Source organism: Streptomyces sp. NPDC017890, assembly GCF_044328675.1.
Classification (GTDB): domain Bacteria; phylum Actinomycetota; class Actinomycetes; order Streptomycetales; family Streptomycetaceae; genus Streptomyces.
The window spans coordinates 1-54,137 of record NZ_JBIRHU010000012.1; the positions used below are offsets into that span (position 1 = coordinate 1).

Sequence of the window (54,137 nt, forward strand, 5' to 3'; positions counted from 1 at the left end):
GGCGGAGGACCGGATCCGGGCCGCCCGGGCCACCGGCCTGCGCAACCTGCCCCTCCACACCACAGCCCAGAACAAGGTCTGGCTCGAGATCGTCCAGATCGCCCTCGACCTGCTGGCCTGGATGCCCATGCTCGCACTCACCGGCACCGCCAGGCTCTGGGAGCCCCGCCGCCTGCGGCTCCGTCTGTTCACCGCAGCCGGACAACTCGTCACCACCGGCCGCCGGCGGATCCTCCGCCTGGCCCGGCACTGGCCCTGGACCGGCCACATCACCGCCGCACTCGACCGGCTCGCACTCCTGCCGAACCCCGGCTGACCAGCAGATCCACCCATCCCTGCGACAGCCCTTCACCACCCGGAGCAGTGGAACCCGGCGCCACCCCGAGACGACACTCGGGCCCTCGGCCTGCCCACCCTCAGCCCACGGCACGAAAACGGTCCACCGACTCCGTCGGCGGACCGTCACGAAACTTCGAGGTTAATGGCCACGGAACTCGGCGTACCTCCCCTTATTCTTGGGGTATTTGGCTTCTGCGTATTCTGGGCTATGGATGGCCAAAGCGATGCGAGCTAGTCCTACGTCGCCGAACCGGGTGGAGCCAGCCGGCGGATTCTTCTTTTCATACCTGAGCGCAGCTGCATTGTTCTCTTGAAGAATGCGCGCCAGGTCTCGGAGATCGTTGAGGTCAATCCAAAGTAGTTCAGAAATGAACTCCGCGATATCCTTTTCTGATGCTCGGGTGCGGTCAGGCTGCTGGCGACGGAACAGGGCCGCGACGGTGTCGGCATTGATTGCGGAGCTGAGAATATCTCGGCTCCTGATAATGTCGTGCTCTGCCTGAACTGCGGAATGTACAGCGTCTCGGTTCAAGTTCTGGAACTGTCTGTCTGCGACGTATAGCAGGCCACTTAGGGCATGAAAGTCGCGAACCAGGTCGGCTGGGATGCTTTCCTCGTTTTTGTATGCGAGATAGTGAGATATGTTCGCCCAGGCGTCCATCAAGATAGTCCGGACTTGAACTTCGAACCTGATCCCCTTGATGGTGTCGTATCTTGGACCCGAGTGGGCTGAAGAAAGTCGACAGATGAAATGATGAGACATGTAACCGAAAGATGATACCTCCCCTTCGTTCACCTTGTCTTCCTCTGAAATGACATCGAATGTCTTGCGGAGCGCGTCCTTAATGCTTGAGAGGTCGGCTAGAAATAGACAGACAACTCGTGCCCCTACTATGTCCTCCGCCTGCTCGAATGGGGATGCGTAGGACTTCCTGATCACCTTCTCAAGGAAGCTGTCGATGGTCTTGATTCGAGCGGTGATGGAGTGAATCTTTACGGACTGGGGTGCCGAGAATTCCTTTTGTAGGCAGTGAAGGATTTCGGTCCTTAGATCTTGGTACAGTAGTTCATTTTCCGAGAACTGCTTGCGGATTTCTGCCTGTTCCTCACTCGCCATAGCCCCATGGTAGGGACTCGTCCAGGTCGGCGTAGCGACTTTGGCCGGGAGCTGCTTTGGCGCGAGTGATCATGGCCCCGTAAGCTTCAAGCGCGTCGGGCAGTCTGTGGACCTGCCCGCTAAGGCGCGACGTTGGGGCCGTGATCTGCGAGGCTCGCGCCAAAGTGGCTGGCTAAAGTCGCGGAGCCGACCGCCCAGCCACATGCACGCAGCGCGCCGCCGTGCGCGGCCAGCCGGGACGAAGGCAGGAGGCAGGCCGCGCCCGGCGGCGCGCGCCCGCGCCGTGCGCGGGCCTTGAGCCAGTAGAGAAGGTTGTAACTCAGGCATCAACTGGGACCCGACACATCAACTGGGACCCGACACATCAGCTGGGACCCGACATGGGGCCTGGGATTCGCCACAGTGGAGCTGCGTACTGATCCGGGTGGCTGGCCAGCAGGAGTTGACGCACTTCGCCGCGCTGAGAGCCGTTGATGTTCAGGGCCTCGGTCAGGTGGCGGAAAGTCGTGTGCGTGACTCCGCGGGCGCGAGCCTCTGACTGGAACTCGTCGACCTGGCGCAGCACCGAATCCACGTCGAGCGGTGTCGGCGGTTGGTTCTTCAGCCACGTGGCCTTGTTGCGCTCGTAGTCGATCTCGGAGAAGCCACAGATCTCGCGGCTGTAGGCCTCGACCTCGTCCAGGGTCGTCGTCGCCATGATGGTTCGGGCCAGAGTGTTGTGGCTCAGAGCCTCGTCCAGGTCGACTTCGTATAGCTGTGGGCTCGCGTCTGTGAGCGGTACAGGCAGGCCGGCGTCGCGTACCTCGCACGTGCCGCGGACTCCTCGGGCCGTCGCCGCGAGCATGCCCGTGGCTTCGGATGGGTGCCATTCCAGGACGCTGCTGATCAGGGCTACGTCCTCCGCCGTGAAGGTATGGACGACGGGGCCCAGGAGCGGACGGAGTTCGTCTGCCGACAGTTCGCCGTCCAGGCCGGGGCCGGCGACCAGGAGTCGGACAGGTGCGTCTACGCGGCAGCACGCTGCAAGGGTCAGTGCGTCGGCGAGTGGGCTCTTGAGGGTCGGTTCGTCGCCGCGGGCGAGGATGTCTCCGCCGACGTCCAGGAGGTCGATCGACTCCGGTGTCAGGTGGGCGATCAGCTCCTCCAGCTGGTTCGTCACGCCTTCGACTCCGTGCTGCGGGTCGAGAAGGGCGAACGTCTGGGGAAGCTCGGTTGCGAGGCGGGGGAGGGTGGACCCTGCGGGAGCTTTCGGGCGGGCCGTCGCCGGCACTGACTGGACGGACCGAGTGATGGCTTCGAGGCCGGTGAAGTCGTCTGCGCTGCGGGGGCCCGGTACTGGGTCGACCAAGAGGCGGTCCCACGCGTAGGTGAGGATCACCGCCTGGTCCTCGTCGCCGTACTGGGCGGCGTGAAGCATTGCGGCGGCGACTGCGTCGCCCCCTCCTCCTGCTGCGACGATCAACCGCGTCATGTGGTCAACATTACGGGTTCTGGTATTAGCCACTCACTCTATAGTGGCTAGAGGCCATAGCCACTTGGACGAGGAGGAGTCGTGCCGAAGATCGAGGAGGCGCAACCGAAGTATCTCCAGATCGCTCACCACATCCGCGATCAGATCCTTCGGGGCGACCTGCGAGCGGGTGACGAGGTGCCGTCGGAACGGCAGTTGGCCGCTGACTGGAAAGTTTCCCGCCCGACCGCGGCCCGCGCCCTGGAGGCGCTGAGTCATCAGGGGCTCGTCGAGAAGCGGCAAGGCTCGGGTACGTACGTGCGGAGTCTGGAAGTCAACCGGCGTGCGCGGGAGTTGTACGGCCGGGCTCGTCAGACCGGGAAGATCTACACGCCTGGTGAGTACGCGGTGATCACCTCGGCCGGCTGGATGGACGCCCCGGACCACGTCGCTGAGGCTCTCGGGTTGGTGAAGGACCGTCGGGCTGTGCGTCGCCGGCGCGTGACCAACAACCAGGACGGGCCCATCACGTTGTCGACCTCGTGGTTCGCACCCGATGTCGGTCAGCGCGCGCCTAAGCTCACGGATCCCGGGCGGATTCAGGAGGGGACCCTGATGTACGTCGAGAACACGACGGGACGGCAGGGGAGTTATGCCGAGGACCGGATGTGCGCTCGAGGTGCCACCGACGAAGAGGCCGCCGACCTGAATCTCGAACCGGGCTCCGCCGTGCTGGTCGTTCACCACGTCGTCTACGACATGCAGGACCGGCCGTTGGAGTTCGCCGAGGCCACCTACCCGCCGCACCGTTGGGCGTTCGAGCAGGGCTACCCGCTGACGTGATCTGACGGCTAGTCAGTTACGCGAACCGCTTGCGCGTCACAAGTGGCCAATGCCACTATCCAGTAAGTGGCTAAGGCCACTTACTGGAAGGGGACACGGCGTGGCAGGTCGGCGACCGGATCAGGGCACGCGCTCAGCATGCCGAGGATGCCGGGGGCGCGGTTGGAAGCGCGTCGGTTCGCGTACGTCGGTGGCGCTCGCCGCCGCCAACGACCGCTCCCGTGTCTCATCGAAGCGGCGCTGCCTCGACTGCGACGGCAGCGGCAAGGAGTGAGCGCGGATGACCTACCGGTTCAACCGCTGTCCCAGCGAGGAATCACCGTGGCTCGGGGCGTTGACCCTGCATCCGATTCCAGAGTCCGTCCCCCGGGCTCGGCGCTGGTTCCGAAAGTTCATCGCCCCGTACAACCCGGCCTGCTCGGTCGACGACTGCGCGCTGCTGATCTCCGAGCTGGTGACGAACGCCATCCTGTACGGGCGGGCTGACGAGGAGTGGTGCGTACGCGTGGAGTGGTTCCGGGAGGGAACCTCGCTGCGTGTGGAGGTGCACAACCCCGGCTTTCCGGTGAACGTGCGTCTTCGCCGGCCGGACGCCGACGACGCCCACGGGCGCGGACTGCTCCTGGTCGACTCCATCGCGGAGTCCTGGCACTCCGGGCCCAGCCGCTTCGGCGGGACGGTGGTCGCCTTCCTGATGGCCGATGCGTGGCCTGCCTGAGCCAGGCGTCCCCCGCTCCTACACCTGTCCGAGGATTGTCGCTAGTCTGGTTGACCAGTTGACTTGGCCAATCTCGACGGGCGGCGTGCATGGGATATGAGGTGGAGGCCCCCAAGTACGTGCGCCTCGCACAGACCATTCAGGGCCGTATCGAGGACGGCACGTACCCGCCCGGCACCCGCGTCCCCAGCGAGAACCAGCTCGTGCAGGCGTTCGGGATGTCCCGGCCCACGGTCGTGCGGGCTCTGGAGCTGCTGAAGCGTGACGGCTGGCTGGAGTCCCGGCAGGGGTACGGAACCATCGTGCGCGGGCGCCCTGCGGACGACGAGGAGAGGGAGCGCCGCGGGCGGGGTGTGCTGGCTCGGGACGAGTCGCGGACTCCCGGACGACTCGTCGAGGTCGCGGAAGTGCCGGTGCCGACTCGCGTGGCCTCGGCTCTTGGTCTGCCCAAGCGTGCCAAGGTCCTGATGCGTCGCCTCCTGGTCGAGGAGGACGGCGAAGCTGTGGAGCTGCTCTCCTCCTACTTCCCCGCTGGCCTGGTCGAGGGAACCGGCCTGGCGAGCGCCGACGCGCTGGAGTCCGGGACGCGGGCGCACCTGGAAGCACGTAAGAAGGTCCGCTTCGACCACGTGACGGAGCGGGTCTCGGCTCGGCTGCCCGACGCTGCCGAACGCGAGCTGTTGGACCTGCCGGACGGCGTACCGGTCCTGAGCGTCCTCGTGATCGCCTGCGACGCCTCTGGGCGAGCACTCCAGGTGTCTGACGTGCTGCTGCCTGCCGACAGGCAAGAGCTGGAAGACACCTACCGACTGAACTGACCCGACTCGCGGGCGTGTTCACTCCGCATGTCGCTTGACAAGTCAACCTGTCATCCCTAGCTTCAAACTTGCTAAGTCAACTTGTCAGGTGACAGGTTGCCGACTCTGAAGGAGAAATCTGTGCGTGTGATCCGCATTGACGCCTCGTCCGCCACGGTCCTGCTCACCGAGCCGCCGGCCCCGAAGGTGCGGGACCGGAAGACCGGAGAGATCGCCAAGGACGCTGTGAGCGGCGAGGCACTGATGACGGTCGGCGTCGTCTACATCGACGAGGGCGAGTCGTCGCTGATCCAGGTCACCATCCCGGAGAGCGGAGTCACGGACGGTCTGACCGTCGGGGCTCCCGTTTCCCTCCCCGGTCTGGTGGCACGTCCCTGGGAAAGCGTCTTCAACGGCCAGCAGCGGCACGGCATCGCCTACCGCGCTACCGCCGTCGCCGCGGGCGCCTTCCCGATGGCTCAGGCGGGCTGACCGACGTGACCGACCTGATGACGGTGGTGGAGGTGGGCGGGTCACTCGCCGCGATAGGCGGCGCGGCCTACGCCCGGCACGCCCACCCCGCCGCGTACTGGTCCACGGTCGGGGTCCCGGCCTCAGTGGTCCGACTGCTGGCCTCGTACTCCTCGACCATGGACGCCTGCGGCCTGACCGTCGAACCGCCTCGCTGGCGGGCCCTGGCGGTCAGGGCCACCACCCGCCGGGAGATCCGGCCGGTCCCGCCGCGCCGGGGACTCATCCGGCTCACCGCGACCGGGCTGCAGATGCGGCTCCGGCTCGCTCCCGGGCAGGAACCCGCCGACGTCGCCGCCTCGGCCGAACGGTTGCGGCACGCCTGGGGCGTCCACGCCGTATACGTGCGCGACATCAAGCCCGGGGTCGTCGAACTGCGACTTGTCGGCTTCGATGTGCTGCGCAAGGTACGGATGCCTCGCCGCTCCGGCGGCGGGTTACTGCGGGTGCCGGTGGCTCTGCGGGAGGACGCGACCGCGTTCGTCCGGGACTACCGCGCCGTACCCCATGAACTCGTGCTCGGTGCCACGCTGTCCGGCAAGTCCATGTACCTGCGCAACCTGATCGCCGGACTGGCGGCTCAGCCCGTGGTCCTGGTCGGTATCGACTGCAAGCGCGGGGTCGAACTGTCGCCCTTCGCCGCCCGCTTCTCCGCGCTGGCCACCGACCAGCGACAGGCGGCCGAGCTGCTGCCCGTCCTCGTGAGCGAAATGGAGGACCGCTACGACCTGATCAAGGCACGGCAGGGCATCGCCCCCGGCACCCCCGACGAACTGATCACCTCCGACATCTGGGGACTGCCCGACGAGGACCGTCCGCCGCCCCTCGTGCTGTTCATCGACGAAGTGGCTGAACTCTTCCTCGTCGCGAGCAGGAAGGACGAGGACCGGCGGGACGAGATGGTCACCCAGCTCATCCGCCTCGCCCAGCTCGGCCGCGCCGCCGGCATCTATCTGGAGGTGTGCGGACAGCGCTTCGGCGCTGAACTGGGCAAGGGCGCGACCATGCTGCGGGCCCAGCTCACCGGCCGTGTCTGCCACCGCGTCAACGACGAAGCCTCCGCCAAGATGGCCCTCGGCGACATCGCCCCGGAAGCCGTCTACGCGGCCTGCTCCATCCCCGCCGAACGGCCCGGCCTCGCCGCCGTGGGCGACACCTCCGGCGGCTGGTCCCGCATCCGCACGCCGCACCTGACCCTCGCCGACGCGGCGGCCACCTGCCGCGCCGCGGCTCACCTCGCCCCCGACGTACCGGCGCTCGCACCCTTCCGGCCGTCGACCCCGCCCGTGCCCGCGCAGTCACCTCAGCCCGTGACCGCACCGCACCCGGCCCCGTAACCCCCTCACCCCTCCCACGGCAGGCGTGGCCGTCCCGCGCCGAGTCCCTACCCCGCCATGCCTGAAGAAAGGAGAGCAACCGCCATGTGCCGCGACTGCGAGGACCTCGCTCGCACCGTCCTTCTGCTGGGCGACCTCGCCATGTACGCCGAAACACCCGGCGCCGACGCGACCTTCGTGGAGGTCACGGGATCCGCCCTGGCCGCGTCGCTGCCGGAGCCCCCGCCGGGACTCCTCCCCGGCGAGCTGGCCTGATGCCCCGCCGCACGGCCGTGCGCGCGGACGCGGTCCTGATCCAGGCGGTCATCGCCGGGGCCCTGTCCTTCGCCCACCTCCACGACCTCGCCGCCGCTGCCGGACAGACCGGATGGAAGGCGTGGGCGTATCCGATCTCCGTCGACCTGCTCCTCGTCGCCGCCTGGCACCGACTCCGTTCCGGCGCCGCGAAAGCGTCCGCCTGGTGCTGGTTCCTCGTCGCCCTGGTCGCCTCGCTCGGCGCCAACGTCGCGACCGCCGGCCTCCTCGACCTGAACGACGTACCCGACTGGCTGCGCATCCTCGTCGCCGGCTGGCCCGCAGTCGCCTTCCTCGGCGGGACTCTTCTCGCCCACGGAACGCGAACGCCTCCGGCAGGACCGGAAGCGGCGGCGCCGACCGCGAAGACAGAGCCGGCGGCCGCGTCGACAACCCCCGATTCGTCCACCGCGCCCGTGCCGGACCCCGCCCCCACACCCACACCCATCCCCGTGCCCGTTCCGCCCGCGCTCGTCGCCCTGGCTCACAAGGTCGCTGACGAACACAGGACCCGGACCGGCACAGCCATCGACACCTCGACCCTTCGCGCCCGGCTCGGCGTCCCGATGCCGCTCGCCGAAGCCATCGCCGCACACCTCACCTGACCACTGATCCCCGGAGGTACTCCGCCCGTGCGCCCGTCCACGCTCCGCGTGCTCAACCGAGCTGCCGAGCTGACCCGCCAGAACCGCCTCACCGAAGCGATGCTCATCGCCGAACCCGTGATCCTCACCGCCGACGAGTACGAGGGCGACGAGATCCGGCGCTGGCTCCTCGACCACGTCACCGACTTCACCGGCGAGAACGACGAGAGCTGGAAGGACCTGCCCTGATGCCCCGCACCCCGCGCTTCCGCCACGTCGTCCGCATCGGCCCCGTACAGGTCGCCACCTACTACGACGGCCGGGGCCGTGAGCAGCACACCGCGGCCTGCACTGCTCCGCGCTGCGGCTTCGCCGCCGACTACGACAGCCGCGCCGCCGCCGAACTCGCCGCCCGCACCCACCGCTGCCGCGTCCGCTGAGGGAGCTCCCGTGACCGTCTCGCTGCCGCTCGTCCTGGTCCTGGGCCTCATCGCCTGGGGCGCGGTCCGGTTCCTCGGCGTCCGCGTCTGGATCGTCGTCGTGATCGCGCTCTTCGGCTTCCTGCTCTCCCGGACCTTCCTCGCCCCGGCCATCGACTCCGGCACCCGCTCCGGCGTCGACATCGTCAACGGCACCCGCGACTGACAAGGAGAGACGCCGTGCTCCGTCCCAAGCTGCCCGACGTCCCGACCCCGACCGCCCTCAGCCACCATCACGCCCACACTCCGGTGCCCTCTGCCGGCCGCACCCTCGCCCCCTACGTCGGCCCGGTCGCCGCGGTGGTCGTCGTGGGCGTCGTCCTCACCGCGCTCCTGGCGGCGGTCGCCGTCACGGCCGTGTCCGTGGCCATTGCCGCCGTCGTCCTGCGTTCCCTCGTCAGCAACGCCAACAAGCGCTGACCGGCCGCCGGGGCGGCAACAAGCCGCCAAGCATCCCGCCGCCCCGGGGCCGTCCCTCCCAACCGCCGTAACAGCCGAAAGGAACTCCCATCATCACCCGGCAGACTCCGCCCCCGCTGGCGGAACTCTCCACCCTGGCCTCCCTCGGTAACCTGCCCGAGCTGGCCCGCCAACTCTCCGGCCTGGGCGGCTGCACGCACCCGATCCGCCTCGACGGCCACCGCACCGAGTACGCCGTCGACACCCGCACCGGAGAGATCGGCGCCGCCCTCCACCACCTCGACTCCACCGACCTCCCGGCCGGTCACCTCCTGGTCCGCTGCAACAACCGCCGCACCACCCGCTGCGCCGCCTGCGCCGAGGTGTACCGCCGCGACACCTTCCACCTGATCACCTCAGGCCTGCGCGGCGGCAAGGGCGTCCCCGAACACGTCGCTGCCCACCCCCGCGTCTTCGCCACTTTCACCGCCCCCGGCTTCGGACCGGTCCACAACCGCCCCACCGGCCCGGCCCGAACCGTCCGCCCCTGCCGCTGTGGCGCCCTCCACGACCAGGACGACGCCGTACTCGGCACCCCGCTCAACCCGGACACCTACGACTACGAAGCGGCCGTCCTCTGGAACGCGCACGCCGGCCTCCTGTGGCGGCGCTTCTCGATCTACCTCCGCCGGGAGGTCGCCAAGCGCGCCGGCCTCACACAGCGAGCCTTCCGCGAGCATGCGCGGGTCTCCTTTGCCAAGGTCGCCGAGTACCAGAAGCGCGGAGCCGTCCACTTCCATGCGGTGATCCGTATCGACGGCCCGGAAGGCGGCGACACCCCACCCCCGGCCTGGGCCACCGCCGAACTGCTCACCGACGCCATCCGCGCCGCCGCCACCGCCGCCCGGGTCGACGGCCCCGTGATCGACGGCCGGGCCCACACCTTCGTCTTCGGACGACAGCTCGACGTCCGCACCATCCGCTCCGCCGACTTCAACGACGGCCAGGAGCTGACCGAACGCGCCGTGGCCGCGTACATCGCCAACTACGCCACCAAGGGGGCCGAAACCGCCACGGGAGCTCTGGACCGGCCGCTGAAGTTCGTCGCCGAACTCGCCCAACTCGACATCACCGACCACGCTCGACGCCTGATCCGCGCAGCCTGGGCCCTCGGCGCCCGCAAGGACCTCGAACACCTCCGGCTTCGCGCCTGGGCCCACATGCTCGGCTTCCGCGGCCACTTCTCCACCAAGTCGCGTCGCTACTCCACCACCCTCGGCGCACTCCGCACCGCCCGCGCCGAATACCGCCGCGCCCAAGCAGCAGCCGCGAACGAGGACGGCCCGGACACGACCACCCTCGTCCTCGCCCACTGGGTTTACGCCGGCACCGGCCTCACCGACGCCGAAGCCTGGCTCACCGAGTCACTTGCCCCCGCTCCCGGAACGGAAGGAGAACCCACCCGTGGCTGACCGCTACCTCACCGTGGCGCAGGTGGCCGAACTCCTCGGCACCACGGAACGCTTTCCGCGCCGCCTGATCGCCGAGCGGCGCATCGTGTTCGTCAAGGTCGGCCGACACGTCCGCATCCCGGAGAGCGCGTTGAACGCCTTCATCGACGTCAACACGGTGCGGCCGATCGGCGACCGCCGCAGCTCCCTGCGGAGGGCTGCCTGATGGCGAACAAGAAGGGGAGGCGCCGGGACTTCGGTTCGGTCCGGCAGCTTCCGTCCGGCCGTTGGCAGGTCCGCTACCGGGACCCGGAGACGGGGCAGCTGCGCCCGGCGGAGAAGACGTACGCGACCAAGACCGATGCCCAAGTAGCCCTGACGCACATCGAGTCGGACATCGTGCGTGGGCAGTGGTCGGACCCGGACGCCGGGGCGGTGAACTTCAGGGAGTACGCCACCGCTTGGCTGCGGGACCGGAAGCTCGCCGACCGCACCCGAGAGCGGAACGAGTCGGTGATGCGGCTGCACATCCTGCCCACCTTCGGGGCCGGGAGCGTGGCCGACGTGACGACGACCCGGGTGCGAAGCTGGCGCGGCAAGCTCCTGGCGGCCGGCGTCGGAGAGCCGACGGTGGTCAAGGCGTACCAGTTGCTGCGCGCTCTGATGAGCACGGCCGTGGACGACGAGCTGATCCGGCGCAACCCGTGCCGCATCAAGGGCGCGGACCGCTACGACGTGCCCGAGCGGCCGGTCCTCACAGTGGCGGAGGTCTTCGCCGTCGCCGACTCCATCGCGCCGCGCTACCGGCTGCTCGTCCTCCTTGCGGCCTTCACCACCCTGCGGTTCGGAGAGCTGGCGGCCCTGCGGCGCCATGACATCGGCCTGGAAGGGCTGACCGTCACCGTGCGCCGCGCGCAAGCCGAACTGCAGGACGGCCGGCTTTTCGACAAGGCGCCGAAGTCCGCGGCCGGGGTGCGCTCCGTCTCCTTCCCGGCTGAACTGCGCGACGCGGTCACGTACCACTTGGAGCACTTTGCCGCGTCGGGCCGTGACGGGCACGTCTTCGTCGGACCGCAGGGCGGGCAACTGCGGCGCAGCAACTTCCGGGACGACTGGGTCAAGGCCCGGAAGGCTGCGGGCGTCACGGCCGAGTTGCACTTCCACGATCTGCGGCACACGGGCAACACGCTGGCCTCGACGGCCGGCGCGAGCACGCGGGAGCTGATGACGAGGATGGGGCACAGCAGCTCCCGGGCCGCGTTGATCTACCAGCACATGACCAGCGACCGGGACCGGGCCATCGCCGACCGGCTCGGGGCCATGATCCGGGGTGGTGAGGGAGCGGCCTCCGACGCCCCCGGCGGGCCTTTTGTCGGCCCGTAGTGGACTGTCTATAGCGCTACCCCTAAAACGCCGAAGGGCCAGCCCGGGATGCCCCTCCTGAGCTGGCCCGTCTCCCTGTGTTCGCAATCGAAGTCACGGATCGCCCATTTCCTCCGATTCGCCCGCGATGACGGCACGAACATGGCAGCCTATGAGCGGTAACGAAAGGACCGGAGATGCCCATTCTTTTCTTCGCCGCCGCTGGTGCCCTCTTTGTCGGCGGAACCGGCGGAGGGTGGTACATGTGGAAGCGTGGTCTGCAGGAAGCGGCCAAGAGGCTTCAGCGTCAGGACGCCGAGGCCGTGGATCAGGCGCTTACAGATGCCATCGACCTTGCTGAACTGCGTAACAAGGCGCAAGAGGCAGGCTTGGACCCGGATGAGGTCGTTGCCGGATACGAGAGGTTGCGAGACTCCCAGTTGTCTCCTGAGGACGTGCTCAAGGGGCTGAGGCGGGCTCCCATTACGGGCTGAACAATTGCGACCTTCGGAACAGATGGCCCGCATTCCGCGGGATCATGAGTTGCGGCCGCTCATACGGCGATCAAGCTCACGGGGCTCAGCTTCTCGGCCGCATGTTCCCCGACCCGTTAGGGCGTACTGGCACGCTTGTGGCACGACCCCTGAAACGCCGAAGGGTCAGCCCGGGAGGAAACCCCTCCTGAGCTGGCCCTTCTCTCTGTGCCCCCGGCAGGATTCGAACCTGCGACACCCGCTTTAGGAGTTCGATCTACGCCTGCCCCTGGTGCAGTCGGCGGCTGGTCCGGCGGTCGTCCGGGGGCGCTGCCGTATGCCTGCGTGCAGCCCCGTTGATGTCAGCCGTGGATGTCAGGAATGGACGTTGACCCGGCAGCTCTCGTGGCGACACCCGTCGTCCCGCCGGTGGAGCCGTCGGAGATCGTCCAGAACTGCGCCGGGGAAGTCGTGCTGTACCCACTTCTTCCGGTAGCCGGCCTCCCCGTGCAGCCGCAACACCGTCTCGGCGGCCTCCAGCACCACATGGCCTACGGCAGCACGGGGCTGACTGGAACTCCAGCAGAGGGTGCCCTGGTCATCGGGGGCGTTCCAGCTCTGGGACATGTCCGGGAATCGGTAGATGCCGATTTCCACATTCGCCCCCTGGGGTTGGAGTCGCCACCTCACCTCGGCGGGTTCGAGGTCGAAGGAGACGCGCGGGGCATCGGCTGCTCCGTAAAGACTCACCATCGCGCGCAACAAGTCGGACAGTGCATCGGTGCAATAGCTGACGATGTCAGCCCTCTCCGACGTGGCGTCGGCAATCCGATACCTTGCCCACCCAGAGCCGGTCAGCTCCCAGCTGAATCGAAGATCACCCGTCATCCCATGCCCTCCCGTGCCGGTCACGAGACCGTACCGCCAGCGGCGAGGACTCAAGGGCGGATGGGGATCTCATAGACGATCTCGCAGTGAGCCGCGGGCACCACGATGTCCGCCGTTTCGACGGGCCTACCATCGTCGCTGTAGTACGTCCGTCGGATGTGTGTGACCAGTGCGGCCTTCTGGATGCCGAGTAGCGACGCCTCCTCGGCGGTCGCCGGCCTGGGCTCCGGCTGCTCCACTGCATGGCTCACCGTGATGCCGATCGCGGCCATCCGATTCACGACGCCTGCACCGGCGTGCGGCCCTCCCTCGGGGAGAACGACGAGAGTGCCGGCGGTGAGGTCGTACGGCTCCCAACTGGTCGAGAGCTGCACGGGCCTGCCGTCGGCCAGGAACTCGTACGCGGTTCGGACGCACAGCTCGCCCTCGGCGATCCCGAGCCGGGCGGCGATCTCTGCCGGGGCCGGGACCTTGGCGTCGGTCCTGCTCTCCCAGTCGCCCTGCCTGCCGACGGCCTTCATGTCCGCCCGGAACGGCGACCCTTCGGGCTGCTCGCGCGCCGACGACCGCACCACGCGCACGCGCTGCCGGGGCTCGGCGACGTAGGTGCCCGAACCGGCTCGGCCCTCCAACACGCCTTGCGAGATCAACAGCTCCTGAGCCCTGCGGACGACGTTCTCACCTACGCCGCACTCCTGGCCGATCTGCGCGCGGGAGGGAAGCCGGTCCCCCGGTTCCCACACGTGCTCCGCGATCCGCTGCCGTAGCTCGTCGGCGATGCGGAGATAGGGCGGCTGCTCAGGCATATGGAAAATCTAGTCCACTAGCCCTAATCTAGTTAACTAGCTTCACTCAAAGTGATCGCCGAGTGACGGAGGCTTCCCTGTGCCCGCTTCGCGAGTGAGCGCGGAGGCCATCGCCGCTCGGTTATCGGCGGTCGGGCTCACCACGCGCGTGGAGGAGCGCGACCGGTGCACGTCGGTCGAGGCGGAGGTGCCGGAATCGCTCTCCGCCGAGTCATGGCGGGAGGTCCTGGAAGTGCTGGCGGAGGCCGATCGATTCGGGCTCCACGCCACCAGCTTGAACGGCCGCACCCTTTGGGCGGTCGTACGCAAAGCGGCCCCCACGACGGGCAATGTCGGGGGACCGGGCCATCAGCGATAGGAGCTGAGCAGCGTGCTCAACCGTATCCGTCGTGCCGTCTCGCTCGCCAGAGCGCGGCACTTCCCCAAGGGCAGGCACCGCCGAGCCTTAACGCCGTCCCGAGCGGCTGTGGCGACGCCTCCCACGCTCGCCGTAGAGCCGCCGGCCGTCCCGGAATGGATGCCGGACACCGCTGACCGCCTTCACCTGCTCCTGGGCGAGGACAACGTGCTCGTTCGTCCGTACGTGCTGGCCTGGGAGCGGCAGCGTGCACGCCAACGCTCGATGGTCGTGGCGCCGCGACTGACGGCTGAGGCATTCTCGGCCCTGGCAGGTGCTCGCTGATGCCCCCTCGTCAACAGCTCCATGTATCGGAAATCGGGGCTGCTGCCTACCGGTCGACTGCATGCAGGGTTGGCACTCACGCAGCCTGTGCAGAAGCGTCGCCATCTCCTGCGCCGGTTGACCTGCCGGTGATCTACGAGACGTGCGCCTGTCCCTGCCACCCCGCGCCGGACCACTCCACGCGACCGGCGGTGAAGCGGTGAGCAACTGGGCCCCCGGGGGTGCGCTGGCATCCAACGTCGAGATCACGGCGGCCACCGTTCTGAGGGGCGACATCATCCAAGTCGGTGGTCGGGCATGCCGGGTGAGCGACCTCTTCCAGCTTCCCCAGGGTGCGAAGCAACTCCTGTTCGAGTCGGGAGAGCTGCTGACCATAAACGGGCGAACCCGGCTGGTCGCCGTGCGGATGACGAGAAGGCGGTGACACAGTCCATGACGCCACGCCGCCTCGTCGTCGCTGACGACCTGAGACGCCAGATCACGACCGGCCGAATCGGACCCGGTGAACGGCTCCCGGCTGAGTCCGCTCTGGCCGACCGGTACAAGGTCAGCACGGCCACACTGCGAAGCGCCCTCGCCGTACTCCAGGGAGAAGGCCTCGTCGAGAAGATCCACGGCAAGGGCAACTTCGTCCGCCGCCCGCTGCGCAAGGTCACGTACGTCGGTGGATGGGGCACGCTGGATCCTCGGACTGCCGCAGACGTGGACCTGCGCGTGACAGTCCGCACTACGGTGCTGCCGGCGCGGGGCCACCTGACAGCGCTGCTGAAGGTGGACGACGGAAGCCCACTGACCGAATTCCTCCGACTCAGCTATGAGGGAGAGTCCCCACACAGCCTGGCCCGCGTCTACGTACCGCGAGACCTGACACCGACCACGGCGCTCAGCAACCGGTCCTCAAGGACGTGGGCGGAAGCCAGCTTCTCTGTGCCGGACCCGCCGCCGGCCGAGGTCCACGAGACGGTGTCCGCCCGACTCCCAACGCCGGATGAGGCGTCAACCCTGCGGATCAACACAGCCTTGGCCGTCCTCGCGATCACCCGCGTTGCGGCAGACAACACCGGGCGAGTCATTGAGGCGGCACTACTGGTGTTCCCTGGGGATTGTGTCGACGCCGTCTTCAGCACCCACCACGTGATCGAAGAAAGGCAGGCGCACAGATGACGCCGCAGAACGAACTACGACTCCTCCCGTGGTCGGGTCCGGACGGCAAGCCCTGCTACCTGAGCACCGATGACAGCGGCGGCTACATGTCCCGCCTGGCGGACAACATCGAAGCGGTACAGCTCGGGCTGGCAACCGATCTTCTGGAGCGGGCCGCGGGAGCCATCGGCGACCAGGACGCCGGCCGCGATGACCTGCGGCTCATGCTGACCGAAGTGACCCGAGCCCTACGAGACGTGGTCCGCGTGGCAACCAGCCGCGGGCATCTCCTGGCGGTGAGCGAACTCCAGTCTTAATGGACACGGTCAAGGCGGCGTCCCTGTGGCCCTCCTGTCAGTGCTCAGAAGCCCGTCTACTGATCACCGGCTCCGCTGACCAGCGGGACTGAAGAAGCCCACGGCTCTGCACAGTTCAGATGCCGTGGGCTTCTGTCGTTGCCGGTCAGTGTCGGGTGACCGTGGACGGCCGGGACGGCCCAAGATCCGCCCTCGGCTTCCATCAGCCAAAAGGAAGCGACCTCTTCGTCCCGAAGCAACTTGAAGGAGCCTTCGACCTTGGGCCGATGCGCCTCTCACCTGCTGTGAGGTCCGCAGGGGTACGTGGGTGTCCGCCGCTGTCCGTCGGCGATGTCACTCAGTTAGACACTCATGCGTCTGCGGTGCTGTTCCTGGAAGACGGGAGTGCAAGGGCAGGCTAGTCGTTACTGCTGCTGCACCCGCTGCTCTACCAAAACGCCACCTACCAGATCGGTTGGCATGTCCCTCTCGTGCGCAGGCGGGCGAGGACGGGTTGATCGAGCTACCGGGACTGCGGCCCCCAACACCGCTGCCCCCGTGCTGATGGGGACGGCTAGCCTGGGACTGATCCAGACGCTGACGGTTACGCCCAGAGCCAGCAAGCCGATCAGGACCCTCGCGGGATGACGGCCGGCCACCTTACGGGCCTTGTTGTAGAGGCGTACATTCATGTGCGGCACCTTCTTCGGACGACTCGCTATCGAGTGGGTGTGAGCGCGGCCTCCTGTTGCCCCAGGGGGCCGCTCGTCGTTGCCGACGTGCCGTCACTTTCCTTCATCCGGAGCCGATTTACCTGCTTGCCTGCGAGACCCTTTCGCCCGCATGTAGTTTCTATGGTCGTACGGCGAAACCTGCTGGTCAGGGCACAAGTCTGATGCGGGCCAAAGGGTCGAACCGTCTGAGATGCCGACTCGGTGACCCTTTCGCCCGCATGTAGTTTCTACGGCCGTACGGGGAAACCCGCTGGTCAGGGGCCGTGCACTGTGCGGGCCAAAGGGTCAGATAGGGGCTGACGTGCCAAGAAACGCTGATCGCCGCGCGCACCGGATGGCTGCCCTGCAGGGCCAGCTCCCGCGCTTGCGGGAGGCCACTAGGGGACTCCGCTCGCTCCATACGCGCGGGGGACTCTGGCCATCACATATACGGATCAGGTCCGAGTTTTTCAGCGGGTCGCCATACAGGACACCGCCTATAGCTCGTATATCAGCACCGCGAGGGATCAACCTGCAAGTCTACTTGCTCGGGTTATTCGAGGCTCAGACTAGAAAAAGAGACGGGATGGCGGGGCCATGTCCGCTGCCGATTCTTGGCACTCGCCATGAGGTCTCTTGGTCCACGATCGTGGTGTCTGCGGCCACGCAAAATATGCAAGCCAAGGTACCAGTTACTGCGGCACAGAATCGCGCTCGCCAGATTAAGTCCGCTTTCAAGCGGTTGGCAGATGAGAACCTCGCTGTGCGAAATATTGGAGATCCAGCGAATCCTTTTCCGTTGATGCTGCTTCATGAGTCTGGGAGCGCCCACTTCGAGAAGTACGGGTACACCGTTCCGGAGTGGTATGAGAACACGCCATCAACGGTATCCCTTCATGTGGACTTCTTCAGAGAGGGTTGGGTGTACCTGCTGACTCCTGCTGAAATCCGCATGTATCTAGTGCTCAACCATCTAGCCCCTCGCTTTCCGGACGCGCATGCTGAGCGTGGTGTCTACATCTCGGAACAAGACAGAATGTGGAGGTACGACCTGTCGCGAGACATTTATGAAGCACATCTAACCCTGTCGCGATTCGGCCTTGTGGAGAAGGTTGACGATAAGACCCGCCACACGGACGGCAAGATGATCAACTACAGCGAAAGAGTAGCGCGAGGGGAATTTGCGTCCCCGCATCGCTTCAAGGTTGCGCCTGATAAGTCTCTAAGAGAGCCAGCCTGGGAAAGGATAGAAAGGGCCCTCATGAACTACCCTCCCACCTTTGAGCAAATGAAGAGGAAGCGAGAGTAATGGTAGCTATTCGGCTGGCAGGCACGAGGTCGGCGGAGCGGATTTGGGCTGGAGTTCAAAAGGCGAGTCAATCGCCGCAGTGTGCGACCAGTAGCCGAAGAAGTGCGGGAGCCCCTCTCCGGCGTGCGACTTTGTAAGCGATCAGCGCTGCGACTGCGGCTGAGCCGTCAACGGTTGTCAGCGTTGGTTGCCCTTGTGCGACCTCGTACGGCCCGGAGACGGCCCGAAGCTCTGGCTGGGATGATCTCTCCCTGGAGGGGTGCCAGTGGACATGTTGGAGCTGATTGAGTGGCTGGCGGAGCGGGGAGTCACAACCGTGTTTAAGGTCGACGGCGACCGCATGACCGAGCACAGGAAGGCGTGGATGGTCATCGTCAGTGGGGGGCCGCTTGGTGACGACTCGTTCTTCCGCGCGGACCTGGGTGCGGCCGATGCGTGCCTTGACTCGTTACTCGCGCACCTGGAGAGCAAGGGCTTGTCGCCGTTCGCATGACCGCGTCTCCTAGTGGTCGACGCGGCCACTCGACGCGAACTACGGGCGGGGCGGTCGTTGAGGTCTGTCGAGCTGGTCGTCCGGGTGCCTGCGGTCGGTGATGACTGGCCGCGGTCGCGGTGGTTGCTGTACTTCCCTGCTGTACAGCAGGACAGTTTCTCGTGATGTCACTTCGCAAAGCGCCGGCGCGCCGTGAGTCGCCGCAGCCTACGGTGGCGCTGTCCCGCTGCGCACTGCTGAGCTCTGACGACGGCAACCGTCTGTGGATCGCTGACCAAGTCGTAGTCGTACATGAGAAGTGCGTCATCGTCCTGTGTGAGGAGACTCCGCAACGTATCGATGTGACGCTCTGGCCGTACGGGCAGCCGCTTGGTCTCCAACCATGCGGCCAGGCCGCCGTCGTCTTCAAGCACAGCCATCACTGTAGCCAGCTAGGACGGGCCTCTTCATGCCAGTCCTCCGGGCTTAGGCATGACCTTCCCAGTGTCGCAGATCATCTGCGGGCGCCCAGGCCAGAGCGGGGTGTGGGTGGTCACCCGTGGGTGCCGACTGTCAGCGTTGGTCGGCCTCGGACGGCCCAGGGACGGCCCAGGTCTTGCGCTACGAGGCGCCTACGCTTCCGATCTGGGAACCGTGCACCTCTCACCTGCAATCAAGCCCCACGGGACAACTCATTGGCTAGGATTGAGACGATCTAGCAGTGGGGGAAACATGAGTGTTGACAATACGCCACCTTTCGCAGAACTGCACGCAGGCATCACCGCAAAAGACCTGCGAGAAGTTATTGCTAAATCCGGATACCCATTTCAAGCCACAGTTGCGGACATCATTCGCTCCTCCCCTTTGGGTGCCGTACGAGACGTCAAGCTGCAAGAGGAATGGGCGTTTATCGATCGAGACTCAGGGCAAGCTCGATCGATCGACATCTTGGTCGACCTCGCATTTCCTCACGACTATGATGAGCCTAATTCGAAACTCAGGACCCGATTGAATCTTTTGGTCGAATGCAAGCAAAGCGACTTGCCGTACATTTTCTTTCTGCGCAAATCCGCCCCGGTCCCACATAATGAGTTCCCCGAGATTTACGGCCTCGAGAAACAAGATATACGAGTATTCACGAATGCGGCAAGGGAGGAAGGTGCCAAGAATAGCAGCTTCTCATGGTGGGTGAACCTTCGGGATGCGCTGGAATTTGCAGAAGTCCCGTTCTTTGGTGCGCCTACGCTTTACGCGATCTCCTTTGCCAAGGCCATCAGGCGTGGTTCCAAACTCGAGCTCACGGGTGAAGATGCCTACAGGTCACTCACTCTCCCGCTCCTAAAGGCCGCCGATCATCTGAAGTCACTCAGCAAGCCCACCGAGGGCCATCCACTGCTCTTTCCACGGATCGTCATCAACCTAGCCGTGGTCAGGGCTCCCATGATCTGCGCCTTCGAAAACAACGGAGAGAGTGAACTTATTGCACTCCCGTGGGTGAGGGTCGGCCACCTAGAACCTACAGAAGGTGGAGAAAATGAGCGAAATTTGAGTGGCGCAGTTCGTTACTTCGATGTCGTGCATGAATCATTTCTCGCGAGGTACCTGGAAGTCCTATCTCGCGACGCCGACGAAGTCGCCAAGAGGATGCATCAACACTCCAAAGAGGTGGCTAGTGGATTGGCCTTTTCCGACATGAGCGAAGGGCACGAATCCTTTTCACCGCTCCCCGAGCATTATCAAGAATTCCTCTCCAAGCCATGCACCATAACTTTTCGCCATCACGTGCGGTCCCTTGGATTGACGATCGATAAATCTCATGGCGAAATATCGGATCCAAATAACCCAACCGTCATTGGCTGGATAGACGGATACGACTGGCTATACCCGTCTGGGCAGTAACCATCACATAACGAGGGCTGCTAGAGCAAAGGTCGGCGGAGCGGCTTTGGGCTGGAGCTGCTTTGGGGCGAGTGATCTTGGCCCCGTAAGCTGATGGCGAGTCGGGCAGTCTGTGGACCTGCCCGTTAAAGCACGACGTTGGGGCCAAGATCTTAGAGGCTCGCCCCAAAGTGGCTGCCTAAAGCCGTGGAGCCGACCGCCCCAGCCACAGAGGGTGTCTCCCCACTTCATGCCCGCAGCCGCCGAGCGCGCCGCCGGGCGCGGCCAGCCGGGGCGCAGACAGGAGGCAGGCCGCGCCGCAGAGGCGGCGCGCGCCCGCGCCGTGCGCGGACCTTGATGAAGTAGGGAAAGTCTTATCCCGCTGGGATGAGGTGCTTGCCGTCGTGGCTTCGTACGTGGGGGCCGGCCCCGTCCAGGGCGTCCAGGAGTCTGATCGCGTAGACCTCGGACATGCGGTCGCTGACCTCGTCGGGTGTGAGCCAGGAGACGGCAGTTGACTCGCTTGAGGTGCGTTCGGTACCGCCGGAGGGCTTGCAGCGGAAGACCAGGGCGACGATGCCTCGGGTGGTGTTCTTGTAGACGCCGGTGAGTTCGTCGACCTCGACGTGGATGCCGGTCTCTTCCCAGACTTCGCGGGCTACGCCGGCCTCTGGGGTCTCGTTGAGTTCGAGTACGCCGCCGGGGAGTTCCCAGGTGCCGTTGTCGGCTCGGCGGATGGCTAGGAGGCGGCCGTCTTCGCGCACGACGACTCCGGCTACGGATACGGAGTGCAGGGGCGTCGACGTTGCTTCCTGTGGTTGACTCATGTACAGGAGCATAGGAGGCAGAGAAGGACTATGGAAACTACGGTAGAGGGGGGCAGGTCCGGGCCTCGGTACGTGCAGATCGCGGACGAGATCGTGCGGCAGATCCGGGCGGGTGTGCTCAAGCCCGGTGACATGGTGCCGAGTGAATCGGAGCTGGTGGAGCGCTACGGCGTGTCCGGCGGCACGATCCGCAAGGCCATGGTCGAGGTGCGGGCGAGCGGGCTCGTCGAGACCCGGCACGGCAAGGGCTCGATCGTGAAGGACAGGCCGCCGGTGCGGCACCGTTCCTCCGACCGCTTCCGGCGCTCGCTCCGCCAGGGCGGCAAGGCCGCCTACCTCGCGGAGTCCGCACAGTCCGGCGCCACTGCCAAGGTGAGCGTCCTCTACATCGGTCCCATGGAAGCCCCCGCGGATACCGCCCAGCGGCTCGGCGTCCCCGCCGGCACTCAGGTGCTCGCCCGGCGGCGTCTCTACTTCCGCAACGGCACCCCGGTCGAGACCGCCTCCTCCTACCTCCCGTGGGACGTCGTCAAGGACATCCCCGAGCTGTTCGCCGAGAACCCCGGCGGCGGTGGCATCTACGCCCGACTCGAAGACCACGGGCACGAGTTCGCAGAGTTCGTCGAGACGCTGCAAGCGCGGCCGGCCTCCAAGGCGGAAGCCTCCGAGCTGGCGCTGAGTCCGGGTGCGCCGGTGGTTCACCTGATCCGGGAGGCCCGTACGACCGCCGGAGTCGTGGTGGAGGTCTGCGACACGCTCATGGCCGCTGACCAGTTCGTTTTCGAGTACCGGATCCCTGCCGCCGACTGACGCTCGCTCAACTTCCCGCAACCCGTCGTGACTTCAATGTCGCGGCGGGTTGACTCATGTACAGGAGTGATGCACTCTTCTTCATGTCACTCATGTACATGAGTGACGGAGTTCGGCATCTATAGAGGAGTGTTCTGCTGTGCGTCAGATCCCCGTCGACACCTCCGCCGCGACCGTGATGGTCGCCAAGACCCCGCAGCCCAAGGTGCGTGACCGCCGTACCGGCGAGATCGCCACCGACGCCGAGACCGGCGCGAAGCTGATGACCGTGGACGTGATGTTCGCGGCCAACGACGAAGTCGAGATCCTGTCCGTCACCGTCCCGGAGACCGGCATCTCCGGTGACCTGACCATGGGCACCCCGGCCGCGCTCACGGGGCTGGTCGCCCGGCCGTGGGAGAACGAGTTCAACGGCCAGAAGCGGCACGGCATCGCCTTCCGCGCGGTCGCCGTCACCTCGCTGGCCACCACGGACACGGGCTCGAAGGCGGCCTGAGCCATGACGTGGCCGACGGTCTTACTGCTGGTGGTCGTCGCCGCTGCGGGTCTCCTGCGGTGGCGGCGTCCCGCCTGGTACTGGATGACCTTCGGGGTCACCCTCGCTGCCGTACGCGTCCTGGTCCGCTACGCCTCCGTCATGGAGGCCTGCGGGCTGACGGTCCCGCCCTCGCGCTGGCGCCTCATGCTGGCCCGGATAGCCAACCGCCCGGCACCGGAATCCCGCGCGCCGCGCATCCTGCGGCTGCGGCCCACCCACACCGGCCTGGTCCTCCGGCTCAAACTCCGCCCGGGACAGGACGCCTTCGACGTCGCCGCCGCCTCGGACCGGCTGCGCCACTCCTTCGCGATGTACGGCGTCACCTCCCGTGAGCTGCGCTCCGGTGTGGTCGAGATCCGGATGACCGGCTACGACGTGCTCAAGCGGGTGCAGATGCCGACCAAGACCGACACCCGGCCGATGCGTGTCCCGGTCGCACTGCGGGAGGACGGCTCGGTGCACTACCGCGACTACCGCGCCGTCCCGCACGGCCTGACCCTCGGCGCCACGGAGTCCGGCAAGTCCGTCTATCAACGCAACCTCGTCGCCGGGCTCGCCCCGCACCACGTCGCGCTGGTCGGCATCGACTGCAAGCAAGGGGTCGAACTGTTCCCGCTGGCCCGACGGTTCTCCGCGCTCGCCGACAACCCCGACACCGCGCTGGAGCTGCTGGAAGCGCTGGTGTCCCACATGCAGGACGTGTACCAGCTCATCCGCGCCGAACAGCGGATCAGCGTCGCCGTGCCGGATGCGGAGATCGCCGCCGACATCTGGGACCTGCCCGAGGACCTGCGGCCGGTGCCGGTCGTCGTCCTGGTCGACGAGGTCGCCGAACTCGCGCTCTTCGCCAGCAAGGAGGAAGAGAAGCGCCGGGACCGGATCATCACCGCCCTGGTCCGCCTCGCCCAGCTCGGCCGCGCCGCCGGCGTCTACCTGGAGATCTGCGGGCAGCGCTTCGGCTCCGAACTCGGCAAGGGCATCACCATGCTCCGCGCCCAGCTCACCGGCCGCACCGCCCACCGCGTCAACGACGAGACGTCCGCGCACATGGCCTTCGGCGACATCGCCCCGGACGCCGTCCTCGCCGCCATCCAGATTCCCGCCGAGACACGCGGAATCGCCATCGCCGGGGACTCCACCGGCGGCTGGCACCGCATCCGCGCCCCGCACACCACGCTGCGCCAGGCCGTGAACGTCTGCAACAAGCACGCCGACCGCACCCCCGAGCTGCCCGCCCTCGCGCCTTTCCGGCCCGCGGTCTCACCGCTGCCCTCGGCCCGTGCGCCGCTGTCCAAGACAGCCCCCGCCACCGCCTGACACCTCCCCCCTCCCACGGTCGGCGCGACCGTCCTTCGCGCCGGGCCCCTACCCCCGCCATGCCTGATCACAGGAAGGAGCCGTGATGGCCCGCCCCGCTCTCCGCATCGACGCCGTACTCGTTCAGGCCGTCATCGCCGGGGCGCTGTCCTTCGCCCACCTCCACGACCTCGCCGCCGCTGCCGGACAGACCGGCTGGAAGGCCTGGGCCTATCCCGTCTCGGTCGACCTGCTCCTGGTCGCCGCCTGGCGACGGCTGCGTGCCGACGGGCCGTCCCGGCTGGCCTGGTGCTGGTTCCTCATCGCCCTGGTCGCCTCGCTCGGCGCCAATGTCGCCACCGCCGGGCTCCTCGACCTCGGCGACGTCCCGGCCTGGCTGCGCATCCTCGTCGCCGCCTGGCCCGCCTTGGCCTTCATGGGCGGCACCCTCCTCGCCCACTCGCCCGCGGACCCCGCCCCGACTCCGCCGGCACCCTCCGTCCCGACTCCGGACCCCGCGCCCGAGACGGCCGCCGCTGAGCCGCGCCCGGCGCCCGAACCTCCCGTCGTCTCGCAGATCGAGGAAACTCCCGCCCTGCCCACGGCCGTGCCGGTCCCGGCCGCGCTCGTCGACCACGCTCGCAAGGTCGCCGACGACCACCACGCTCGCACCGGCGCCCCGATCGACACCGACACCCTCCGCGCCCGCCTCGGCGTCCCGCCTCACCTCGCCAACGTCATCGCTGCCCAACTCAAATGACATGACCGCGATACGAGAGGAGATCGACTGACATGCCCGCCCGCGACTTCTTCCACTCCGTCATGCGGATCGGCCCCGTGCAGATCGGCACCCACCGCGACCGCCGAGGCCAGACCAAACACGCCGCCGTGTGCACCAACGACCGCTGCGGCTGGTCCGCCGACTACTCCAGCCAGTCCGCCGCACAGCTCGCCGCCCGCACCCACCGCTGCCGCGTCAGCTAGGAGGCCACCCGATGAACGTCCCGCTCTGGCTCGCGCTCCTCGCCGTCGGCTACCTCGGCGTCAAGCTCATCCGCCCGCCCTGGTGGCTCATAGCCGTACTGCTCCTCGGCGGCTTCCTGATCGCCGACAGCGTGCTGGCCCCCGTCGTCAACGGCTTCGTCAAGTAGCACAACTCGAAGGGAGAACACCGATGCTCCGCCCGAAGATCCCGACTAACCCCACGCCCGCCCGCCACCTCACGCCGCCCGTGCTCGTGGAGCCGACCGCCGTCGTACCGAGTGCGCAGGTTCCGCCTCCTGCTCCGGTCGCTCCTGCGCCGTCCCGGCCCACGGTGCAGCTCACCCCCGGCACCGCCCTCGCTCTCGTCGGCGGCGGAACGGCCGTCGTCCTGGTCGTCGGCGCCGTGCTCGTTTCGATGCTCCTGGCCGTCGCCATCACCGGCGCCTCGGTCGCCGTCTGCGCCCTGGTGATCCGCTCCCTCGTCCAGGCCGACGCCAAGCGACGCTGACCGGCACCCGGGCGGCCTCGATACCGCCAAGCATCCGCCGCCCGGGCGCCGTCCACAACCGATCTCACAACCGGAAGGAAGCACCCAGCATGGCGCACCGCGCCCCGACCGCGCATGCCCCGCTGCTCGACCCGACCACTCTCGGCGACCTCCTCCGCGTCGCCTCGGCCCCCGACTACACCCGCTGGGAAGACCAGATCCGCCGCACCGGCGGCTGCTCCGACCCCATCCACCTCACCGGCTGGACCCTCCACAAGGACAAGACCACCGGCGAGACCCTGCACCACTACACGACCGCCGTGGAGCCCGGCGGACGCCTCCGCCTCGCCTGCGGCAACCGCCGCGCCTCCCGCTGCCCCTCCTGCGCCTGGACCTACGCGGGCGACACTTACCACCTCATTCGCGCGGGCCTGGCCGGAGACGACCGCCGAGACGTCCCCAACACGGTGAGGGATCACCCGCGCGTGTTCGCCACGCTCACCGCTCCCTCCTTCGGGCCGGTCCACAACCGGCCCGATCACGGCGCCTGCCGCTGCGGCACCCAACACGCTCCGGACGCACGGGAACTGGGCACCGCCCTCGACCCGGCGACGTACGACTATGCGGGCGCAGTCCTGTTCAACAACCACGCAGGGCAGCTGTGGCAGCGCTTCACCACCCGCCTGCGCCGCGAACTCGCCGCCCGCGCCGGCCTCACCCGCCGAGAACTCGCCGACCGACTCCGCGTCTCCTACGGCAAGGTCGCCGAATTCCAGAAGCGTGGGGCCCTGCACTTTCACGCCGTGATCCGGCTCGACGGACCGGACGGGCCCGGAACGCCCCCGCCTGCCTGGGCAACGGTCGGCCTCCTCGCCGACGCGATCCACGCCGCTGCGGCGCACTCCTATACGTCCGTCTCCGTCCCGGCCGCAGGGGACCAACCGGCCCGGTCCTTCCGCTGGGGCACACAGCTCGATGTGCGCCCGGTGAAGGCCTTCGGCGACGGCTCCGACATCACCGAACAGGCCGTCGCCTCCTACGTCGCCAAGTACTCCACCAAAGCCGCCGAGAACACCGGCACCCTTGACCGCCGTATCGGCGAACTCGCCGAACTCGACCGCCACCACGTCCCGGACCACACCCGTCGACTCATCACCGCATGCCGGGACCTGGACCGCCTCTACCCGGACCGGCGCCTCTGGGCCTGGGCTCACATGCTCGGCTTCCGCGGCCACTTCTCCTCCAAGTCCCGCCGCTACTCCACCACCCTCGGGGCCCTGCGCCAGACACGCGCCGACTACCGCGCCGCCCAGGAACACACCGCCCTCGCCCTGGACGACCGTGAGCCGGACACCGTCCTCATCCTCACCGACTGGCAATACGCCGGACACGGCCACACCCCCGGTGAATCCGCTCTCGCCGCCACCATCGCCCGGAACCTCCAGCTCAACCGGGAAAACGCACGCGAAGCACTGCAAGACCAACTGGCCCTGGAAGGAGCCGCCGCATGACCACCGCCACTGCCACCGCCGAGCTGCTGACCGTGCCGGAAGTCATGGCGCGTCTCAAGGTCGGGCGCTCGAAGGTCTATGACCTGATCCGCTCGCGTCGACTCGTCTCGATCAAGATCGATGGGGCGCGTCGTGTCCCCGCTGCTGCTGTTCGGGACTTCGTCCTCGGCCAGATCGAGGAGGCTGCCTGATGGCTGGTCCGCGCAAGCGCAATCCGAACGGCGCCGGCACCATCACCAAACGCAAGGACGGCCGGTACCAGTGCGCCGTGTACGTCCTCCAGCCGGACGGCACCCGCGCTCGCAAGTTCGCCTACGGCAAGACCTGGGCCGAGTGCGACGTCAAGCGCCGGGAGCTGCTGGCCAAAGTGGACCAGGGCGTGCCCGTGCCCACCAAGTCGGCCAAGCTCTCCGAGTGGCTGCCTTACTGGCTGGACAACGTCATCAAGCCTCGGCGGAAACTCAGCACGTACGACAAGTACGAGGCGCACCTCCGCCTCTACCTCGTACCGTTGCTCGGCGCCAAGCGGCTCGAATCCCTCAGCGTCGCCGACGTGCGCCGCTTCCTCGTCCGTCTGGAGAAGGAGACGACTGCGGCGACCGCCAAGGAATCCCACCGCGTCCTCCGGTCGGCACTGTCTTCCGCCTGCCGCGAGGAACTGATCACGCGCAACGTCGCCAAGCTGGTCGAGCCGCCCCGTACCGACAACCGCGAACTGAAGCCCTGGACCCTCGACGAGACGCTCGACTTCCTCGCGGCCTCACGAAAGGACCCGCTGTACGCGGCCTTCGTGCTCGCCATCGCCATGGGGCTCCGCCGGGGAGAGATCATCGGCCTGCGCTGGTCGGACCTCGACCTCGACAGCCGCGTTCTCTACGTCCGCCAGCAGACGCAGCGCCGTCGGGGCGTCCTCTACGACGATGATCCCAAGAGCCGCCGTCGCCGAGCCGTCCCGCTGCCCGCCCTCTGCATCGCGCCTCTGCGCTGGCACCGGATGCGGCAGGCGGCTGCTCGGATCAAGGCGGGGGAGCAGTGGCAGGAGTCCGGTTACGTCTTCACCACCCGTACCGGCCGCCAGGTCGAGCCGCGGAACGTCTACCGCTCCTTCACCCGCGTCGCCGAATCTGCAGGCCTCCGCGTCATCCGGCTACACGACGCCCGGCACGGCACCGCCACGCTTCTCACGGCGGCCGGAGTCGCGCCCCGCGTCGTGATGGAGATCCTCGGGCACTCCCAGATCAGCATCACCATGGACGTCTACACACACGTTGTCCAGGACACGCAGCGGGAAGCCATGAGCCACATGGACCGGCTGCTCAGGAAGCGGCGTCCCAGCCGGGAGTGACCGCGTCCGTTGATGTCAGAAGTGGATGTCAAAGGCCACCTACGAAAATCCGTAGGTGGCCTTTTCCCTGGTGCCCCCGGCAGGATTCGAACCTGCGACACCCGCTTTAGGAGAGCGGTGCTCTATCCCCTGAGCTACGAAGGCCGGTGGTGGTGTGGTTGTGCCACCGCCGACAGTGTAGCGGGTGGGGTGGAGGGCGTTGGGTGGTCAGGTCAGGGGGATCGGGCGGAAGCGGCCCGCGACTCGCAGGTCCGCTTCGATGTGGGTCGCCGTCTCCTTAAGGAGCGGCAGGATGTCCGTCACGCAGGCCGCTGCCGTGCGGCGGGCCGCGTGCATCGCGACGTTCAGCGCGGCCACCACGCGGCCCGTGCGGTCGTGTACCGGGACCGCGATGGAGCGCAGGCCGGCCTCCAGTTCCTCGTCGACCAGGGCGTAGCCCTGCGAGCGTGTCTCCGGGAGGGAGAGCAGGACGTGGCCCGGTGCGGTCGCGCGGGCGGGGAGGCGGGTGCCGACCGTGATGCGGGCGCTCATCACGCGGCTCGTGGACGCCCGGGCCGTGTACTGGATCTCCTCGCCCGAGTCCGACAGGACGGCCAGCGAGACCGACTCGTGGACGCGGTCGGCGAGGGCGGTCAGGTGGGGCTGGGCGATCTGGGGGAGGGAGGTGCGGGAGAGGGGCGGGAAACCGAGGGAGAGGACTCGGGGGGTGAGGGTGAAGGTCCGGTCGGAGGTGGCCGCCACCAGGCCCGCGTGTTCGTGGGTGATCAGGGCCCGGCGTGCCGTTGCCCGGGCGAGGCCCGTCGCCCTGGCGACCTCCGTGAGGGTCAGCGCCGGGCGGTCCTCGCCGAAGGCCGTCAGTACCGTCAGGCCGCGGGCCAGGGATTCCACGAACTCCCGGCCCAGTTCGTGTTTCGACGCGGCCGTCCAGGTGGCCAGGCCGGAGCGGGGGATTCCCGGCTCCGGTGGTGGGGTGGTGCGCAGGTCGTTCTCCATCGACCGCACCGTTGCGCGGAGGCGGGGGAGCAGGGTCGTTCGCAGGTCCTCGGCCGTGTGGCGGCTGGTGTGGCTCACCACGCTCGCCACGCATGCCACCCGGCCGGTGCCCGGGTCCCGTACGGGGGCCGAGACCGCGACCAGGCCCGGTTCGATCAGCTGGTCGTCCAGGGAGTAGCCGTCGGACGCCGCGGCGGCCGTGCGGTCCTCGAAGTCCTGGTCGCGGGTGGTGCGGTCGCGTGGGGGTACGGCGGGGAAGGTGCGGTCCTCCGGGTCCGCCGCCCGGCGGTGGTGCCAGTGGCGCCAGTCGGCCGGTGTCCACTCCGTGGCGAACAGCGGGCCCGGCGCGGTGCGTTCGGCGGGGAGGAGGTCGCCGATGCGGAAGCTCAGGGACATGGCGCGGCGACGGGTGGCCTGGTGGATGAAGCGGATGCCGTCGCGGTCACCGACCGCCAGGGAGACCGACTCGTCCAGCTCGTCGGCCAGGGCGTCGGCGCGGGAGGCGAGGAGGGCGGGGAGGCGGAGGGCGGCGAGGTAGGCGTTGCCCAGTTCCGTCAGGCGGGGGGCGAGGGTCACGTCGCGGCCGTCCAGGCGGACGTATCCCATGCGGGCGAGGGTCGCCGTGACGCGGTCGACCGTGGCCCGGGCCAGGCCGGTGGCCTTCTCCAGGCCGCTGAGGCTGAGGGTGCCGCCGTCCGCCTCGGTCAGGTGCCGCAGTACGGCGATTCCGCGCAGCAGGGGTGCCACCGCCTCGGCCGGCGCCTCCGCCCCGGCCGGCGTGACCGCCTCCCGGGCATCGGGGGTCACGGGTGTGCCTTCGGTACCCGGTGCGGCGGCGGCCGCCACGTGGGCGGCGTCGTTCGTGGTGTTGGCGGGCATCGGCTCTCCGGTACGGCGGTCGCGGCAGGCCTACCGTAATCCCGGGCGAGCAGGAGGGTGGTCGGGCGGTCGGACGGTGCGGCGGTCGCGTCGGCTGCCGGTCCGGGCGCCATGCGGTCACCTGCGGGTGATCCGCACCTGGTGGTCGCCCTTCAGGTCCGCACCCGACACCGCGATCGTGATGCCCCGGCGCGGGTCCTTGAAGGTCTCGCCCGGTGTGAAGGCGGCGTCCGAGAGTTCGGCGTGGATGTTCGGGCTGCGGGTGCAGCCGCCGCTGTCCCGGCGGGAGTCGTACACGGTCACCGGGCCCATTCCCGTGTCCACGTCCGCGTCGACCTTGTAGACCAGCACGCCCGGCCGGCACACCACCTCGTCGTTGCCCTCGCGCGTGCGCAGTTCGACCGCGTAGCCGGACGTGCCGTCCAGCGGGACGACCACCAGTTTGTCGCCGTCCCTGCGGGCCAGCGGTGTCAGTGTGTACTCCGTCGTCCCCGGAGTCGACGCGCAGTGCACCTGGGAGCGGTCCAGCCAGCCCAGCTTCCACTTGTGCCAGCCGATGAGGTCGTTGTTGGCGCCCCAGTCCTCGCTCATGATGTCCCAGTGGCCGACCGCGCCCCCGCCCTCCTGGGTGTAGAGGTCGGGCAGGCCGAAGACGTGGCCGTTCTCGTGCGGGAGCACCCGGTAGCCGGTGTCGTCGTAGGAGCCGGAGCCGTCGTCCTGGCGGGAGTAGACGAAGGACGCGTTGGCCACCGGGACGCCGTCGGCGACCGGTGCCTCGGTGTTGCCGGCGAAGGTGACGGACAGGACCGTGTCCAGGGCGGAGGGGCCCGCGTTCGGAGTGACCAGCACGTTCATGAGCTCGTACGACCGGAAGTCCACCTTCGGGTCCGCCGCCGCCACCAGGTCCTGGACGAGGCTCCGGTAGCCGGGGTCGAAGGGGGCGCCGCGCTCTATGCCGTATTCGGCGAACGGTTTCGGCATCCGCAGCCAGTCGCGGATCGGGGTCTCGGGGCGGTAGTCGAGGCGGCCGTAGGAGCTGGTGCGGAACCATTCCTCGGTCTTCGGGAAGAACTCCGCGTAACGGTCGAGCGCCCTGCCCTCGCCGGGCGCGTCCGAGAAGTCGATCATCAGGGTCAGGGCGCGGACGGTGCCGGTGGAACGGGCGTAGCCGGCGGAGGTCGGGACGCCCTCTGACATCTGGATCTCGGGGCCGCCGCTGATCAGGCAGGGGCCGTGCGCCGAGGACCGGGAGAGGGTGGCCGGGCCGGGGCCCGACGCCGTGGTGCTCGGCGTGAGCGGGCCGGTGCCCGCCGACGTGCTGACCGCGAGGGTCACGACGGTGACGGTCGTGATCGCGGCCAGCCGGCGCGGGCGTATCCGGCGGCTCTGCGGCTGCGGCGGCATGCAGACCTCCCGGACCACGGCAGCCGCCGGACACCGGCTGCACCCTTGCGATCACCCTGTGCCGAGGGGTGGGCGGGCGCGCGCTGGAAAGGCCGATCGTGGGTTTCCCGCGGGTAGCCGCCGGCCGGGGGACGGGCCTGGCCGGGGCGTCCGGTGGCTGCAGACGGAGGGTGCTCCGGACGACGAACCCGCTGTGACGCAGGTCACGGTGAATCTCCCCGGGTTCGGGAAATAACCGGGGATCGTTTCCCCGTTTAGCCCTGTGTCCGAGCGAAGCGGGGATTTCCTCCCCGGATCGCCAGCCCAGTCGTCCAAGGAGTACGCCGTGCAGACCGCACCCGCCGAGCGGCACAAGGTGACCCGGCCCCGCGCCGACGCCCTGCGCAATCGGGAGCGGATCGTCGCCGCCGCCCGGGAGATGTTCGTCGAGCACGGCCCCGACGTGCCGTTCGACGACGTCGCCCGCCGGGCCGGCGTCGGCAACGCCACGGTGTACCGCAACTTCTCCGACCGCGACGCCCTCGTCCGCGAGGTCGTCTGCTCGGTCATGGACCGTACGGCACGGGCGGCCGAGCTCGCTCTCGCGGAGACCGGTGACGCCTTCGAGGCGCTGGAGCGCTTCGTGCACGTCTCCGCCGACGAGCGGATCAGTGCCCTGTGCCCCATGGTGTCCAGCACGTTCGACCAGCACCATCCCGACCTGGAAGCGGCGCGCGAACGGGTCGAGCGGCTCGTCGCCGAGGTCATGGACCGGGCGAAGGCGGCCGGTCAGCTCCGTACCGACGTGGGCGTGGGCGATCTGATGATCGCCGCGGCCCAGCTGAGCCGGCCCCCGGCCGGTACGGGGTGCCTGAGCGCCGACCGGTTCGTCCACCGCCATCTGCAGCTGTTCCTGGACGGGCTGCGGGCTCCTGCCCGCTCGGCCCTGCCGGGCGCGGCCGTGACCCTGGAGGACCTGCGCCGGCCCTGCGAGCAGTAGTTCCGTGACCTCGACCGTTCGATACGACGCCTGACCGTCCGACACGCATCGCGCCTGACCGTCCGACATGACTTCGCGCATGACTTCGCGCGCCTGACCGTCCGACACGCATCACGCATGACCGTTCGACACGACGCCTGACCGTCCGACACGCATCACGCATGACCGATCGACACGACGCCTGACCGTCTGAACAGCGGATGGCGGCCCCGGTGGCCGTCGCCGTAGGCGAGTCGTCCCTTTACTCACCTTTTTCCGTCACGAAGTCCCGAAGTGGGTACCCCCATGTCTGAAACAGCCGTCAAGGCTCCCGGCGCTTCCGGCGCTCCCGGCGTCCCTGACGCCGGCCGCTGGAAAGCGCTCGTCTTCATCGCGCTCGCCCAGCTGATGGTCGTCCTCGACTCCACCATCGTGAACATCGCCCTGCCCTCCGCCCAGCAGGACCTCGGCATCTCCGACGGCAACCGGCAGTGGGTCGTCACGGCCTACGCCCTCGCCTTCGGCGGCCTGCTGCTCTTCGGCGGGCGGATAGCCGACCTGTGGGGCCGCAAGCGCACCTTCGTCACCGGGCTGGCCGGCTTCGCCGCCGCCTCCGCGCTCGGCGGGGCGGCCACTAACGAGGCGATGATGTTCGGCTCCCGCGCCCTCCAGGGCGTCTTCGGCGCGCTGCTCGCGCCCGCAGCGCTCTCCCTGCTCGCCGTGATGTTCACGGACGGCAAGGAGCGTGCCAAGGCCTTCGGCATCTACGGTGCGATCGCCGGTGGCGGTGCCGCCGTGGGCCTGATCCTCGGCGGTTTCCTCACCGAGTACCTGAACTGGCGCTGGACGTTCTTCGTCAACATCCCGTTCGCGATCGTCGCCGCGGCCGGCGCGTACCTCGTCATCCGTGAGCCGCAGGGCGGCCGCAACCGCTCGCCGCTCGACATCCCCGGCGTCATCCTGTCCACCCTCGGTCTGGTCGCCCTCGTCTACGGCTTCACCCGCGCCGAGTCCGAGGGCTGGAGCGACGCGGTGACGGTCGGCATGTTCGTCGGTTCCGCCGTGCTGCTCCTCGCCTTCGTGGTCGTCGAGTCGAAGGTCAAGACCCCGCTGCTGCCGCTGCGCGTGGTCACCGAGCGCAACCGGGGCGGGATCTACCTCTCGCTCGGCCTGGCGATCATCGCGATGTTCGGTCTGTTCCTCTTCCTGACCTACTACCTGCAGATCGTGAAGGGCTACTCGCCGGTGAAGACCGGTTTCGCCTTCCTGCCGATGGTCGTGGGCATGATCACGGGCTCCACGCAGATCGGTACCCGTCTGATGACCCGGGTCGCGCCCCGGCTGCTGATGGGCCCCGGCTTCCTGGTCGCCGCCGTCGGCATGTTGCTGCTGACCCAGCTGGAGATCGGCACCTCCTACGCCGCCGTGCTGCTGCCCGGCATGCTCCTGCTCGGCCTCGGCATGGGTACGGCGTTCATGCCGGCCATGTCCCTGGCCACCATGGGTGTGGAGCCGCGGGACTCCGGTGTCGCCTCCGCGATGGTCAACACCTCGCAGCAGGTGGGCGGCGCGATCGGTACGGCGCTGCTGAACACGATCGCCGCCTCGGCCACCACGTCCTACATCGCCGACCACATCGGCGGCGCGTCCTCCCGCTCCCAGCAGCAGCTGGTCCAGCTGGAGGGCCAGGTGCAGGGCTACGCCAGCGCGATCTGGTTCGCCGTCGGCATCCTGGTCGCGGCGGCCGTGATCGCCCTGACCTTCGTCAATGCGGGCCGGCCGGGCGGCAACGTCGTCACCGGGCCGGGTTCCGGTTCGGGTGACGCGGTCGAGGACGAGCTCCCGGTGCCGGTCATCGCCCACTGACGGCGCCGGACGCTTCACCCCTCGGGGCCCCGACGTTCCATCCGTGCGCGGGGGGAGGGGACGCCCCTCACGCACGGCTCCCACGGACCTGTCCTGGCTGCCCCGGCCGAGCGCTCAGCGCAGCCAGGGCAGGTCCGCACCCGCTTCGCTCGGCTGAAGTCCCTCGGCGACGATCCGCATGATCTCGCCGAGGGACTTCTGCTGTTCGGGGCTGAGCCGGTCGAAGACGGCCTGGCGTACGGCGTTCACGTGGCCGGGCGCGGTCCGGCTCAGCACCTCGTACCCCTCGTCCGTGAGGATGGCGAACTGACCCCGCTTGTCGGAGGGGCAGTCCTCCCGGCGTACCCAGCCGTTCTTCTCCAGGCGGGCGACGGCGTGCGAGAGGCGGGAACGGGTGATCTTCGCGTACCGGGCCAGCTCGGTCATCCGCAGCCGTCGCCGCGGTGACTCGGCGAGCTTGACCAGCAGGCCGTAGTAGACGTGCGGCATGCCCGCGTCGCGCTGGAGCTGTCGGTCGAGGTGGTCCTCGAGGAGGGTGGCGGCCTCGATGTAGGAGCGCCAGACGCGCTGTTCCTCGGCGCTGAGCCAGCGGGGCTCGTCGGCGGGGGGCGGGATGGGTGCCGTGTTCATGTATCCATCGTACGGAACCACTTCTTGAACATTAAACAAAGCTGGCGTAGATTCGCACGCACGAGGGGAAGATTGATAGTTCAAGCAATTCGTCTCACGTCACCGGGAGTCGCCCTCATGTCCGCCGCCACCCAGGAGCGCATGCCCGCCCTCTATCTCAGCCACGGCGCCCCGCCGCTCGCCGACGACCCCGTCTGGCCCGGCGAACTCGCCGCGTGGGCCGCCGCCCTCCCGCGCCCCAAGGCCGTCCTCGTCGTCTCCGCCCACTGGGAGGAGGCCCCGCTCGCCCTCGGCGCCACCCGGACTGTCCCCCTGGTACACGACTTCTGGGGCTTCCCGGAGCACTACTACCAGGTGCGCTACGAGGCTCCCGGCGCACCCGCGCTCGCCGAGTCCGTACGCAAGCTGCTGCGCGCCCCCGGTACGCCCGTGCAGGACGTCCCCGGCCGCGGCCTCGACCACGGCGCGTACGTCCCGCTCGTCGAGATGTACCCCGGCGCCGACATCCCGGTCCTCCAGGCCTCCATGCCGACCCTCGACCCGGCGCGGCTCATGGAGATCGGCCGCAGGCTCGCGCCGCTGCGCGACGAGGGCGTGCTGATCATCGGCTCCGGCTTCTTCACCCACAACCTCGCCGCGCTGCGCCAGGCCGGCGTACCCGCCTGGTCCGCGGAGTTCGACGACTGGGGACGGCGCGCGCTGGAGGCCGGTGACGTGGACGGGCTGCTCGACTTCGCCCGCAAGTCCCCGGCGGGCCTGCTCGCCCACCCGCGCACGGAGCACTTCGCCCCGCTCTTCGTGACGATGGGAGCGGCGGACGCGGCCGGTGGGCTGGACCTGCGGAAGTCCGTGATCGACGGGTTCTGGATGGGGCTGGCCAAGCGGTCGGTGCAGTTCGGCTGAGGGTTCGCCCCACGGGGGCGGACTACAGCGGCTTCTCGTACCAGGCGACGTCCCAGTACCGGCCGAACTTGCGGCCCACCTCGCGGTACGTGCCGACGTGCCGGAAACCGAAGCGCTCGTGCAGGCGCGTGGAGGCCTCGCCCGGCTGTGCGATGCCGGCGTACGCGCGGTGCAGGTCCTCGGCCGCCAGCGCCTCGAAGAGGGCCGTGTAGAGCAGCGTGCCGATGCCCCGGCCGCCGGAGTGCGGGGCGACGTAGACGGTGGTCTCCACCGAGGTTCCGTACGCGGGCTTCGCGCGATAAGGGCTGGATGTGGCGTACCCCAGAATCTCCTGTGAGTCCGCGTCCGTGGCAACCCTCAGCCGGTACGGGCCGTCTTCAGGGTGGGAGAGCAGCCAGGGGCGGCGCTCTTCCGGGGTGAAGGGCTCGGTGTCGAACGTGATGGGCGTCTCACGTACGTAGTGGTTGTAGAGGTCGGTGAGGGCCTCGAGGTCGCCCTCGACTCCCGGCCTGACCTGGACCTCTGTACGTGCCGACGGCATCGTGCCTCCTCATGTGGCGGCACAGGGTACTGCATGATCAGAAAAATCGGGGGGCGGGTTGGGAATTCTGTCCGGATTCCAGTCGTTGTTTCCATCGGATGCAGGGCACCCGAGGAGAGTCCCGACAGGGACCGGACACGACGAGATCCGAGACCGTACCGGAGACGACCCACACATGGTGCCGCGCACCCACAGGACCACCCGGACCACCCGCTGAACCACCATCGCAAGGGAGCACGCATGGCAACCCGTGCCGTCGCCCGTCGTAAGTCCGCCACCGGCGGGACCTCCGACGCGGCAACCAGCGTCCGCGCAGCCGGCGGTGAGCTCGCCGACCGCGATCTGGTCGGCATGTACCTCGACGAGATCGCACGGACCCCGCTGCTCGACGCCGCCAAGGAGGTCGAGCTGTCCCAGGCCATCGAGGCGGGTGTGTTCGCGCGGCAGGTCCTCGAAGGCTACGAGGAGACCGGGGCGGACGCCACCCGGGAGGAGCTCCAGGCCCTGATCGAGGAGAGCGAGCGGGCGAAGGACGTCTTCATCCGTTCCAACCTCCGTCTGGTCGTCGCGGTCGCCCGTCGCTACCCGCGCAGCGGCCTGCCGCTCCTCGACCTGATCCAGGAGGGCAACGCCGGCCTGGTCCGCGCGGTCGAGAAGTTCGACTACCGCAAGGGCTTCAAGTTCTCGACGTACGCGACGTGGTGGATCCGTCAGGCCATCACCCGCTCCATCGCCGACCAGTCGCGCACCATCCGGCTGCCCGTCCACCTGGTGGAGGAGCTGGGCAGGATCCGGCGTGTGCAGCGCGAGTTCAACCGCGAGCACGGCCGTGAGCCGGAGCCCGCTGAGATCGCCGCCGAGCTCGGTTCCACGCCGGAGCGCGTCACCGACGTCCTCGACTGGGCCCGCGACCCCGTCTCGCTGAACATGTCGGTGGACGACGAGGGCGAGACCCAGTTCGGCGACCTGCTGGAGGACACCTCCGCCGTGTCGCCCGAGCAGTCGGTGATGACGCTGCTGCGCAGCGAGGAGCTCGACGACCTCATCGGCCGTCTCGACCCGCGCACGGCCTCCATCATCAAGATGCGGTACGGCATCGATGACGGCCGCGAGCGTACGCTGACCGAGGTCGGCAAGGAGCACGGCCTCACGCGCGAGCGCATCCGGCAGATCGAGAAGCACGCGCTGCTGGAGCTGAAGAAGCTGGCCCGTGACACTGGCTTCGAGGCGGCGGCGTAAGGCGGTCGCGGAGGTCGCGTGGTCGCGATGTCACCGGCGGCGGGACGCGGGAGCGTGACGCGGGGGGCGTGACGCGACGCGTGGGGCGTACGCCGGTGACTGAACCCCGCGCAAACATGGCCGTGTAACGCTGCTTCAACCGGCGGAGGCCGGGAAAAAGAACACCGGGGCCCTTCGGTTCCCAGCCGTCCGATCCCGGGGCCACCGCCCCCGGAACGGGCCCTTCCGGCCCCTTGGACCACGTCCCGACGCACTCCCCCCGGCGCCGGGACCTCCCCGAGCCGGGCTCGGCGCCTCTCCCCCCGGGGCGTCGGGCCCGGCTCCTCCCATGGGGGAGGCGGGCCGGAGCAGACGGGGAGGCGGGCCGGAGCAGACGGGGAGGCGGGGCACCCCGAACCTGAACCCCGGGGTGGCCCGCCGAATGGCAGATTCTGCCACAGCGGCATAGCCTGCCGAAGTGAGCAGCACCATCCCAGCATTCCCCGCCTCCGGCCCGGGGCCGGTCTCCCTGACCGAGAGGCGCAAGGCCGAGACCCGGATGGAGATCGCCCGTGCGGCGGCCCGCCTCTTCGTCGGCCAGGGACTGCGGGCCACCCGGGCCGAGGACATCGCCAGGGCCGCCGGCGTCGCCCCGCGCACCTTCTACCGCTACTTCGCGACCAAGGAGGAGGCCGTCGCCCCGCTGTACGCCCTGGGTGCCGAGCGCTGGGCGCAGGCGGTGCGCGCGGCGCCGGCCGAGCTGTCCCCGGCCGAGGCACTGGAACACGCCGTGCGGCACACGCTGACGCCGGGTGCAGGGGTCTCGGCGGCGTCCTGGGAATGGGCCCGCACCCTCATCCGCCTGGCCGAGAGCAGTCCGGCGCTGCGGAAGGTGTGGGCGGAGGTCTGCTGGACGACGGAGCGGGCGCTCGCCGAGGTGCTGGCCGCGCGGATCGCCCGGGGGGACGACAACGTTGCCGCGCGGCTGAGGGACTCGCCCGAGCTGTACTTCGGGGCCGCTGCGGCGGGGGCGGCGATGCGGGTGGCGGTGGAGTACTGGGCGGCCTCCCCCGAGGCGGCAGGGAGCCCCGTGGAGTTGGCACTGCGCAATCTCGGGATGCTCCGGACGGTCGCCTGGGGGTGCGGTCGCACGGGGTAGGAGAGGGCTGGTCGCTGGGCGGGCGGTTGGGGACGTGGTGGTGCGTGGGGTGGGGACGCGGTGATGCGTTGGGTGGGAACGCGGTGATGCGCGGGGCGGGGCTGGCGAGGTGGAGGCGGGCCGGCGCGGGGTGAGGTGAAGGCGCGTCGCGCTGCGGTGGTGCCGCTTCCTCGCCGTCATGCGTCCCCCGACGCCCTCACCAGCCTCATCCCCAACGCCCTTACGCACTCCACCAGTTCCGCCGGCTCCCGTACCCGGAAGTCCACCCCCAGCATCGCGAGCCGTACCGCCATCCACTCCACCGAGTCGGACACGGTCGCCCGCAGGACGCACGACGCGCCACCGTCCGCCGCCTCCGGCGTCCCGAGCCACTGCGGGAGCCGTACCGCGACGACCTCGGCCGGCGCGTCGAAGGCGACCACGATCTCGTACGAGTCCCCGCGCCGCTGCATCGAGCGCCGCAGGTACTCCGCCGCGCTCCCGGTCGGCAACTCCCGCGGCGCGAACCGCGCACCCGTGGCGAACGGTTCGCTCACCCGGTCGACCCGGAAGGTCCGCCAGTCGTCCCGGTCGAGGTCGTAGGCGACCAGGTACCAGCGGCGCCCCGTCGACACCAGCCGGTACGGCTCCGTCACGCGCCGCGACTCGGTGCCGTCGCCCGCGCGGTAGGCGAACCGCAGCCGCTCCCGTCCGGCCACCGTCGAGGCCATCACGGTCAGCGTCTCGGGCGCGATGCTCGGCCCGTCCCCGCTGGTCAGCGGCGTCGTCGCGGCCTGGAGGGTGGCGACGCGGTGGCGCAGCCGGCCCGGCAGTACCTGCTCCAGCTTGGCCAGCGCCCGCACGGACGCCTCGTCCACGCCCTCCACCGCGTGACCGGCGCCGGCGCGCAGCCCCACCGCGATGGCCACCGCCTCCTCGTCGTCGAGGACGAGGGGCGGCATCGCCTTGCCGGCCACCAGCCGGTAGCCGCCGTCGGCGCCCATGCTGGCCTGCACGGGGTAGCCCAGCTCGCGCAGCCGGTCGATATCCCGCCGGACCGTGCGGCGGGAGACCCCGAGCCGGTCGGCGAGCTCGCCGCCGGGCCATTCGCGGGGTGTCTGGAGGAGGGAGAGGAGCGTCAGGAGCCGGGCCGGAGTGTCCGTCGTCATGGATCCGAGGATGCCGCACATCTAGGACGGGATCTGTCCTACCGAGGTCATAGCTTCCTGCCATGACCTCAACGCACACCCCGGGGCCCGCACCCGCCCAGCCCGTCGCCGGCGACCGACGTCGCTGGTTCGCCCTCGCGATCGTGATGACCGCGGCCTTCATGGACCTGGTGGACGTCACCATCGTCAACATCGCGATCCCGTCGATCCGGCAGGACGAGGGAGCCTCCTTCAGCCAGATCCAGTGGATCACCGCCGGTTACGCGCTCGCCTTCGCCGCCGGTCTCATCACCGGCGGGCGGCTCGGTGACATCCACGGCCGCAAGCGGGTGTTCCTCATCGGCATCGGCGGCTTCACCGTCGCGTCCGCGCTGTGCGGCCTCGCCGTGAACCCGGAGATGCTCGTCGCCTCCCGCATACTCCAGGGCGCCATGGCGGCGCTGATGGTGCCGCAGGTGCTGTCGATCGTGCACGCCACCTTCCCGGCACACGAACGGGGCAAGGTGTTCGGGCTGTTCGGCGCGATCGTCGGACTGGGGGCCGTCTCCGGTCCGCTGCTCGGCGCCCTGCTCACCGAGTGGAACCTGTTCGGGCTGGAGTGGCGGCCCATCTTCCTCATCAACCTGCCGGTCGGTATCGCGGGACTCGTCCTCGGCAGCCGCTTCATCACCGAGTCCAAGGCGCCGCGCGCCCTCAAGCTGGACCTGGTCGGGGTCGCTCTGGTCACCCTCGGTCTGCTCATGCTGGTCTACCCGCTGACCCGGGGCCGCGAGCTGGGCTGGCCACTGTGGGGGTACCTGTCGATGGCCGGCGCGTTCGTGGTCCTCGCGGTGCTGGTGGCGTACGAGAGGCGCAAGACCGTGCGGGACGGCTCGCCGCTGGTCGAGCTGTCGCTGTTCCGGGTGAAGAGCTTCGCGGCGGGCATCGCCGTGCAGACCGTCTTCGGGGTGGCGCTCGGCATCTTCTTCCTGGTGTGGACGCTGTACATGCAGGACGGGCTCGGCTGGACCCCGCTGCGGGCCGGGCTGACCGGAGTGCCGTTCTCGATCGCCGTCTCCGTGGCGGCCGGGGTGTCGGTGCAGAAACTGGTCCCGCGCTTCGGGCGCAAGGTGCTCCAGGCGGGCGCGCTGGTGATGGCGGCCGGAGTACTGCTCTACATCTGGGAGTCCGAGCGGTACGGGCTCGGCATCACGTCCTGGCAGATGGCGCTGCCGCTCGTCGTGATGGGCGTCGGCATGGGGCTGATCGTCGCGCCGCTGACGGACGCGGTGCTGTCCCAGGTGCCGCGTGAGCACGCCGGGGCGGCGTCCGGACTCATCAACACCGTGCAGCAGATGGGCAACGCGCTGGGGCTCGGCCTGGTGTCGGTGGTCTTCTTCGGCACGATGAGCGACCACGTGGCCCCGCCCCGCGTCGGCCCGGAGTACGCGGACGGCTTCCAGAACGCGCTGGGCTGGGTGGCCGCCGTACTGGCCGTCATCTTCCTGCTGATGTTCGCACTGCCCAAGCGGCCGGCCCAGCACGTGGAAGGAGCTCAGGAGGACGCCGGTGCGCAGGAGAAGGAGCCCGCGCTGGTCTGAACCCCGCCGCGCTCCGGGAGCGGGCGGACGGGGCGGGGTGGGCAGAGGAGGGGCGGGTCCGGTACTTCGGTGCCGGACCCGCCCCTCGTCCCTCTTCGCGCTCAGGGCGGCAAGCCGGACCGCGATGCCCGTTCATGTCTGAGTGAGCCCGAGTGCTTCCGATTTCCTGTTTACATTCCGGAAAACCGGGCGTAGCCTCCGTCTGAAACCACAGGTTCGGGCACAGGTCGGAGGCGAACGGGCATGTACGCACCGGAGCGGCAGCAGGAGATCCTCCGGCTCGCCCGGGACGGCGGCCGGGTGGACGTGGTGTCCCTGGCGGAGGAGTTCCAGGTGACGGCGGAGACCATCCGCCGCGACCTCAAGGCGCTCGACCGGGCCGGTCTGCTCCGCCGGGTGCACGGCGGCGCGATCCCCGCCGGCCGGCTCGACTTCGAGCCCGACCTCGCCGAGCGCGAGTCCACGGCGGCCGACGAGAAGGACCGGATCGCCAAGGCGGCCCTGGCGGAACTGCCGCACGACGGCACGCTGATCCTCGACGCCGGTTCCACGGTGGCCCTGCTGGCCGCCGCGATCCCGCCGGAGAGTTCGCTGACCGTCGTCACCCACAGCCTGCCCATCGCGGCCCGCCTCGCCGACCACCCCGGCATCCAGCTGCATCTGGTCGGCGGGCGCGTGCGGCACCGTACGCGCGCCGCCGTGGACGCCTGGGCGCTGCGCGCGTACGGCGAGATCCGCGCCGACGTGGTGCTGGTGGCCGCCAACGGCTTCTCCGCCGAGCACGGCCTGACCACCCCCGATCTCGCCGAGGCCGCGGTCAAGCGGGCCGCCGTCGCCGCCGCCCGCCGCGTGGTGCTGCTCGCCGACTCCTCCAAGCACGGCCAGGAGCACTTCGCCCGCTTCGGCTCCCTCGGCGACGTGGACCTGCTGATCACCGACAGCGGGCTGACCCCCGAAGACGCCACCGCCATCGAGCGCGACGGCACGGAAGTAGTACGCGCATGATCCTCACCGTCACCCCCAACCCGTCCCTGGACCGCACCTACGAGGTGCCCTCCCTCGACCGCGGCGAGGTCGTCCGCGCCACGGTCGAGCGCGTGGACCCGGGCGGCAAGGGTGTGAACGTCTCGCGCGCGGTGACCGCGGCCGGCCGTCGCACCGTCGCCGTGCTGCCGCTCGGCGGAGCTCCGGGCGCACTCGTCGCCGACCTGCTCGACGCCCAGGGCATCGAGGTCGCGCCGGTGCCGATCACCGGGGCCACCCGCTCCAACATCGCGCTCGCCGAGACCGACGGCGTCCTGACGAAGATCAACGCGCCGGGTCCCGAACTGTCGGCGGCCGAGCAGGAACTGCTCCTGGAGACCGTACGGCGCCAGTCGCCCGGCGCGGACTGGATCGCCTGCTGCGGCAGCCTGCCCCGCGGACTCGCCCCCTCCTGGTACGCGGCGCTGGTCGCCCGTGCGCACACGGCCGGTGTCCGCATCGCCCTGGACACCTCCGGACCGGCGCTGCTCCAGGCGCTGCGCGAGGGGCCCGACGTGGTCAAGCCGAACGCCGAGGAGCTCGCCGAGGCCGTCGGGCGGCCCCTGGCCACCGTCGGCGACGCCGTGAAGGCCGCCGAGGAACTGCGGGAGCTGGGCGCCCGGTCCGTGCTCGCCAGCCTGGGCGCCGACGGGCAGCTGCTCGTGGCCGACGAGGGCACCTGGTTCGGCAGCGCCCGCGTGGACGCCGTACGCAGCAACGTCGGCGCCGGTGACTCCTCCCTCGCCGGTTTCCTCGTCGCCGGCGGTACCGGTCCGGGCGCCCTCGCCTCCGCCGTCGCGCACGGTGCCGCCGCCGTCCGGCTGCCCGGCAGCGTGATGCCGACGCCGGCCGACCTGGACCCGGGCACGGTGACGGTCACGGCGGAGGTGCCGGTGGACCGCGTACTGAAGGAGCCGGCGTCATGACCTTCCCGCGCGGCCTTCCTGGTCCTGCGTCTGGTGCTGCGCCCGACGCCCCACCCGGCGCTTTCCCCGCTTGTCAGGACCCCGGCACCCTCGCCGGAGCCGCCCGCAGCCCCCACCGCAGTGCCCCCGTCCCCCTCCCCGCCCCCGCCCACCACTCCGTGTTCCGGGCGATACGCGAGCTAAGGAGCCCGCGATGAGCGACATGATCACCGCGGATCTGGTCGACCTCGACCTGTCCGCCGACACCAAGGAAGCGGCGGCGCGCGCCCTCGCCGAGCGGATGGTGGCCCTGGGCCGGGTGACCGACCTGGAGGGCTTCCTCGCCGACGTGGCCGCCCGCGAGGCGCAGATGCCGACCGGCCTCGACGGCGGCATCGGCATCCCGCACTGCCGCAGCGCCCACGTCACCGAGCCGACGCTCGCCTTCGGGCGCAGCGCGGACGGCATCGACTTCGGGGCGGCGGACGGCCCGGCCGACCTGGTCTTCCTGATCGCCGCTCCGGCGGGCGCCGACGACGCCCACCTCACGATCCTCTCCGCACTGGCGCGGCAGCTGATGAACGCCGAGTTCACCGCCGCACTGCGGTCGGTGGGCGGGGCGACGGCCGCCGCGGCGCTGATCCGCGGGGAGGAGCCGGGCGGCTCCGAAGGCGACTCGGCAGGCGACTCGGAGGGCGATCCGGCAGGCGGTCCGGGAACCGATCCGGCAGACGGTCCGGGACCCGGCGTGGACTCCGTGGCGGCCTCGGCGGCGGCCTCCGCCGAGGCCGCCACGGGCAGCACGGGCAGCACGGGCAGCACGGGCGAGACGGAAGAGCCCGGGCAGCCCGGGCGGGCGGAGCGTCCCTTCCGTATCGTCGCCGTCACCTCCTGCCCCACCGGCATCGCGCACACCTACATGGCGGCCGAGTCGCTGGAGAACGCGGGCCGCGAGTCGGGCGTCGAGGTCGTCGTCGAGACGCAGGGCTCGGCCGGCTTCACCCGGCTGGACCCCGCGGTGATCGAGGCGGCGGACGGCGTGATCTTCGCCCACGACGTGCCCGTACGCGACAGGGACCGCTTCGCCGGGAAGCCCACCGTCGACACCGGCGTCAAGGCGGCCATCAACCGGCCCGGCGAACTGATCGGCGAGGTCCGCGGGAAGGCGGCCCGCGGCGAGGTCACGGCGGCCGGCCCCGCCGGTTCCGCCGGTCCGGCCGGTGCGACGCCCGTGGAGCGTGGCGGCGGGTCCGGCGAGGGGTACGGGACGAAGCTGCGCGTCTGGCTGATGTCCGGCGTCAGTTACATGGTGCCGTTCGTCGCCGCGGGCGGTCTGCTCATCGCTCTCGGCTTCGCCATCGGCGGTTACGAGATCAACGAGGCGCCGTCGGTGATGGACCACTTCGTGTGGTCCCAGGCGGACAGCTGGGCGGCACTGCTGTTCCAGATCGGCGGCGTGGCGTTCGCGTTCCTCGTCCCGGTGCTGGCCGGTTACATCGCCTACGGCATGGCGGACCGGCCCGGCCTGGTGCCCGGTTTCGTCGGCGGCTCGATCGCGCTGACCATCAACGCCGGGTTCCTCGGCGGCCTGGCGGCCGGTCTGATCTCCGGTGCCGTGGTGATGGCGATCCAGCGGATACGTATCCCGGCGGCGCTGCGCGGCATCATGCCGGTCGTGGTGATCCCGCTGATCTCCGCCGCGATCGTCGGGTTCCTGATGTTCGTGGTGATCGGCAAGCCCATCGCGTCCGCGCAGAAGGCGATGACCGACTGGCTGAGCGACCTGTCCGGTGCCAACGCGATCCTGCTCGGCGCCCTGCTCGGCCTGATGATGTGCTTCGACCTGGGCGGCCCCGTCAACAAGGTCGCGTACGCCTTCGCCGCCGCCGGCATCGCGGTCTCCGACCCCAGCGACTCGGCGATGAAGATCATGGCGGCGGTCATGGCCGCCGGCATGGTCCCGCCGCTGGCGATGGCCCTGGCGACAACCGTGCGGAGCAGGCTCTTCAACGCCGCCGAGCGCGAGAACGGCAAGGCCGCCTGGGTGCTGGGCGCCTCCTTCATCTCCGAGGGCGCGATCCCGTTCGCCGCGGCCGACCCGCTGCGGGTCATCCCGTCCTCGATGGTGGGCGGCGCGATCACCGGCGCCCTGTCGATGGCCTTCGGCGCCACGCTCCGCGCCCCGCACGGCGGCATCTTCGTGGTCCCGCTGATCGGCAACCCGCTGCTCTACCTGGTCGCCATCGCGGCCGGCGTCTGCGTCACCACGGCTCTGGTGATCGTCCTGAAGGGGCTGCGCAAGCCGGCGCCGGGAGCGGCGGCCCAGGGGCCCGGCGGTGCGGACCCGTCGGCCTCGGCGCAGGGGGCCAAGCAGCCGGTGGCCGCGTAAGGGAGGGTCTTCGTCGACGGTTCACGGGCCGGGTTCCGCAGGGGACCCGGCCCGGTGTCGTCCGTACCGCGCTCCGGGAAGGCCGTCAGGAGACCTGCGCCGCGCGCCGCTCCATCGCGCGGCGGGCGGTGTCCTCGCTCTCGTAGACCTCGCACATGTGCCGCCCGTCCGGGGTGGCCGTGTGCTCGACCTCCCAGAGGGAGACCTCCGCGCCGTCGCGCAGCAGGAACGCGTGCTCGTAGAGCGAGAAGCCGATCCGGGCGCGGCCCGCGGGGCCGGGGCCGCCGAAGGCCTGGGTGATCTGGTGCGCGGACGCCGTCGTCAGCCGGGCGGCGAGGTCGGTGCCGGGCCGGTCCGGGTTCTCCGCGCGGCGCAGCAGCCGGCGGGCGTGGTCCGCCGAGGCGTCACGGACGTAGGCGTGCCGCGGGGCGGGGACCGGGGACAGCTGCACCTGCACGGGCAGTTCGAAGTCGGGGGTGTCCGGCGGCAGTGCCAGTCGAGCGGTGGCAGTGCGCAGCTCCTCCTCGTCGACGTACACCTCGTGCTGCGGTTCACTGCCCGGGGCGGTGTTGTGGACGAGCTCCCACAGCGTGATCGCCGATCCGTCGGCGAGCAGCCAGGTGTGCCGGTACGTCTCGCGGTGCAGCCCCGCGCTGTGGTGCGCGGAGTGCAGGGAACCGTCGTGCGCCAGCGCGCAGTCCAGTTGCCGTATCGTCTCGTCGGGCAGCTCGAACGAGTTCAGTGCGCGACCGAGCAGTCGCATGAGGTGCTCCTCCGGAGACTCGGGCGACTCGGGTGGTTCGTACGCTGCCGTCTCGTACGGAACGCTCAAGGTTTCTCCCGGCGTTGCTGCATGTCACCTTGTGGGTGCATACCGTAGCCCCTCGGTCGGACATCATGTCCGGGAACCGAGAAAACATACGCGGGAAAAACGCGCGGGCCGCGCGAAAAGTTCCCGCGCGACCCGACGGTCCGTCAAATTCCGCAGCTCACAGAGCTGTCAGGCGGCGCTTCCGGCGACCCACTCACTCCACGCCATGTTCCAGCCGTTGAGTCCGTTGTCCGGCGCCACCGTGCCGTCCGGGGAGTTCTTGACGATCACGACGTCCCCGATGAGCGAGCTGTCGTAGAACCACTTCGCGGGGGTGTCGCCCTGTCCGCCCTGGATGTCCCGCAGGCCGACACAGCCGTGGCTGGTGCCCTGGCGGCCGAAGGGTGAATTGCCCTTGTTGTACCAGTAGTTGCCGTGGAGGAAGGTGCCGGAGGTCGTCAACCGCATGGCGTGCGGCACGTCCGGGATGTCGTACTCACCGCCGAACCCGACCGTCGAACCGTCCATGTGCGTCTTCAGGGACTTCTCCGAGATCACCATCTGCCCGTTGTACGTCGGGTTCTCGGCGCTGCCCGCCGAGATGGGGACCGACTTGAGCGTCTTGCCGTCGCGCACGACCGTCATGGTCTGCGTGTTCGCGTCCACCGTGGAGACCTGCGCGCGGCCCACGGTGAAGGTGACGGTCTTCTTCTGCACGCCGTAGACGTCGTTCGCCCCTTCCACCCCGTCCAGGTCGATCTTCATCGTGACCTTGGAGCCGGCCTTCCAGTACTCCTCGGGCCGGAAGTCGAGCCGCTGGTCGCCGAACCAGTGCCCGACCACCTCCTGCCCGCTGCTGGAGGTGACGGTGATGTGCGACTGCACGCTCTTCCTGTCGCTGATCGCCTTGTCGAACTTGAACGACACCGGCATTCCCACCCCCACCGTGGTGCCGCCGTCCGGGGTGTACGTGCCGATGAAGCTGTTGGCCGAGGAGACGGTGGTGAAGACCGAGTCGGCGGCGGACGTCAGACCGTCGGCGTCCTTCGCGGTGGCCGTGATCCGGTACTTCGTGCCGCGCTCCAGCTGCTCCTTCGGCTTCCAGCTGCCGCCGTCGGCGGAGACCGTGCCCGGCACGACCGCGCCCGTCTCCGGCACCGTCATCTTCACGTCGGTCAGCCTGCCGTCGCTCACCTTCACGCCGGTCCGGTTGATCGAAGCGCCGGTCGATCCGTCCTTCGCCGAGATCACGACCTTCGCGACCGAGGTCCGGACGGAGTCCGTGCCGCCGCCCTTGCCGTCCTTCTCGTCATCGGCGCTGGCGCTTCCGCCGCAGGCGGTGAGGGTGAGGGCGCCGACCACCAGGGCGGCACAGGCCCCCAGTACGCGCCGCGTGGGTATGTTCGGCGTTGTCACGGGCTGCTCCAGGTTCAGGTGTTGCGCGGTTTCGCTTCAGACCTGTAGAGGCGGTCGGCGACCGACGGGGTTCCCACCGGTCGCCCGGAACGCCGACACGTGACAGAACCAGGACAATCACTCACGCGGCCAACCAGTTGCTCGGCCAACCAGTTGGTCACCCAGCCACTTGCTCGTCCAGCTACCCGCTCGGCCGGCTACCTGCTCGGCCGGCCAGTTGGTCGTCCAGCCGCTTGACCGCCCTGTCGCCCGCCCGGGTCCGGTCAGCCGGCCCTGGACGGCCGTCCGTACAGCTCCTCGTACGCCGGCCACGCCCCGCCCGGCCCGTCCACCGGTTCGGCGGCCCGCACGGCCCGCACGATCGCACGCGTCACCATGTCCGCGCCCGCCGCCAGCAATTCGTTCAGCGCGAGCGGCTGGGTTGTGTCGAGCGGGCGCCTACCGGTCGCCAGGGTGAACACCGTGTCCCCGTCGCTGAGCAGGTGCACCGGCCGTACGGCACGCGCGATGCCGTCGTGTGCCGTGCCGGCCAGCTTCTGCGCCTGTGCCTTGGACAGGTCCGCGTCGGTGGCGACCACGGCGAGCGTGGTGTTCAGCGGCGGCGGGGCGTTCCTCGCCGCGACCTCGGCGAGACGCCGTCCCGCGGCCTCGTGGACGTCCGGCGCCGGGTACTCCACCCGCCCGCCCCGGAAGAACTCCCCGTACAGCACCCCCGTTTCCGGGTCCGTCACCGACCCCGCCGCGTTGGCCACCACCAGCGCCGCCACCGTGATCCCCGACTCCAGCGCGGTGCTCGCGGTGCCGATCCCGCCCTTCAGGGTGCCGACCACGGCTCCCGTGCCCGCCCCGACACAGCCCTCGGCCACCTCCGCGCCCGGCGCGCTCGCGTGGGCCGCCTCGGCCGCCGCCCGTCCGGTGGCCGCGTCCGGCCTGGCCCGGAAATCGCCTCCGCGCCCCAGGTCGAAGACGCAGGCCGCGGGCACCACCGGCACCACATGCGCGGGGTCCGGGCCGACGCGCACCCCCCGCCCCCGCTCCTCCAGCCAGGCCATCACCCCCGACGCCGCGTCGAGCCCGTACGCGCTGCCGCCGGTCAGCACGACCGCCTGGACCTTCTGCACCAGGTTGCGCGGATCGAGGGCGTCGGTCTCCTTGGTGCCGGGGCCGCCTCCGCGCACGTCCACGGCGGCGACCGCCCCGTCCCCCGGCGCCAGCACCACCGTCGTGCCCGTGAGCCACCCGTCACCGGTGCGCGTCGCATGCCCCACCAGCACGCCGGCGACGTCCGTCAATGCGTCAACTGTCATGCCGCCAGTCTCGACCAGCCTTCGGCGGCTTCGGCGGCTTCGGCGGCATCAGGCGGTGGGCGCTGTGGTCCGCGTGGGGTGACTCCGGCGCGTGGCCGGTGTCACCCCGGCGGCCACGGCCTGCGCCATGAGGGCCCCGGTGAAGATCCCCGTCGTGAGCACCGCCGGATCATGGCGGAGCGCCGTCCAAGAGGCGGGCCGTACCCTGGAGCCATGAGCACCACGCCCGAACCCGAGCCCCGCGCACCCAGGTCCGCGCTGGTCTTCGACGACCCCCTGGACCAGCAGACGTCGGACGACACCGACCGCGGATGGGGCGAGCGGCCCGAGAGCGGCGACGGCGCGGCCGACCTGAAGCGCTTCCTCGACGAGAAGCCGCCCCACCACCTGTGAGCCGCGCGGGTCCCGCCCGCCGCCGAACCGCTGCCACTACGAGTCCGACGGGCGGCCCGAGGGGCGACCCGACGGACGGTCCCACGGGTGGTCCGGCGGACATTCCTACGGACGTTCCTACGGGCGGTCGTGACCCGAACCGCGCTGCGCGACCAGGGCGTCCCGTATCTCCTTGAGCACCTCCAGCTCCGAGACCTCGACGATCTCCTGCGTGCTCTCCTTCGCCTTGCGGCGGGCCTCCTGCCGGGCCAGGTACTTCGCCATGGGCAGGACCATCAGGAAGTAGACGACGGCCGCGGTGATCAGGAACGTGAGGGTGGCGCCCAGCACCGAGCCCCAGAGGATGCGCACGCCTGTCGCACTGTCGCCGGTACCGGTGCACGGGCCCTTGAGGCAGGAGCTGTAGCTGTCCAGGCTCTTGGTGCCGAACGCTCCGATCAGGGGGTTGATGACCCCTTTCACCACCGAGTTCACGATGTTGGTGAAGGCGGCGCCGATGACCACCGCCACTGCCAGGTCGATGACGTTTCCGCGCATCAGGAAGGCCTTGAAGCCCTGCCAGACGCTCGGCTCGTTCTTCTCGCTCACCTCGGGGTCTCTCCTCGTCTGCGCCGGTCTCGCACGAACAGGGTGTGGAACAAAACGCTCCGCAACCTACGTCAGCGCTGGGCCGTCCTGTCCAATCAGGCCCCTCGATCGAGCGGCTCGACGCCGGGTGACGCGTGAGGGCGGTGCTCAGCACAGCGTCACCGCCAGCCGCGCCGTGGCCCCGGCGCCGGCCAGCCGGTGCGCGGTGGCGCGCGGCACCGAGACCACGACCAACGCCCCGTCCGCCGTGCTCCCGGCCGCCGAGGTCGCGTCCACCGGCTCCGGCACCTCCGCCACCCGCGCGCCGCGCGCGATCACGGAGGCGTCGCCCGCGCCGCCCTCCCCGGCCGCGACGACGTCGACCCGGTCACCGGGACTGAGCAGCCGCACCGTGGCCGCGTCGGCGATCCGCACCGGCGCCGCCACCAGCCGCGTACCGTGCCGCTCGCGTACCGGCTCGGTCACCGGGTGCCCGCGCGTCCGCTGGGTGTCCGAGGCGCCGGCTCCCGGTAGCGGGCCCGCCGTCACCAGCGCCGCCGCGGTGACGGCGAGCCCGGCGGCCACGGCGCGCCGCCGGTGGCGTACGAGCCGGTGGAGCTGCCGGTGCGCGCCGCGCACCCGCACCGGGGCGAAGTGCGGCACCTCGCAGGTGGGCGGCGCTTCGGTGCCGGGTGGAAGAGGTGGTAGAGGGGAGGGGACGACGGAACGGGACAAGGTGACCACCACTTGTGACGAGGGGACGAGGGACCGGCTTGCGCTCCCACGATGAGGCTTCTCGCCGTAGTCCGCCGGGGCCCGTGCACCACCGGCCGGTTGTGGAGAACTCCCTCACCCGAACGGGAGGTTCCGGCCCCACTCGCCGGCCCCACCCGCCGGCCCACCCACACCCGCCCGCCGGCCTCAGGGCAGCGCGATCCCCGGATCCATCCCGCCCAGCGCCGCCCCGCACGGGCAGTCCCGCTCCCCGGCCGCCGGCAGTGCCGTCACCGTGTCGAACAGGACACCCCGCAGCCGGTCCACGTTCGCCGCGAACACCCGCAGGACCTCCTCGTGCGAGACGCCCTCGCCGCTCTCCGCGCCGGCGTCGAGGTCGGTGACAAGGGTCAGCGAGGTGTAGCAGAGCTCCAGTTCACGGGCGAGAGCCGCCTCCGGGTGGCCGGTCATGCCCACCACCGACCAGCCCTGCGCCCGGTGCCACAAGGACTCCGCGCGGGTCCCGAAACGCGGCCCCTCGACCACGACCAGGGTGCCGCCGTCCACCGGCTCCCAGTCCCGACCCCGGGCCGCCGTCAGCGCGGCGGCCCGCCCGTTGGGGCAGTACGGGTCGGCCAGCGACACGTGCACCACGTGGGGCACCGTGCCGTCGGGCATCGGCATTCCGTCGAAGTACGTCGACGGCCGGGACTTCGTACGGTCGACGAACTGGTCCGGCACCAGCAGCGTGCCGGGACCGTACTCGGGGCGCAGCCCGCCGACCGCACACGGCCCGAGGACCTGGCGCACGCCGACCGAGCGCAGCGCCCACAGGTTGGCCCGGTAGTTGATCCGGTGCGGCGGCAGATGGTGGCCACGTCCGTGCCGGGGGAGGAAGGCGACCCGTCGGCCGGCGACCTCGCCGAGGAAGAGGGAGTCGCTGGGCGGCCCGTACGGGGTGTCCACCTGGACCTCGGTCACGTCGTCGAGGAACGAGTAGAAACCGGAGCCGCCGACCACACCGATCTCGGCATTCACCTTGTTCGCCATGCCCGCACCCTAGTCGCCCCGGCAAACACCGAGGACCCCGTCGTCGGACGACGACAGGGTCCTGTGAGAAGCCTTACGCGGCCACGGCCACGAATGCTCTACGAGGCCGGCAGGCCTTACGCGGCGGTGGTGCTCGACGCCGAGCTGCCGGAGCTCGATGAGGAGGACGACGAAGACGACGAACCGGAGTCCGAGGACGACGACGAGGAAGAGGACGTCGAGGAGGACGTCGACGAGGAGGACGACTTCGCCGGCGAGCTGCTGGACGAGCTGCCGCGGCTGTCGTTGCGGTAGAAGCCGGAGCCCTTGAAGACGATGCCGACCGCCGAGAACACCTTCTTCAGGCGGCCCTGGCAGTTCGGGCACTCCGTGAGGGCGTCGTCGGTGAACTTCTGCACCGCCTCGAGGCCCTCGCCGCATTCGGTGCACTGGTACTGGTACGTCGGCACTGTCTTCCTCCTGGCACTCTCACTCGATGAGTGCTAACGACGGTCCATAGTGACGCATTCCCCGGGATCAGTCCACTGCGGCGTGCTCGCGGTGACCGACGCCACGTGCGACCGTACGCCCATGGGGGTGGGGCACCAGCCGCGAGCGCAGTGCCACCAGTGTCGCCAGCGCGAGCACCGTGCCGGCCATCGGCACCAGGAACCCGGCGCCGTCCCAGAGCCGGTCCTCCAGCTGCCCGGAGACGGTCACGGCCGCCGCCTGGCCGAGCGCCACGGCGCCGGTCAGCCAGGTGAAGGCCTCGGTGCGGGCGCCGGCCGGGACGAGGCCCTCGACCAGCGTGTAGCCGGTGACGATGGCGGGCGCGACGCACATGCCGACGAGCAGGCCGAGGCCCGCCAGTACGACCACGGAGTGCGCGGCCCACAGGCCGGACGCGGTCAGGGCGAGGGCGGCGTAGCCGACCAGGAGGCGCCGCTGCGGGGCGACCTTCCAGGCGATGGCGCCGCAGGCCAGGCCGGAGAGCATGTTGCCCGCGGCGAAAACGCCGTACAGGATGCCGTTCAGCCCCGGCTCACCGATCGACTCGGTGAACGCGGCCAGTGAGACCTGCATGCCGCCGAAGACGGAACCGACGCCCAGGAAGACCACGACCAGGACCCGCACGCCGGGGACGCGCAGTGCCGGAACGTGCTCCACGCGCGCGTGGCCGCCGTCGGCGTGTCCGACCGTCGGCTGGGTGCTCTTCTGCGCGGCGAACAGCAGACCGCCCACCAGGGTGAGCGCCGCCTCCGTGACCAGGCCGGCGGCCGGGTCGACGGCCGTGCACAGGGCGGTCGCCACCAGCGGGCCGAGGACGAAGGTCAGCTCGTCCGTGACGGACTCGAAGGCGGCCGCCGTGGTCAGCAGGGGAGAGTCCTTGAGCTTCACGCCCCAGCGGGCCCGCACCATGGGCCCGACCTGCGGCACCGAGGCGCCGGTGGGCACGGCCGCCGCGAACAGCGCCCACAGGGGCGCGTCCGCGAGCGCGAGCACGGTCAGGGCCAGGCCGGACGCCGTGTGGACGAGCACGCCGGGGAGCAGGACGGCGCGCTGGCCGTAGCGGTCGGCGAGCCGGCCGCTGTAGGGGGCGAACAGGGCCATGGCGACGCCGGTGACGGCCGCGACGGCGCCCGCGACGCCGTAGGAGCCGGTGGTGTGCTGCACGAGCAGCACGATGGACAGCGTCAGCATGGCGAACGGCTGGCGTGCCGCGAAGCCGGGGAGCAGGAACGTCCAGGCGCCGCGGGTGCGCAACAGCCGGCCGTATCCGGGGCGGGCGGAGCCGGGTGCGGTGTGCCGCTTCCCCTCCGGCGACTTCTTCGACGGGGTGACCGTGGATGCCACGGCCCGTGCCTTTCTGCCGCCTGGTAGCGCGGTCCGCCGCACGGCTGTCGCCGTGCGGGAGCGCCGAGAGCTGTCCTCTTGCGCGGACTGCGGTAGATGCCGGAGCCCGGTCGGGGAGGGGGCGTGCCGGCCGCCATACGGTCGCGCCAGCTCTGCGTCAGGCAGAGTTGGTTCGATCAGGTGCCGCCTTCATCGTACAGGGGGCAAGAGGGGCGCAACCTGTGAAAGCGCGCACCCCACTCACGTCCACCACGTTCACCCGTGCTGCCGGTTCGTGCCGCCCGTGCCCAG

General features: G+C 69.6%; 63 protein-coding genes and 1 tRNA gene (1 of these 64 running past the window's edge). 44 read left to right on the plus strand and 20 right to left on the minus strand.

The window, feature by feature from the left end; translation table 11 throughout:
• Positions 1-316, plus strand: a 316-nt coding sequence (locus ACH4F2_RS17170) for a transposase (RefSeq protein ID WP_398133525.1), incomplete at its 5' end; no start/stop codon positions are given.
• A gap of 162 nt (positions 317-478) precedes the next feature.
• Here the strand turns inward: ACH4F2_RS17170 and ACH4F2_RS17175 are convergent.
• A complete protein-coding gene (locus tag ACH4F2_RS17175; RefSeq protein WP_398133526.1) occupies positions 479-1,456 on the minus strand; it encodes a GTP pyrophosphokinase family protein in 978 nt (325 codons plus the stop codon).
• A gap of 364 nt (positions 1,457-1,820) precedes the next feature.
• Positions 1,821-2,873: a DUF1152 domain-containing protein gene (locus ACH4F2_RS17180; protein ID WP_398133720.1), complete on the minus strand. Its 1,053-nt coding sequence runs from the start codon at positions 2,871-2,873 to the stop codon at positions 1,821-1,823.
• A gap of 135 nt (positions 2,874-3,008) precedes the next feature.
• On the opposite strand from ACH4F2_RS17180, the gene ACH4F2_RS17185 reads away from it, so the two are divergent.
• The 15 genes from ACH4F2_RS17185 (at position 3,009) to ACH4F2_RS17255 (ending at position 12,195) form a co-directional block, all read left to right on the plus strand.
• Entirely contained in the window at positions 3,009-3,749 is a 741-nt protein-coding gene (locus ACH4F2_RS17185; RefSeq protein ID WP_398133527.1) for a GntR family transcriptional regulator, read from the plus strand.
• Between the two features lie 280 nt (positions 3,750-4,029).
• Positions 4,030-4,467 carry an ATP-binding protein gene (locus ACH4F2_RS17190; protein WP_398133528.1) on the plus strand — a complete coding sequence of 146 codons (438 nt, stop codon included), beginning with the start codon at positions 4,030-4,032 and terminating at the stop codon, positions 4,465-4,467.
• An 89-nt stretch (positions 4,468-4,556) separates the two neighbouring features.
• A complete protein-coding gene (locus tag ACH4F2_RS17195) occupies positions 4,557-5,285 on the plus strand; it encodes a GntR family transcriptional regulator (protein ID WP_398133529.1) in 729 nt (242 codons plus the stop codon).
• A 120-nt stretch (positions 5,286-5,405) separates the two neighbouring features.
• Complete coding sequence (locus ACH4F2_RS17200) at positions 5,406-5,756, plus strand: hypothetical protein (RefSeq protein WP_279564180.1); 351 nt, start codon at positions 5,406-5,408, stop codon at positions 5,754-5,756.
• A gap of 5 nt (positions 5,757-5,761) precedes the next feature.
• Positions 5,762-7,132 carry an FtsK/SpoIIIE domain-containing protein gene (locus ACH4F2_RS17205; protein WP_398133530.1) on the plus strand — a complete coding sequence of 457 codons (1,371 nt, stop codon included), beginning with the start codon at positions 5,762-5,764 and terminating at the stop codon, positions 7,130-7,132.
• Positions 7,133-7,216: 84 nt separating this feature from the next.
• A complete protein-coding gene (locus tag ACH4F2_RS17210) occupies positions 7,217-7,387 on the plus strand; it encodes a hypothetical protein (protein ID WP_398133531.1) in 171 nt (56 codons plus the stop codon).
• Positions 7,387-8,031: a DUF2637 domain-containing protein gene (locus ACH4F2_RS17215; protein WP_398133532.1), complete on the plus strand. Its 645-nt coding sequence runs from the start codon at positions 7,387-7,389 to the stop codon at positions 8,029-8,031. Before ACH4F2_RS17210 ends, ACH4F2_RS17215 begins: the two co-directional genes overlap by 1 nt.
• A 48-nt stretch (positions 8,032-8,079) precedes the next feature.
• Positions 8,080-8,259: a hypothetical protein gene (locus ACH4F2_RS17220; protein WP_398133533.1), complete on the plus strand. Its 180-nt coding sequence runs from the start codon at positions 8,080-8,082 to the stop codon at positions 8,257-8,259.
• Positions 8,259-8,450, plus strand: a complete 192-nt coding sequence (locus ACH4F2_RS17225) for a mobile element transfer protein (protein WP_383523232.1) — start codon at positions 8,259-8,261, stop codon at positions 8,448-8,450. Before ACH4F2_RS17220 ends, ACH4F2_RS17225 begins: the two co-directional genes overlap by 1 nt.
• 10 nt (positions 8,451-8,460) lie before the next feature.
• Positions 8,461-8,655, plus strand: coding sequence for a hypothetical protein (locus tag ACH4F2_RS17230; RefSeq protein WP_333757797.1), 195 nt, complete (start codon positions 8,461-8,463; stop codon positions 8,653-8,655).
• A 14-nt stretch (positions 8,656-8,669) separates the two neighbouring features.
• On the plus strand, positions 8,670-8,909 hold the full coding sequence (locus ACH4F2_RS17235) for a SpdD protein (RefSeq protein ID WP_398133534.1): 240 nt from the start codon (positions 8,670-8,672) through the stop codon (positions 8,907-8,909).
• A 152-nt stretch (positions 8,910-9,061) separates the two neighbouring features.
• Positions 9,062-10,360 carry a replication initiator gene (locus tag ACH4F2_RS17240; protein ID WP_398133721.1) on the plus strand — a complete coding sequence of 433 codons (1,299 nt, stop codon included), beginning with the start codon at positions 9,062-9,064 and terminating at the stop codon, positions 10,358-10,360.
• Entirely contained in the window at positions 10,353-10,565 is a 213-nt protein-coding gene (locus ACH4F2_RS17245) for an excisionase family DNA-binding protein (RefSeq protein ID WP_398133535.1), read from the plus strand. The genes ACH4F2_RS17240 and ACH4F2_RS17245 overlap by 8 nt, the downstream gene beginning before the upstream one ends.
• Positions 10,565-11,722, plus strand: a complete 1,158-nt coding sequence (locus ACH4F2_RS17250; protein ID WP_398133536.1) for a tyrosine-type recombinase/integrase — start codon at positions 10,565-10,567, stop codon at positions 11,720-11,722. The genes ACH4F2_RS17245 and ACH4F2_RS17250 overlap by 1 nt, the downstream gene beginning before the upstream one ends.
• A gap of 176 nt (positions 11,723-11,898) precedes the next feature.
• A complete protein-coding gene (locus ACH4F2_RS17255) occupies positions 11,899-12,195 on the plus strand; it encodes a hypothetical protein (RefSeq protein ID WP_398133537.1) in 297 nt (98 codons plus the stop codon).
• 354 nt (positions 12,196-12,549) lie between these two features.
• Here ACH4F2_RS17255 and ACH4F2_RS17260 read toward each other — a convergent pair whose 3' ends face one another.
• Positions 12,550-13,062, minus strand: a complete 513-nt coding sequence (locus ACH4F2_RS17260) for a hypothetical protein (RefSeq protein ID WP_309031051.1) — start codon at positions 13,060-13,062, stop codon at positions 12,550-12,552.
• Positions 13,063-13,112: 50 nt separating this feature from the next.
• On the minus strand, positions 13,113-13,868 hold the full coding sequence (locus tag ACH4F2_RS17265; protein ID WP_398133538.1) for a GntR family transcriptional regulator: 756 nt from the start codon (positions 13,866-13,868) through the stop codon (positions 13,113-13,115).
• Between the two features lie 79 nt (positions 13,869-13,947).
• Here ACH4F2_RS17265 and ACH4F2_RS17270 point away from each other — a divergent pair, with 79 nt between their 5' ends.
• The 8 genes from ACH4F2_RS17270 to ACH4F2_RS17305 all read left to right on the plus strand — a co-directional run bounded on the left by ACH4F2_RS17270 (position 13,948) and on the right by ACH4F2_RS17305 (position 20,382).
• On the plus strand, positions 13,948-14,226 hold the full coding sequence (locus tag ACH4F2_RS17270; RefSeq protein WP_309031049.1) for a hypothetical protein: 279 nt from the start codon (positions 13,948-13,950) through the stop codon (positions 14,224-14,226).
• A 12-nt stretch (positions 14,227-14,238) separates the two neighbouring features.
• Positions 14,239-14,550 carry a hypothetical protein gene (locus ACH4F2_RS17275; RefSeq protein WP_398133539.1) on the plus strand — a complete coding sequence of 104 codons (312 nt, stop codon included), beginning with the start codon at positions 14,239-14,241 and terminating at the stop codon, positions 14,548-14,550.
• 199 nt (positions 14,551-14,749) lie between these two features.
• Positions 14,750-14,974: a hypothetical protein gene (locus ACH4F2_RS17280; protein ID WP_053637609.1), complete on the plus strand. Its 225-nt coding sequence runs from the start codon at positions 14,750-14,752 to the stop codon at positions 14,972-14,974.
• A gap of 8 nt (positions 14,975-14,982) precedes the next feature.
• The gene (locus ACH4F2_RS17285) at positions 14,983-15,714 is read left to right on the plus strand and encodes a GntR family transcriptional regulator (protein WP_398133540.1); all 732 of its coding nucleotides are present in this window, start codon (positions 14,983-14,985) and stop codon (positions 15,712-15,714) included.
• Entirely contained in the window at positions 15,711-16,010 is a 300-nt protein-coding gene (locus ACH4F2_RS17290; RefSeq protein ID WP_122619737.1) for a hypothetical protein, read from the plus strand. Before ACH4F2_RS17285 ends, ACH4F2_RS17290 begins: the two co-directional genes overlap by 4 nt.
• Before the next feature lie 1,434 nt (positions 16,011-17,444).
• Complete coding sequence (locus ACH4F2_RS17295) at positions 17,445-18,011, plus strand: hypothetical protein (RefSeq protein WP_398133541.1); 567 nt, start codon at positions 17,445-17,447, stop codon at positions 18,009-18,011.
• A 271-nt stretch (positions 18,012-18,282) separates the two neighbouring features.
• On the plus strand, positions 18,283-18,504 hold the full coding sequence (locus ACH4F2_RS17300; protein WP_398133722.1) for a hypothetical protein: 222 nt from the start codon (positions 18,283-18,285) through the stop codon (positions 18,502-18,504).
• Positions 18,505-19,215: 711 nt separating this feature from the next.
• Positions 19,216-20,382 carry a hypothetical protein gene (locus tag ACH4F2_RS17305; RefSeq protein ID WP_398133542.1) on the plus strand — a complete coding sequence of 389 codons (1,167 nt, stop codon included), beginning with the start codon at positions 19,216-19,218 and terminating at the stop codon, positions 20,380-20,382.
• A gap of 353 nt (positions 20,383-20,735) precedes the next feature.
• Here the strand turns inward: ACH4F2_RS17305 and ACH4F2_RS17310 are convergent, their stop codons facing one another.
• Positions 20,736-21,200: an NUDIX hydrolase gene (locus tag ACH4F2_RS17310; protein WP_390056893.1), complete on the minus strand. Its 465-nt coding sequence runs from the start codon at positions 21,198-21,200 to the stop codon at positions 20,736-20,738.
• A gap of 18 nt (positions 21,201-21,218) precedes the next feature.
• On the opposite strand from ACH4F2_RS17310, the gene ACH4F2_RS17315 reads away from it, so the two are divergent.
• The 10 genes from ACH4F2_RS17315 to ACH4F2_RS17360 all read left to right on the plus strand — a co-directional run bounded on the left by ACH4F2_RS17315 (position 21,219) and on the right by ACH4F2_RS17360 (position 28,159).
• Positions 21,219-21,998, plus strand: coding sequence for a GntR family transcriptional regulator (locus tag ACH4F2_RS17315; protein ID WP_398133543.1), 780 nt, complete (start codon positions 21,219-21,221; stop codon positions 21,996-21,998).
• A 139-nt stretch (positions 21,999-22,137) separates the two neighbouring features.
• Positions 22,138-22,494, plus strand: coding sequence for a hypothetical protein (locus ACH4F2_RS17320; RefSeq protein WP_011028865.1), 357 nt, complete (start codon positions 22,138-22,140; stop codon positions 22,492-22,494).
• Between the two features lie 3 nt (positions 22,495-22,497).
• Entirely contained in the window at positions 22,498-23,853 is a 1,356-nt protein-coding gene (locus ACH4F2_RS17325; protein WP_398133544.1) for an FtsK/SpoIIIE domain-containing protein, read from the plus strand.
• A gap of 85 nt (positions 23,854-23,938) precedes the next feature.
• On the plus strand, positions 23,939-24,592 hold the full coding sequence (locus ACH4F2_RS17330; protein ID WP_398133545.1) for a DUF2637 domain-containing protein: 654 nt from the start codon (positions 23,939-23,941) through the stop codon (positions 24,590-24,592).
• A 32-nt stretch (positions 24,593-24,624) separates the two neighbouring features.
• A complete protein-coding gene (locus ACH4F2_RS17335) occupies positions 24,625-24,816 on the plus strand; it encodes a mobile element transfer protein (RefSeq protein ID WP_007388789.1) in 192 nt (63 codons plus the stop codon).
• Between the two features lie 11 nt (positions 24,817-24,827).
• Positions 24,828-24,983: a hypothetical protein gene (locus ACH4F2_RS17340; RefSeq protein ID WP_093456560.1), complete on the plus strand. Its 156-nt coding sequence runs from the start codon at positions 24,828-24,830 to the stop codon at positions 24,981-24,983.
• Positions 24,984-25,006: 23 nt separating this feature from the next.
• On the plus strand, positions 25,007-25,324 hold the full coding sequence (locus tag ACH4F2_RS17345) for a SpdD-like protein (RefSeq protein ID WP_398133546.1): 318 nt from the start codon (positions 25,007-25,009) through the stop codon (positions 25,322-25,324).
• Between the two features lie 89 nt (positions 25,325-25,413).
• Positions 25,414-26,814, plus strand: coding sequence for a replication initiator protein RepSA (gene repSA, locus ACH4F2_RS17350; RefSeq protein ID WP_398133547.1), 1,401 nt, complete (start codon positions 25,414-25,416; stop codon positions 26,812-26,814).
• Positions 26,811-27,005 (plus strand): helix-turn-helix domain-containing protein, encoded by a 195-nt coding sequence (locus ACH4F2_RS17355; RefSeq protein ID WP_398133548.1) that lies wholly within the window; start codon positions 26,811-26,813, stop codon positions 27,003-27,005. The genes repSA and ACH4F2_RS17355 overlap by 4 nt, the downstream gene beginning before the upstream one ends.
• Positions 27,005-28,159, plus strand: coding sequence for a tyrosine-type recombinase/integrase (locus ACH4F2_RS17360; RefSeq protein ID WP_398133549.1), 1,155 nt, complete (start codon positions 27,005-27,007; stop codon positions 28,157-28,159). Before ACH4F2_RS17355 ends, ACH4F2_RS17360 begins: the two co-directional genes overlap by 1 nt.
• Positions 28,160-28,227: 68 nt before the next feature.
• Here the strand turns inward: ACH4F2_RS17360 and ACH4F2_RS17365 are convergent.
• From ACH4F2_RS17365 to ACH4F2_RS17375, 3 genes are all read right to left on the minus strand, one after another.
• Positions 28,228-28,303: transfer RNA gene (locus tag ACH4F2_RS17365), tRNA-Arg, on the minus strand.
• A 63-nt stretch (positions 28,304-28,366) separates the two neighbouring features.
• Positions 28,367-30,031, minus strand: a complete 1,665-nt coding sequence (locus ACH4F2_RS17370; RefSeq protein ID WP_398133550.1) for an IclR family transcriptional regulator C-terminal domain-containing protein — start codon at positions 30,029-30,031, stop codon at positions 28,367-28,369.
• A gap of 117 nt (positions 30,032-30,148) precedes the next feature.
• Complete coding sequence (locus ACH4F2_RS17375) at positions 30,149-31,435, minus strand: M6 family metalloprotease domain-containing protein (RefSeq protein WP_398133551.1); 1,287 nt, start codon at positions 31,433-31,435, stop codon at positions 30,149-30,151.
• Between the two features lie 325 nt (positions 31,436-31,760).
• On the opposite strand from ACH4F2_RS17375, the gene ACH4F2_RS17380 reads away from it, so the two are divergent.
• Both ACH4F2_RS17380 and ACH4F2_RS17385 read left to right on the plus strand, forming a co-directional pair.
• Positions 31,761-32,414 carry a TetR/AcrR family transcriptional regulator gene (locus tag ACH4F2_RS17380; RefSeq protein WP_398133552.1) on the plus strand — a complete coding sequence of 218 codons (654 nt, stop codon included), beginning with the start codon at positions 31,761-31,763 and terminating at the stop codon, positions 32,412-32,414.
• Positions 32,415-32,699: 285 nt separating this feature from the next.
• Positions 32,700-34,259 (plus strand): MFS transporter, encoded by a 1,560-nt coding sequence (locus ACH4F2_RS17385; protein ID WP_398133553.1) that lies wholly within the window; start codon positions 32,700-32,702, stop codon positions 34,257-34,259.
• A 114-nt stretch (positions 34,260-34,373) separates the two neighbouring features.
• Here the strand turns inward: ACH4F2_RS17385 and ACH4F2_RS17390 are convergent, their stop codons facing one another.
• Positions 34,374-34,889 carry a MarR family winged helix-turn-helix transcriptional regulator gene (locus ACH4F2_RS17390; protein ID WP_398133554.1) on the minus strand — a complete coding sequence of 172 codons (516 nt, stop codon included), beginning with the start codon at positions 34,887-34,889 and terminating at the stop codon, positions 34,374-34,376.
• A 117-nt stretch (positions 34,890-35,006) separates the two neighbouring features.
• Here ACH4F2_RS17390 and ACH4F2_RS17395 point away from each other — a divergent pair, with 117 nt between their 5' ends.
• Entirely contained in the window at positions 35,007-35,792 is a 786-nt protein-coding gene (locus tag ACH4F2_RS17395) for a dioxygenase (protein WP_398133555.1), read from the plus strand.
• Between the two features lie 22 nt (positions 35,793-35,814).
• Here ACH4F2_RS17395 and ACH4F2_RS17400 read toward each other — a convergent pair whose 3' ends face one another.
• Positions 35,815-36,333 (minus strand): GNAT family N-acetyltransferase, encoded by a 519-nt coding sequence (locus ACH4F2_RS17400; protein ID WP_398133556.1) that lies wholly within the window; start codon positions 36,331-36,333, stop codon positions 35,815-35,817.
• Positions 36,334-36,573: 240 nt separating this feature from the next.
• On the opposite strand from ACH4F2_RS17400, the gene ACH4F2_RS17405 reads away from it, so the two are divergent.
• Together ACH4F2_RS17405 and ACH4F2_RS17410 are read left to right on the plus strand one after the other, a co-directional pair.
• Positions 36,574-37,572 carry an RNA polymerase sigma factor RpoD/SigA gene (locus ACH4F2_RS17405; protein ID WP_398133557.1) on the plus strand — a complete coding sequence of 333 codons (999 nt, stop codon included), beginning with the start codon at positions 36,574-36,576 and terminating at the stop codon, positions 37,570-37,572.
• 457 nt (positions 37,573-38,029) lie between these two features.
• Positions 38,030-38,710: a TetR/AcrR family transcriptional regulator gene (locus tag ACH4F2_RS17410; RefSeq protein WP_398133558.1), complete on the plus strand. Its 681-nt coding sequence runs from the start codon at positions 38,030-38,032 to the stop codon at positions 38,708-38,710.
• 176 nt (positions 38,711-38,886) lie between these two features.
• Here the strand turns inward: ACH4F2_RS17410 and ACH4F2_RS17415 are convergent, their stop codons facing one another.
• Positions 38,887-39,858 (minus strand): helix-turn-helix transcriptional regulator, encoded by a 972-nt coding sequence (locus ACH4F2_RS17415; RefSeq protein ID WP_398133559.1) that lies wholly within the window; start codon positions 39,856-39,858, stop codon positions 38,887-38,889.
• 62 nt (positions 39,859-39,920) lie between these two features.
• On the opposite strand from ACH4F2_RS17415, the gene ACH4F2_RS17420 reads away from it, so the two are divergent.
• The 4 genes from ACH4F2_RS17420 (at position 39,921) to ACH4F2_RS17435 (ending at position 45,755) form a co-directional block, all read left to right on the plus strand.
• Positions 39,921-41,438 carry an MFS transporter gene (locus ACH4F2_RS17420; protein ID WP_398133560.1) on the plus strand — a complete coding sequence of 506 codons (1,518 nt, stop codon included), beginning with the start codon at positions 39,921-39,923 and terminating at the stop codon, positions 41,436-41,438.
• A 243-nt stretch (positions 41,439-41,681) separates the two neighbouring features.
• A complete protein-coding gene (locus ACH4F2_RS17425) occupies positions 41,682-42,443 on the plus strand; it encodes a DeoR/GlpR family DNA-binding transcription regulator (RefSeq protein ID WP_398133561.1) in 762 nt (253 codons plus the stop codon).
• Positions 42,440-43,387, plus strand: a complete 948-nt coding sequence (pfkB, locus tag ACH4F2_RS17430) for a 1-phosphofructokinase (protein ID WP_398133562.1) — start codon at positions 42,440-42,442, stop codon at positions 43,385-43,387. Before ACH4F2_RS17425 ends, pfkB begins: the two co-directional genes overlap by 4 nt.
• A gap of 193 nt (positions 43,388-43,580) precedes the next feature.
• Positions 43,581-45,755 (plus strand): fructose-specific PTS transporter subunit EIIC, encoded by a 2,175-nt coding sequence (locus ACH4F2_RS17435; RefSeq protein ID WP_398133563.1) that lies wholly within the window; start codon positions 43,581-43,583, stop codon positions 45,753-45,755.
• 85 nt (positions 45,756-45,840) lie between these two features.
• Here ACH4F2_RS17435 and ACH4F2_RS17440 read toward each other — a convergent pair whose 3' ends face one another.
• From ACH4F2_RS17440 to ACH4F2_RS17450, 3 genes are all read right to left on the minus strand, one after another.
• Complete coding sequence (locus tag ACH4F2_RS17440; RefSeq protein ID WP_398133564.1) at positions 45,841-46,587, minus strand: DUF6227 family protein; 747 nt, start codon at positions 46,585-46,587, stop codon at positions 45,841-45,843.
• Positions 46,588-46,755: 168 nt separating this feature from the next.
• Positions 46,756-47,982, minus strand: coding sequence for an Ig-like domain-containing protein (locus ACH4F2_RS17445; protein ID WP_398133565.1), 1,227 nt, complete (start codon positions 47,980-47,982; stop codon positions 46,756-46,758).
• A 263-nt stretch (positions 47,983-48,245) separates the two neighbouring features.
• Positions 48,246-49,289, minus strand: a complete 1,044-nt coding sequence (locus tag ACH4F2_RS17450; RefSeq protein ID WP_398133566.1) for a P1 family peptidase — start codon at positions 49,287-49,289, stop codon at positions 48,246-48,248.
• Between the two features lie 213 nt (positions 49,290-49,502).
• On the opposite strand from ACH4F2_RS17450, the gene ACH4F2_RS17455 reads away from it, so the two are divergent.
• On the plus strand, positions 49,503-49,682 hold the full coding sequence (locus tag ACH4F2_RS17455; protein ID WP_398133567.1) for a hypothetical protein: 180 nt from the start codon (positions 49,503-49,505) through the stop codon (positions 49,680-49,682).
• 117 nt (positions 49,683-49,799) lie between these two features.
• On the opposite strand, the gene mscL is transcribed toward ACH4F2_RS17455, so the two are convergent.
• The 6 genes from mscL to ACH4F2_RS17485 form a co-directional block, all read right to left on the minus strand.
• Positions 49,800-50,270 carry a large conductance mechanosensitive channel protein MscL gene (gene mscL / locus ACH4F2_RS17460; protein WP_398133568.1) on the minus strand — a complete coding sequence of 157 codons (471 nt, stop codon included), beginning with the start codon at positions 50,268-50,270 and terminating at the stop codon, positions 49,800-49,802.
• Positions 50,271-50,417: 147 nt separating this feature from the next.
• Positions 50,418-50,912: a hypothetical protein gene (locus ACH4F2_RS17465; RefSeq protein ID WP_398133723.1), complete on the minus strand. Its 495-nt coding sequence runs from the start codon at positions 50,910-50,912 to the stop codon at positions 50,418-50,420.
• 258 nt (positions 50,913-51,170) lie between these two features.
• Entirely contained in the window at positions 51,171-52,013 is an 843-nt protein-coding gene (locus ACH4F2_RS17470) for an S-methyl-5'-thioadenosine phosphorylase (protein WP_398133569.1), read from the minus strand.
• A gap of 116 nt (positions 52,014-52,129) precedes the next feature.
• The gene (locus tag ACH4F2_RS17475) at positions 52,130-52,462 is read right to left on the minus strand and encodes an FmdB family zinc ribbon protein (protein ID WP_398133570.1); all 333 of its coding nucleotides are present in this window, start codon (positions 52,460-52,462) and stop codon (positions 52,130-52,132) included.
• A gap of 67 nt (positions 52,463-52,529) precedes the next feature.
• On the minus strand, positions 52,530-53,846 hold the full coding sequence (locus ACH4F2_RS17480; RefSeq protein ID WP_398133571.1) for an MFS transporter: 1,317 nt from the start codon (positions 53,844-53,846) through the stop codon (positions 52,530-52,532).
• Between the two features lie 255 nt (positions 53,847-54,101).
• Positions 54,102-54,137, minus strand: the 3' portion of a protein-coding gene (locus tag ACH4F2_RS17485; protein ID WP_398133572.1) for a potassium/proton antiporter. The gene runs 1,509 nt beyond the window's last position; 36 of the gene's 1,545 nt are visible here — the last part of the coding sequence; its start codon lies off the right edge, out of view; its stop codon occupies positions 54,102-54,104.

What these genes read in the sequence shown, in the direction of transcription:
- ACH4F2_RS17290 (WP_122619737.1), top strand. Translation starts at nt 15,711, where the DNA reads ATGACGCCGCAGAACGAACTACGACTCCTCCCGTGGTCGGGTCCGGAC.
- ACH4F2_RS17360 (WP_398133549.1), top strand. Translation starts at nt 27,005, where the DNA reads ATGGCTGGTCCGCGCAAGCGCAATCCGAACGGCGCCGGCACCATCACC.
- ACH4F2_RS17425 (WP_398133561.1), top strand. Translation starts at nt 41,682, where the DNA reads ATGTACGCACCGGAGCGGCAGCAGGAGATCCTCCGGCTCGCCCGGGAC.
- ACH4F2_RS17225 (WP_383523232.1), top strand. Translation starts at nt 8,259, where the DNA reads ATGCCCCGCACCCCGCGCTTCCGCCACGTCGTCCGCATCGGCCCCGTA.
- ACH4F2_RS17345 (WP_398133546.1), top strand. Translation starts at nt 25,007, where the DNA reads ATGCTCCGCCCGAAGATCCCGACTAACCCCACGCCCGCCCGCCACCTC.
- ACH4F2_RS17415 (WP_398133559.1), bottom strand. Translation starts at nt 39,858, where the DNA reads ATGACGACGGACACTCCGGCCCGGCTCCTGACGCTCCTCTCCCTCCTC.
- ACH4F2_RS17300 (WP_398133722.1), top strand. Translation starts at nt 18,283, where the DNA reads ATGTTGGAGCTGATTGAGTGGCTGGCGGAGCGGGGAGTCACAACCGTG.
- ACH4F2_RS17375 (WP_398133551.1), bottom strand. Translation starts at nt 31,435, where the DNA reads ATGCCGCCGCAGCCGCAGAGCCGCCGGATACGCCCGCGCCGGCTGGCC.
- ACH4F2_RS17315 (WP_398133543.1), top strand. Translation starts at nt 21,219, where the DNA reads ATGGAAACTACGGTAGAGGGGGGCAGGTCCGGGCCTCGGTACGTGCAG.
- ACH4F2_RS17370 (WP_398133550.1), bottom strand. Translation starts at nt 30,031, where the DNA reads ATGCCCGCCAACACCACGAACGACGCCGCCCACGTGGCGGCCGCCGCC.
- ACH4F2_RS17420 (WP_398133560.1), top strand. Translation starts at nt 39,921, where the DNA reads ATGACCTCAACGCACACCCCGGGGCCCGCACCCGCCCAGCCCGTCGCC.
- ACH4F2_RS17335 (WP_007388789.1), top strand. Translation starts at nt 24,625, where the DNA reads ATGCCCGCCCGCGACTTCTTCCACTCCGTCATGCGGATCGGCCCCGTG.
- ACH4F2_RS17265 (WP_398133538.1), bottom strand. Translation starts at nt 13,868, where the DNA reads ATGCCTGAGCAGCCGCCCTATCTCCGCATCGCCGACGAGCTACGGCAG.
- ACH4F2_RS17390 (WP_398133554.1), bottom strand. Translation starts at nt 34,889, where the DNA reads ATGAACACGGCACCCATCCCGCCCCCCGCCGACGAGCCCCGCTGGCTC.
- ACH4F2_RS17250 (WP_398133536.1), top strand. Translation starts at nt 10,565, where the DNA reads ATGGCGAACAAGAAGGGGAGGCGCCGGGACTTCGGTTCGGTCCGGCAG.
- ACH4F2_RS17450 (WP_398133566.1), bottom strand. Translation starts at nt 49,289, where the DNA reads ATGACAGTTGACGCATTGACGGACGTCGCCGGCGTGCTGGTGGGGCAT.
- ACH4F2_RS17385 (WP_398133553.1), top strand. Translation starts at nt 32,700, where the DNA reads ATGTCTGAAACAGCCGTCAAGGCTCCCGGCGCTTCCGGCGCTCCCGGC.
- ACH4F2_RS17340 (WP_093456560.1), top strand. Translation starts at nt 24,828, where the DNA reads ATGAACGTCCCGCTCTGGCTCGCGCTCCTCGCCGTCGGCTACCTCGGC.
- ACH4F2_RS17310 (WP_390056893.1), bottom strand. Translation starts at nt 21,200, where the DNA reads ATGCTCCTGTACATGAGTCAACCACAGGAAGCAACGTCGACGCCCCTG.
- ACH4F2_RS17355 (WP_398133548.1), top strand. Translation starts at nt 26,811, where the DNA reads ATGACCACCGCCACTGCCACCGCCGAGCTGCTGACCGTGCCGGAAGTC.
- ACH4F2_RS17330 (WP_398133545.1), top strand. Translation starts at nt 23,939, where the DNA reads ATGGCCCGCCCCGCTCTCCGCATCGACGCCGTACTCGTTCAGGCCGTC.
- ACH4F2_RS17455 (WP_398133567.1), top strand. Translation starts at nt 49,503, where the DNA reads ATGAGCACCACGCCCGAACCCGAGCCCCGCGCACCCAGGTCCGCGCTG.
- ACH4F2_RS17175 (WP_398133526.1), bottom strand. Translation starts at nt 1,456, where the DNA reads ATGGCGAGTGAGGAACAGGCAGAAATCCGCAAGCAGTTCTCGGAAAAT.
- ACH4F2_RS17395 (WP_398133555.1), top strand. Translation starts at nt 35,007, where the DNA reads ATGTCCGCCGCCACCCAGGAGCGCATGCCCGCCCTCTATCTCAGCCAC.
- ACH4F2_RS17435 (WP_398133563.1), top strand. Translation starts at nt 43,581, where the DNA reads ATGAGCGACATGATCACCGCGGATCTGGTCGACCTCGACCTGTCCGCC.
- ACH4F2_RS17215 (WP_398133532.1), top strand. Translation starts at nt 7,387, where the DNA reads ATGCCCCGCCGCACGGCCGTGCGCGCGGACGCGGTCCTGATCCAGGCG.
- ACH4F2_RS17405 (WP_398133557.1), top strand. Translation starts at nt 36,574, where the DNA reads ATGGCAACCCGTGCCGTCGCCCGTCGTAAGTCCGCCACCGGCGGGACC.
- ACH4F2_RS17285 (WP_398133540.1), top strand. Translation starts at nt 14,983, where the DNA reads ATGACGCCACGCCGCCTCGTCGTCGCTGACGACCTGAGACGCCAGATC.
- ACH4F2_RS17305 (WP_398133542.1), top strand. Translation starts at nt 19,216, where the DNA reads ATGAGTGTTGACAATACGCCACCTTTCGCAGAACTGCACGCAGGCATC.
- repSA (WP_398133547.1), top strand. Translation starts at nt 25,414, where the DNA reads ATGGCGCACCGCGCCCCGACCGCGCATGCCCCGCTGCTCGACCCGACC.
- ACH4F2_RS17180 (WP_398133720.1), bottom strand. Translation starts at nt 2,873, where the DNA reads ATGCTTCACGCCGCCCAGTACGGCGACGAGGACCAGGCGGTGATCCTC.
- ACH4F2_RS17260 (WP_309031051.1), bottom strand. Translation starts at nt 13,062, where the DNA reads ATGACGGGTGATCTTCGATTCAGCTGGGAGCTGACCGGCTCTGGGTGG.
- ACH4F2_RS17210 (WP_398133531.1), top strand. Translation starts at nt 7,217, where the DNA reads ATGTGCCGCGACTGCGAGGACCTCGCTCGCACCGTCCTTCTGCTGGGC.
- ACH4F2_RS17470 (WP_398133569.1), bottom strand. Translation starts at nt 52,013, where the DNA reads ATGGCGAACAAGGTGAATGCCGAGATCGGTGTGGTCGGCGGCTCCGGT.
- ACH4F2_RS17255 (WP_398133537.1), top strand. Translation starts at nt 11,899, where the DNA reads ATGCCCATTCTTTTCTTCGCCGCCGCTGGTGCCCTCTTTGTCGGCGGA.
- ACH4F2_RS17190 (WP_398133528.1), top strand. Translation starts at nt 4,030, where the DNA reads ATGACCTACCGGTTCAACCGCTGTCCCAGCGAGGAATCACCGTGGCTC.
- ACH4F2_RS17325 (WP_398133544.1), top strand. Translation starts at nt 22,498, where the DNA reads ATGACGTGGCCGACGGTCTTACTGCTGGTGGTCGTCGCCGCTGCGGGT.
- ACH4F2_RS17400 (WP_398133556.1), bottom strand. Translation starts at nt 36,333, where the DNA reads ATGCCGTCGGCACGTACAGAGGTCCAGGTCAGGCCGGGAGTCGAGGGC.
- pfkB (WP_398133562.1), top strand. Translation starts at nt 42,440, where the DNA reads ATGATCCTCACCGTCACCCCCAACCCGTCCCTGGACCGCACCTACGAG.
- ACH4F2_RS17195 (WP_398133529.1), top strand. Translation starts at nt 4,557, where the DNA reads ATGGGATATGAGGTGGAGGCCCCCAAGTACGTGCGCCTCGCACAGACC.